At 62.1% G+C, this 55,885-nt stretch carries 54 protein-coding genes and 2 riboswitches (2 of these 56 only partly in view); of the genes, 29 read left to right on the top strand and 25 right to left on the bottom strand.

Annotated features, from left to right (window positions below; translation table 11 throughout):
* The 5 genes from G365_RS0114790 to G365_RS0114770 form a co-directional block, all read left to right on the top strand.
* Positions 1-388: the 3' end of a GmrSD restriction endonuclease domain-containing protein gene (locus G365_RS0114790; protein ID WP_019646308.1), read on the top strand. Its footprint begins 1,325 nt before the window's first position; the window shows 388 of its 1,713 coding nt (coding positions 1,326-1,713); its start codon lies off the left edge, out of view; it ends in the stop codon at positions 386-388.
* A 413-nt stretch (positions 389-801) separates the two neighbouring features.
* Positions 802-2,061 carry a hypothetical protein gene (locus G365_RS0114785; protein WP_019646307.1) on the top strand — a complete coding sequence of 420 codons (1,260 nt, stop codon included), beginning with the start codon at positions 802-804 and terminating at the stop codon, positions 2,059-2,061.
* The gene (locus tag G365_RS0114780; protein WP_019646306.1) at positions 2,058-2,672 is read left to right on the top strand and encodes a condensin complex protein MksE; all 615 of its coding nucleotides are present in this window, start codon (positions 2,058-2,060) and stop codon (positions 2,670-2,672) included. The genes G365_RS0114785 and G365_RS0114780 overlap by 4 nt, the downstream gene beginning before the upstream one ends.
* On the top strand, positions 2,672-5,425 hold the full coding sequence (locus G365_RS0114775; RefSeq protein ID WP_019646305.1) for a hypothetical protein: 2,754 nt from the start codon (positions 2,672-2,674) through the stop codon (positions 5,423-5,425). Before G365_RS0114780 ends, G365_RS0114775 begins: the two co-directional genes overlap by 1 nt.
* A gap of 2 nt (positions 5,426-5,427) precedes the next feature.
* Positions 5,428-6,291: a DUF7281 domain-containing protein gene (locus G365_RS0114770; protein WP_019646304.1), complete on the top strand. Its 864-nt coding sequence runs from the start codon at positions 5,428-5,430 to the stop codon at positions 6,289-6,291.
* Here G365_RS0114770 and G365_RS0114765 read toward each other — a convergent pair.
* Entirely contained in the window at positions 6,277-6,987 is a 711-nt protein-coding gene (locus tag G365_RS0114765) for a hypothetical protein (protein ID WP_019646303.1), read from the bottom strand. The two genes, G365_RS0114770 and G365_RS0114765, sit on opposite strands and share 15 nt — an antisense overlap.
* Before the next feature lie 129 nt (positions 6,988-7,116).
* Here G365_RS0114765 and G365_RS0114760 point away from each other — a divergent pair, with 129 nt between their 5' ends.
* Positions 7,117-8,691 carry an AAA family ATPase gene (locus G365_RS0114760; RefSeq protein ID WP_019646302.1) on the top strand — a complete coding sequence of 525 codons (1,575 nt, stop codon included), beginning with the start codon at positions 7,117-7,119 and terminating at the stop codon, positions 8,689-8,691.
* Positions 8,692-8,795: 104 nt separating this feature from the next.
* Here G365_RS0114760 and G365_RS0114755 read toward each other — a convergent pair whose 3' ends face one another.
* From G365_RS0114755 to G365_RS0114715, 9 genes are all read right to left on the bottom strand, one after another.
* The gene (locus G365_RS0114755) at positions 8,796-9,233 is read right to left on the bottom strand and encodes a hypothetical protein (protein ID WP_019646301.1); all 438 of its coding nucleotides are present in this window, start codon (positions 9,231-9,233) and stop codon (positions 8,796-8,798) included.
* Between the two features lie 306 nt (positions 9,234-9,539).
* Complete coding sequence (locus G365_RS0114745; RefSeq protein ID WP_019646299.1) at positions 9,540-10,160, bottom strand: DUF5710 domain-containing protein; 621 nt, start codon at positions 10,158-10,160, stop codon at positions 9,540-9,542.
* Between the two features lie 9 nt (positions 10,161-10,169).
* Positions 10,170-10,835: a hypothetical protein gene (locus G365_RS0114740; protein ID WP_019646298.1), complete on the bottom strand. Its 666-nt coding sequence runs from the start codon at positions 10,833-10,835 to the stop codon at positions 10,170-10,172.
* Between the two features lie 27 nt (positions 10,836-10,862).
* Positions 10,863-11,252: a hypothetical protein gene (locus tag G365_RS0114735; protein ID WP_019646297.1), complete on the bottom strand. Its 390-nt coding sequence runs from the start codon at positions 11,250-11,252 to the stop codon at positions 10,863-10,865.
* Between the two features lie 88 nt (positions 11,253-11,340).
* A complete protein-coding gene (locus G365_RS23585) occupies positions 11,341-11,610 on the bottom strand; it encodes a hypothetical protein (protein ID WP_081628573.1) in 270 nt (89 codons plus the stop codon).
* Positions 11,597-12,073, bottom strand: coding sequence for a putative molybdenum carrier protein (locus tag G365_RS0114730; protein ID WP_019646296.1), 477 nt, complete (start codon positions 12,071-12,073; stop codon positions 11,597-11,599). The genes G365_RS23585 and G365_RS0114730 overlap by 14 nt, the downstream gene beginning before the upstream one ends.
* Entirely contained in the window at positions 12,070-12,486 is a 417-nt protein-coding gene (locus tag G365_RS0114725) for a hypothetical protein (protein WP_019646295.1), read from the bottom strand. The genes G365_RS0114730 and G365_RS0114725 overlap by 4 nt, the downstream gene beginning before the upstream one ends.
* A complete protein-coding gene (locus tag G365_RS0114720) occupies positions 12,483-13,127 on the bottom strand; it encodes a hypothetical protein (RefSeq protein ID WP_019646294.1) in 645 nt (214 codons plus the stop codon). Before G365_RS0114720 ends, G365_RS0114725 begins: the two co-directional genes overlap by 4 nt.
* A 17-nt stretch (positions 13,128-13,144) precedes the next feature.
* A complete protein-coding gene (locus tag G365_RS0114715; protein ID WP_019646293.1) occupies positions 13,145-13,801 on the bottom strand; it encodes a hypothetical protein in 657 nt (218 codons plus the stop codon).
* 144 nt (positions 13,802-13,945) lie between these two features.
* On the opposite strand from G365_RS0114715, the gene G365_RS0114710 reads away from it, so the two are divergent.
* The 3 genes from G365_RS0114710 (at position 13,946) to G365_RS0114700 (ending at position 15,861) form a co-directional block, all read left to right on the top strand.
* Positions 13,946-14,185 (top strand): helix-turn-helix domain-containing protein, encoded by a 240-nt coding sequence (locus tag G365_RS0114710; RefSeq protein ID WP_011806687.1) that lies wholly within the window; start codon positions 13,946-13,948, stop codon positions 14,183-14,185.
* 144 nt (positions 14,186-14,329) lie between these two features.
* Positions 14,330-14,641, top strand: a complete 312-nt coding sequence (locus G365_RS0114705; protein ID WP_019646292.1) for a helix-turn-helix domain-containing protein — start codon at positions 14,330-14,332, stop codon at positions 14,639-14,641.
* Positions 14,638-15,861, top strand: a complete 1,224-nt coding sequence (locus G365_RS0114700; protein WP_019646291.1) for a type II toxin-antitoxin system HipA family toxin — start codon at positions 14,638-14,640, stop codon at positions 15,859-15,861. The genes G365_RS0114705 and G365_RS0114700 overlap by 4 nt, the downstream gene beginning before the upstream one ends.
* A 235-nt stretch (positions 15,862-16,096) precedes the next feature.
* On the opposite strand, the gene G365_RS0114695 is transcribed toward G365_RS0114700, so the two are convergent.
* Both G365_RS0114695 and G365_RS0114690 read right to left on the bottom strand, forming a co-directional pair.
* Entirely contained in the window at positions 16,097-16,576 is a 480-nt protein-coding gene (locus tag G365_RS0114695; protein ID WP_019646290.1) for a peroxiredoxin, read from the bottom strand.
* 55 nt (positions 16,577-16,631) lie between these two features.
* Positions 16,632-18,608 carry a protein-disulfide reductase DsbD domain-containing protein gene (locus G365_RS0114690; RefSeq protein ID WP_155976301.1) on the bottom strand — a complete coding sequence of 659 codons (1,977 nt, stop codon included), beginning with the start codon at positions 18,606-18,608 and terminating at the stop codon, positions 16,632-16,634.
* A 291-nt stretch (positions 18,609-18,899) separates the two neighbouring features.
* On the opposite strand from G365_RS0114690, the gene G365_RS0114685 reads away from it, so the two are divergent.
* Positions 18,900-19,445, top strand: a complete 546-nt coding sequence (locus G365_RS0114685; protein ID WP_019646288.1) for a YqgE/AlgH family protein — start codon at positions 18,900-18,902, stop codon at positions 19,443-19,445.
* Here the strand turns inward: G365_RS0114685 and G365_RS23100 are convergent.
* From G365_RS23100 to ubiE, 4 genes are all read right to left on the bottom strand, one after another.
* Positions 19,436-21,688, bottom strand: coding sequence for a sensor histidine kinase (locus G365_RS23100; protein WP_019646287.1), 2,253 nt, complete (start codon positions 21,686-21,688; stop codon positions 19,436-19,438). The two genes, G365_RS0114685 and G365_RS23100, sit on opposite strands and share 10 nt — an antisense overlap.
* Positions 21,689-21,705: 17 nt before the next feature.
* Complete coding sequence (locus tag G365_RS21760; protein WP_019646286.1) at positions 21,706-22,746, bottom strand: transporter substrate-binding domain-containing protein; 1,041 nt, start codon at positions 22,744-22,746, stop codon at positions 21,706-21,708.
* Between the two features lie 212 nt (positions 22,747-22,958).
* Entirely contained in the window at positions 22,959-24,506 is a 1,548-nt protein-coding gene (ubiB, locus tag G365_RS0114670; protein WP_019646285.1) for a 2-polyprenylphenol 6-hydroxylase, read from the bottom strand.
* Between the two features lie 5 nt (positions 24,507-24,511).
* Entirely contained in the window at positions 24,512-25,297 is a 786-nt protein-coding gene (ubiE, locus tag G365_RS0114665) for a bifunctional demethylmenaquinone methyltransferase/2-methoxy-6-polyprenyl-1,4-benzoquinol methylase UbiE (protein WP_019646284.1), read from the bottom strand.
* Between the two features lie 196 nt (positions 25,298-25,493).
* On the opposite strand from ubiE, the gene mutM reads away from it, so the two are divergent.
* From mutM to gyrB, 7 genes are all read left to right on the top strand, one after another.
* A complete protein-coding gene (mutM, locus tag G365_RS0114660) occupies positions 25,494-26,342 on the top strand; it encodes a bifunctional DNA-formamidopyrimidine glycosylase/DNA-(apurinic or apyrimidinic site) lyase (protein ID WP_019646283.1) in 849 nt (282 codons plus the stop codon).
* Positions 26,343-26,491: 149 nt separating this feature from the next.
* Complete coding sequence (locus G365_RS0114655; protein ID WP_019646282.1) at positions 26,492-27,268, top strand: enoyl-CoA hydratase; 777 nt, start codon at positions 26,492-26,494, stop codon at positions 27,266-27,268.
* 234 nt (positions 27,269-27,502) lie between these two features.
* Complete coding sequence (gene rpsT, locus G365_RS0114650) at positions 27,503-27,769, top strand: 30S ribosomal protein S20 (RefSeq protein WP_019646281.1); 267 nt, start codon at positions 27,503-27,505, stop codon at positions 27,767-27,769.
* Positions 27,770-28,694: 925 nt separating this feature from the next.
* Positions 28,695-30,251 (top strand): chromosomal replication initiator protein DnaA, encoded by a 1,557-nt coding sequence (dnaA, locus tag G365_RS0114645; protein WP_019646280.1) that lies wholly within the window; start codon positions 28,695-28,697, stop codon positions 30,249-30,251.
* A gap of 232 nt (positions 30,252-30,483) precedes the next feature.
* Positions 30,484-31,605, top strand: coding sequence for a DNA polymerase III subunit beta (gene dnaN, locus G365_RS0114640; RefSeq protein ID WP_019646279.1), 1,122 nt, complete (start codon positions 30,484-30,486; stop codon positions 31,603-31,605).
* Between the two features lie 40 nt (positions 31,606-31,645).
* Complete coding sequence (recF, locus tag G365_RS0114635; RefSeq protein WP_051089905.1) at positions 31,646-32,794, top strand: DNA replication/repair protein RecF; 1,149 nt, start codon at positions 31,646-31,648, stop codon at positions 32,792-32,794.
* Between the two features lie 106 nt (positions 32,795-32,900).
* Positions 32,901-35,330, top strand: coding sequence for a DNA topoisomerase (ATP-hydrolyzing) subunit B (gyrB, locus tag G365_RS0114630; RefSeq protein WP_019646277.1), 2,430 nt, complete (start codon positions 32,901-32,903; stop codon positions 35,328-35,330).
* An 82-nt stretch (positions 35,331-35,412) separates the two neighbouring features.
* Here gyrB and G365_RS0114625 read toward each other — a convergent pair whose 3' ends face one another.
* Positions 35,413-36,069 carry a hypothetical protein gene (locus G365_RS0114625; RefSeq protein WP_019646276.1) on the bottom strand — a complete coding sequence of 219 codons (657 nt, stop codon included), beginning with the start codon at positions 36,067-36,069 and terminating at the stop codon, positions 35,413-35,415.
* A gap of 287 nt (positions 36,070-36,356) precedes the next feature.
* A riboswitch (glycine riboswitch) is annotated at positions 36,357-36,456 on the top strand.
* Positions 36,457-36,458: 2 nt separating this feature from the next.
* Positions 36,459-36,583, top strand: a riboswitch (glycine riboswitch).
* 74 nt (positions 36,584-36,657) lie between these two features.
* Here G365_RS0114625 and gcvT point away from each other — a divergent pair.
* The 6 genes from gcvT to G365_RS23895 all read left to right on the top strand — a co-directional run bounded on the left by gcvT (position 36,658) and on the right by G365_RS23895 (position 42,490).
* On the top strand, positions 36,658-37,797 hold the full coding sequence (gene gcvT / locus G365_RS0114620; protein ID WP_019646275.1) for a glycine cleavage system aminomethyltransferase GcvT: 1,140 nt from the start codon (positions 36,658-36,660) through the stop codon (positions 37,795-37,797).
* A gap of 4 nt (positions 37,798-37,801) precedes the next feature.
* A complete protein-coding gene (gene gcvH / locus G365_RS0114615) occupies positions 37,802-38,176 on the top strand; it encodes a glycine cleavage system protein GcvH (protein ID WP_019646274.1) in 375 nt (124 codons plus the stop codon).
* Positions 38,177-38,248: 72 nt separating this feature from the next.
* Positions 38,249-39,595, top strand: coding sequence for an aminomethyl-transferring glycine dehydrogenase subunit GcvPA (gcvPA, locus tag G365_RS0114610; RefSeq protein ID WP_019646273.1), 1,347 nt, complete (start codon positions 38,249-38,251; stop codon positions 39,593-39,595).
* Positions 39,592-41,094, top strand: a complete 1,503-nt coding sequence (gene gcvPB, locus G365_RS0114605) for an aminomethyl-transferring glycine dehydrogenase subunit GcvPB (RefSeq protein ID WP_019646272.1) — start codon at positions 39,592-39,594, stop codon at positions 41,092-41,094. The genes gcvPA and gcvPB overlap by 4 nt, the downstream gene beginning before the upstream one ends.
* Before the next feature lie 558 nt (positions 41,095-41,652).
* On the top strand, positions 41,653-42,225 hold the full coding sequence (locus tag G365_RS0114600) for a TMEM165/GDT1 family protein (RefSeq protein ID WP_019646271.1): 573 nt from the start codon (positions 41,653-41,655) through the stop codon (positions 42,223-42,225).
* Between the two features lie 124 nt (positions 42,226-42,349).
* Positions 42,350-42,490 (top strand): hypothetical protein, encoded by a 141-nt coding sequence (locus tag G365_RS23895; RefSeq protein WP_019646270.1) that lies wholly within the window; start codon positions 42,350-42,352, stop codon positions 42,488-42,490.
* An 82-nt stretch (positions 42,491-42,572) separates the two neighbouring features.
* On the opposite strand, the gene G365_RS0114590 is transcribed toward G365_RS23895, so the two are convergent.
* Positions 42,573-43,784 (bottom strand): ammonium transporter, encoded by a 1,212-nt coding sequence (locus G365_RS0114590; RefSeq protein ID WP_019646269.1) that lies wholly within the window; start codon positions 43,782-43,784, stop codon positions 42,573-42,575.
* A gap of 445 nt (positions 43,785-44,229) precedes the next feature.
* Here G365_RS0114590 and G365_RS21755 point away from each other — a divergent pair, with 445 nt between their 5' ends.
* From G365_RS21755 to G365_RS21745, 4 genes are all read left to right on the top strand, one after another.
* Positions 44,230-44,964: a LuxR family transcriptional regulator gene (locus tag G365_RS21755; RefSeq protein WP_019646267.1), complete on the top strand. Its 735-nt coding sequence runs from the start codon at positions 44,230-44,232 to the stop codon at positions 44,962-44,964.
* Positions 44,965-45,181: 217 nt separating this feature from the next.
* A complete protein-coding gene (locus G365_RS21750; protein WP_081628571.1) occupies positions 45,182-45,820 on the top strand; it encodes an acyl-homoserine-lactone synthase in 639 nt (212 codons plus the stop codon).
* A 1-nt stretch (position 45,821) separates the two neighbouring features.
* Positions 45,822-45,959, top strand: coding sequence for a hypothetical protein (locus G365_RS23890; protein ID WP_019646265.1), 138 nt, complete (start codon positions 45,822-45,824; stop codon positions 45,957-45,959).
* Positions 45,960-46,026: 67 nt separating this feature from the next.
* Entirely contained in the window at positions 46,027-47,433 is a 1,407-nt protein-coding gene (locus G365_RS21745; RefSeq protein WP_019646264.1) for a cytochrome P450, read from the top strand.
* Between the two features lie 77 nt (positions 47,434-47,510).
* Here the strand turns inward: G365_RS21745 and G365_RS0114560 are convergent, their stop codons facing one another.
* The 7 genes from G365_RS0114560 to G365_RS0114530 form a co-directional block, all read right to left on the bottom strand.
* Positions 47,511-48,488: an NADPH:quinone oxidoreductase family protein gene (locus G365_RS0114560; RefSeq protein ID WP_019646263.1), complete on the bottom strand. Its 978-nt coding sequence runs from the start codon at positions 48,486-48,488 to the stop codon at positions 47,511-47,513.
* Positions 48,489-48,599: 111 nt separating this feature from the next.
* Positions 48,600-49,115, bottom strand: a complete 516-nt coding sequence (locus tag G365_RS0114555; protein ID WP_019646262.1) for a DUF523 domain-containing protein — start codon at positions 49,113-49,115, stop codon at positions 48,600-48,602.
* A gap of 5 nt (positions 49,116-49,120) precedes the next feature.
* Positions 49,121-50,074 carry an acetyl-CoA carboxylase carboxyltransferase subunit alpha gene (locus G365_RS0114550; protein ID WP_019646261.1) on the bottom strand — a complete coding sequence of 318 codons (954 nt, stop codon included), beginning with the start codon at positions 50,072-50,074 and terminating at the stop codon, positions 49,121-49,123.
* Between the two features lie 167 nt (positions 50,075-50,241).
* Complete coding sequence (locus G365_RS21740) at positions 50,242-50,673, bottom strand: cyclic nucleotide-binding domain-containing protein (RefSeq protein WP_019646260.1); 432 nt, start codon at positions 50,671-50,673, stop codon at positions 50,242-50,244.
* A 150-nt stretch (positions 50,674-50,823) separates the two neighbouring features.
* Positions 50,824-51,246 carry a cyclic nucleotide-binding domain-containing protein gene (locus G365_RS0114540; protein WP_019646259.1) on the bottom strand — a complete coding sequence of 141 codons (423 nt, stop codon included), beginning with the start codon at positions 51,244-51,246 and terminating at the stop codon, positions 50,824-50,826.
* Positions 51,247-51,614: 368 nt separating this feature from the next.
* Positions 51,615-52,598, bottom strand: a complete 984-nt coding sequence (locus tag G365_RS0114535; RefSeq protein ID WP_019646258.1) for an HpcH/HpaI aldolase/citrate lyase family protein — start codon at positions 52,596-52,598, stop codon at positions 51,615-51,617.
* A 198-nt stretch (positions 52,599-52,796) separates the two neighbouring features.
* Positions 52,797-53,681 (bottom strand): DUF4743 domain-containing protein, encoded by an 885-nt coding sequence (locus G365_RS0114530; RefSeq protein WP_019646257.1) that lies wholly within the window; start codon positions 53,679-53,681, stop codon positions 52,797-52,799.
* Positions 53,682-53,942: 261 nt separating this feature from the next.
* On the opposite strand from G365_RS0114530, the gene G365_RS0114525 reads away from it, so the two are divergent.
* Together G365_RS0114525 and G365_RS0114520 are read left to right on the top strand one after the other, a co-directional pair.
* Entirely contained in the window at positions 53,943-55,232 is a 1,290-nt protein-coding gene (locus G365_RS0114525) for a hypothetical protein (RefSeq protein ID WP_019646256.1), read from the top strand.
* Positions 55,232-55,885, top strand: the 5' end (the start) of a protein-coding gene (locus G365_RS0114520; protein ID WP_019646255.1) for an ABCB family ABC transporter ATP-binding protein/permease. 1,224 nt of this gene lie beyond the right edge of the window; only the first 654 of its 1,878 coding nucleotides appear in the window; it begins with the start codon at positions 55,232-55,234; its stop codon lies beyond the right edge, outside the window. Before G365_RS0114525 ends, G365_RS0114520 begins: the two co-directional genes overlap by 1 nt.

Genomic DNA, 55,885 nt, shown 5'->3' with positions numbered 1-55,885 from the left:
CATGTTCCTGGCATTTCGTGCGGCAGGTGCCAAGGATTGGCGCAGCCACCTTGCCATTGCTCTGGACCACTCGGGCAGTCAGCACCGCTTGCAGTTTCATCACATTTTCCCCAAGGCATTGCTGCGCGGCAGCTACACCCCTCGCGAGGCCGACGACATCGCCAACCTGGCTTTCATCGGCGGCAAAACCAATCGTGCGATCAGCGACAAAGCGCCTGTGACCTACCTGTTGCCGCTGGTGGCACAGCACGGTGCAGCACCATTCGCAGCACAGTGCATCCCGGTGGAGGAGGAACTGCTGGCACTGGATCACTACAAGGCGTTCTTGCAAGAGCGCCGTAAACGCATCGCGGCGGCACTGAATGCTTTCATCCATGCGACCGCTTGAGCTGTCAGCGCCACCTTGTTGCCACACTGTGACCCACATGTCGCCACAATGCTGCCGCCATGTTCAACACAATGTTGCCACGCTGTTCACCACATTGACGCCACTTTGTGCACACAGTGTTGCCACCATGCCTGACACATTCCGGCCGGGACGCAGCCCGAGAGTCGCTTGTCCCCAGCACGATGAGCACATTCTTTGTGCTGGCTCGCGAGAGCACAAAGAATGTGGCCGCTGGGCTCGATTTCGCCAGAAATCGGGCGCGGCGGCGTGGGGACAACGAATGGTCGATGCGTCCAGCCTGCACCTTATGAAACCCCGCTGCGGCCATGCGCCGGGTTGCCGCCCTGTGCGGCTGGCGGGTGAGAGCATGCGGCACAGGGCATGCCTGCTCGGTGGAGGGAGACTGAACTGACATGGCCAACCCTCGCTCGCTGGTCTACGCGCTTTACACCCATTGGGACACCGTGGAGCTCCTGGTGCGGCTGTCGCGCGAGTTTGCCGTGCTGACCAGCAATCAGGTGTTGAACGGCATTGCCAAGGTGTCCGGGCAACGGGATGCCGAAACGCAGGGCGCGGTGCTGCGTGCCTTGGTCAACGCGGACATCCTGCAAACCTTGCCGCGCAGCAACGATCTGCAGCTCAATGCCTATGTGCTGGAGTTCGTGCGCGGCCTCACCCGTGAACATGAGCTGGGCCTGGCTGCAGTACTGCAGGCTCGTGTTGCTGCGATCCGTGAAGCCACCGAAGCACTCAATGAAGGGATGCTCGGGGCCGACATGGATCGCGTGCGCGGGGCCGCCAACAAGCTGGCAGAACTCTTCCGCCAGATCAGCCTGCAGCTCGATCAGGACCGGCACGCGCTCTTTGAGCTGGCGGAAAACGCCAAAAGCGCCGACAGCAGCATGCCGATCAGCCAGCGCTACCGCGAGGTGCTGGAAGCCTACGATCATTATGTGGAGCCGATGAACCAGATGATGGACAGCGGCTCGCAGGGTACCTTTTATCGCTATCTGGAAGAAGCGGAGCGTGCGCTTGACTGGGGCCTAGAGCAATTGTCGGTACAGGGTGCGCTCTACTCGCATCGCCTGCAGTTACGTCAGGTGGCGCACCAGGCCAAGGAGCTGCGGCGCTTTGGCCGGCTGGTTGCGCAACAGTGCGCCGATACACTGCTGCCCTTGCGCGAAGAGCTGCGTCAGCACAACGCACTGACCAGTGCCATCAGCTTGCTGTTGGGGCAGGTGCGCAAACGCGGCCTGCGTCGCGCACTGTCGCGCCCGGCGGATGAGACCGCACTCCCCGTCTGGCGCAATGAGCGCGGTTTCAAATTGCAATTGGGCGATGAGGTTCGGGCGGTCATGGCTGCCGCGCGCCAATACCAGCCGCAGGCGGTGGCCTTTCCGAAGGATGAGCCTGGCGATGACGCTCCCTTGCTGGAGCAGGTGGACGAAGCCGCTATTCGTGCGCATCTGGCCCGCAGCCTGCCGGTGGAAAATCTGCTCGATTGGCTGCACCGCCATTACGCCCACCTGCAGGATGCCATCCTGCTGCGCCTGTTCCATGACCTGCAACATGAGCTCGGCTGGCAGTTCGAGGCAGCCAGCCAGTCTGAAAAAACCACGCTGCAGACGATTCGCGTCCTGCATCACCCTCACCGCGTGAGTATCCCGCAATGACGATCCCACACGCTCTGGCAGCCGCCCTGTCGCAAATGCCGGCATTGGCCGAGCTGTTCCGCCTGTTTCTCTCCGGCAAACACCTGAATCGAATGGCCGAGCCCGCGCTGTGGGCGGAGCTGGAACAGCACGAGGCCAGCTATGTCGGCTTGTTTGCCGCGCTGGGGTTCGAACTGCGCCTGGATGCCAGGGGCTTTGCCTGGTTTCACAACAGTGACGCCAACAGCAACATCGGCAAGATCAGCCGCCAGCTGGCCTTGCTGTTCATGGTGATCTTCGATGCCCAGGCCAACGCCGGCAAGGCCCTGCAGCGCTTTACCGATTGGCTGATCGACAGCGCCTGGCTGGCCGAGGTTTACAAGCAACAGCAAGATCTGCTGGATGCCGAGGGCCTCAACCTCGACGCCCTGGTGGAGCTGATGGGCCGCGCCTGCAACCTCGGCTTTGCCGTGCCAGAGCCGGCGGGCTGGCGACTGCTGCCCGCTGTATGCCGTTACCTCGATCATTTCGAAAGCCTGGCGTTGACGGCCAAGACCGATGGCGACGAAGAGAGCACGCCTGCAGCGGAAGACTGGACTGCGGATGCACCAGACGACGAGGAGAACACCTGATGCAGTACGGCTTCCAACGTCTGGTCCTGCTGGGGAGTGCAGGCTACTCGCGCGCCGAGCTGCCGCTCGATGGTGCGGTCTCTCTGGTAGCGCCCAACAATACCGGCAAGACCAGCCTGATCAATGCCCTGCAGTTTCTGCTGATCATCGACCGCCGCCGTATGGATTTTGGTGCGCACGATGTGGATAAGAGCCGGCGCTTCTATTTCCCCAACAACAGCGCCTATGTGCTGCTGGAGGTGTCGCTGCCGGAGTCCGGCACCGTAGTGCTGGGCTGCGTGGGCAAAGGGGTAAGCTTCGAGTACGAGTATTTCGCCTATGCCGGGCCGCTGAAGGTCGAGGAGTTCTGCCTGCCGGATGGCACCTTGGTGGCACAACCGCAACTGGCCAGCCATCTGGCGAGCTTTGGGCGCCGGGTGTTCAGCTACAGCAGCAGCGAATTCGCCGACATGATCTATGGCGGGCGTAGCCGCAAGCTCGCCAGTCAGCAGGACTTCTGCGTTTTCCGGCTGGAGCATGCCAGCGATGCCAGCGTTTTTCAGCGGGTGCTGACCCGCACGCTGCGCTTGGACAAACTGCGCTCCAGCGAGGTAAAGGACTATCTGCTGCAGATTTTCCGCCGCGATCTGCCGGATGCCAGCATCGACTTCAAGGCGGAATGGGACAAGGCGTTTGCCGACCTCAACGCCGAACGCAGTCAGTACCTGGCCGCCGTGCGGCTGCAAGCCACTCTGAGCGAACTGGAACAGAAGCAGGAGGCCCGCTTGGTGTTGCGCGGCAAATTGCTGTGCTGGCGCCCCTTGATCGACGCGGCACTGGGTCAGTGGCAACAGCATTACGAGACCCGCCAGCAAACCTTGCAGCATGAGTTGGCGCAGTGCGATGTCGAGCTGCAGCGCCTGCGCGAAGAGGATATGCAGTCGGCTGGCGAGAAAAAAGAGTGCGAACTGGAACAAAAGCAGCTCCGCCAACAAAGCGAACAGTTGCGCGCGTTGCAGCAGCGTTTTGCCTTGATCCCCGACCGCGCCCTGCTGGAGGCGCGCCGCCACGAGTTGCTGGCGCAACGGGATGCGTTGGTGGTACGGATCGGCCAGGCACAGAGCCGCACGCCAGCGGCCATCGAGCGCGAGCTGGCCCGGATCGAACGGGAATCCGCGCAGCTGGCGCAGGAGTTGCGCACCCAGGGGCAGAACCTCTATCAGCAACTGGCCAGTGTCGTATCTACGGAACAACTCAACGCGCTGAACAAGGTGCTGGCCAAGCCGGTACTGACCCTGGGCACAGAGGACTTTCAACTCGACGACAAGGCACTGCTTGTGGCTTTGGCCGATACGAATGCCGGGCAATTCAATTTGCTAGGCCTGCAACTGCGGCTGGAAGCCCTGCCGGCACAGTATCAGCAACGTACCCTGGCGGAACTGAGCGAATTGCAGCAGGAGTTGCAGCAACAGCAGGCTCAGCTGCAAGAACAACTGGCCACCGCCCTGGCTCTGGAAAACGTCAAACAGCAACGCCAAGCGCTGGAGCAGCAACTAGCCGAACTGGATGCCGAGTTACGGGACTACGCGCACATGCAGGACTTGCGGCAAAGCGAGGCCGAGCGCGAGGAGCGGCTGCAGACACTGGCGAAAAAGCTCGCCGAACTCGGCGCCAGTCTGGCGCAGTCGGCAGAGCGGCACCGCGCATTGGATCAGCAGCGGCAGCAGCGGCAACAGGATTTGGCGGCCTTGCAGCAGCAACACCGGCAGATAGAGCAACGCCGTCATCAGCGCATCGACCACGAAGGCCCCTTCACCTGGCTGGCCGACCTGCCGCACAGCCCTTGGTTGGCTCAGCCCGAGTTCGCGCTGGAGCAACTGGCTGAGCGACTGCAGACCTATCAGGTCGACTGCCGCCAGTTGCTGGAGCTGGATGGGCAGATCCGCCATCTGCTGGGTGAAATCCATAGCGGCGGATTGACCAAGTATCAGTTTGTCGGCGAACCGGAAAGCGAGATTGTTCGTCTCGTTGAATTCGCCCATCACCTGCCGCAGGAAGCCGAAGCCCTGGAAAAGAAGGTACGCTCGGCGGTGGTGAATGTGGCCGCCTGCCTGCGCGAACTGCGCGACGGTCTGTTTGCTTTCAAGCGTAGGATGCGCGAGTTCAACCGCAAGATCAGCGGCCGGCAACTTTCCGATCTGGCAGTGTTCAAGATCGAACCCGAAGACGAAACCATTCTGGTCGAGGCCATCGAGTTGCTGATAAATACCGCCGCCACTGTGGACAGTGGCGAAACCTTCGAACTGTTCAACCAGCAGAGCATGCTCGATGATGATCAACTCAATCGCGCCAAGACTCTGCTGATCGAAGAGGGCAACGCCCGCCATGGCCTGCGTGTGGCCGACCTGTTTCGCCTGCGCTTCTGGGTCGGCAAGGCAGATCGCGAGCCGGAAGCCTTCGATGACCTCGACAGTGCCGCCTCCAATGGCACCGTGCTGATGGCCAAACTGGTGACGGGGCTGGCGATGCTGCATTTGATGCAGGATCAGCGTAGCCCCATCCAGGGCATCTGCTATCTGGACGAGGCACTGGCCCTGGACGCCCGCAATCAGCGCAGCCTGATCGACACGGCGGCAGAGTTCGGCTTCTCGTTGATTTTTGCCTCGCCCGCGCCGCTGACGACCGTGCGCTACTGCGTGCCGATTCACACGCGCAACGGCAGCAACCAGATCAGCCGCCATAGCTGGCAGGTCATCGAACCGCTGGATGCCTGAGTATGGATCGAACCCTGCGCGCAGCCTTGCTCAAGCTGCATGGCCAACAAGCCCTGCCGGCCAGCTATTTCACCGTCGCTCAGCGCAGCGCTCTGGATCGCTTTGCCCGGCAGACAGGAGCGGTAATCTGCCAGCGTCAGGGGCGCGGTGATGTTTACCGTGTCAGCGATCCGCGACTATTCGATATCCATCTGAGCGCACTCTCCCCCCAAGTCGGGATGCTGGCCACGGACGACCTGCCGCTGCGGGCGCAACACATCGCCCACGCGCGCGACAGCAAAGCGCGCAATCATCAGCATGAGTGCTACTACCCCTTGCTCAAGGCCGTTGGCGAAAAGGTTCTCTGGCGGCAAGGCGAACACGGGAGCGAACTGCCACTCAGCCAGCTCACGCACCACTTCGGGGCTGCCAGCCTGAGCATTGAAACTGGCGACACCTGGCAAAGCGGGCAGCCGCTCTGGCTGGTGGAGAACCAGGCGCTGTTTGACCGCACGGATTGGCTGCCAGTAGGAACGCAAGCCACCCTGCTGTACTACGGCGGACAGCTTGATGGCCGGCTTCTCGCTTGGCTGGGGCAGCGCCCGCGTGCAAGCCGTGTCGTGCTGTTCCCGGACTATGACGGTGTGGGGCTGGCCAATTTCGCGCGACTCTTTGCACAGCTTGGCGACACTTGCGAATGCTGGCTGATGCCCGACTGGCAAAGCAAACTGGCACGCTATGGTAGCCAGCGGCTGTGGCAGGATACGCTTCGGGAGTTCACCAGTGCTGTTCTGCAGTTGCCTGATTATCTGGGTCCGTTAACCGAACAAATGCGCCAATCCGGACTGGCGCTCGAACAGGAAGCGGTCTGGCTATCTGTTCTGTAGGTGCCCTTTGAGTAAGCTCGCAATGTCACCTGGGGCCAGGCCAGCCTCTAGGGACCGCCTCAGCGCCTGCTCCAGTTGTTGCCAGCCCTGCGCTGAAGAGACATTACTGCCCAATGTTTCGGTCAGACGGAACATCAGCCCTTCCAGCAGTTCTTCGTCACCCACGTCCGCTGCGGCCTGCTCCGCCAGCGCCAAGAGGACGTTGTGTGCTGATGCCAACGAGTCGATTGGCACCCCGGCCAATGCTGCAGGGGTGGTGATGACACGATCCACCCTGACGACTGTCGCCAGATCAAGTGCCTGATCGACGCCCGGCTCGATCTCCATGCGGATCAGCACATCGCCTGCCAACAGAAAGCGCGTCTTGATCAGCCCCGGCTGCTCATCCTGGAACAACCACACCGGCTGGTTGTTGGCCTGCAACAGGCTTAGCACGATCCTGCTGTCATCCAGCGCCCCGCGATCCTGCCACTGGTGCAACACGTCGGCACGCAGACGGCCGCCTTCCATACCGAGATGATGTAACAGGCCGACCACACGTTTGGCGGAGATAACCTGTTCCTTGCCACGCAGCCAGACAGAGAGGTTGGCAGTGCGGATGCCGGTGGCTTCGGCGATCCGCCCCAGCGTCTCCCCGCGCAGTCGTATCAAGGCGGCGGCAAAGCCTGGCAATTGTTCGTTGGCAAGGGTTGGCATGTCGGGCTCTGAGAATTCACTGTAAATCACTATAAGACTTATTGGCCGACAAGACGAGAGTGCGGAGTTTGGCGATTCGCGCAAACCGATGTTATAGTAATTTATAGTTAGGCTATTTGGGAGGCCATCATGCGCAAGCCAAAGCAAGCCCGTCCGTTGCGCTTGCGGGAATACGAAGCAGCCATTGCTGCACTCAAGGCGCAGCATCCCTGGCTTGTCCGGCAGATCGTCGAACCTGCGCCAGGGCATCTGACCGTGGTGGCACATCTGTTTGCCCAGGTGGAATGCCTGCTGCCACCCGCAGTGCTCACTCGCAAGGGCTCACTGTCGGTGAGCTGCAACCGGGATCGCCTGGCCATTCATTACCAGCCGCCGCGACGCCACAGCGAACGTGCAGCAGCAGTGTTCGATCTGATTGCCCAGACCAAGCACCTTTCGCTGCAACAATGCCCCGTGTGCGGTGTACAGGTTGTCGGGGACGGCATCCGTCCACAACGCTGTCCGCAACACGACGGCATCCAAGGATTGTTTGCCGAAGAAGTGCGCCGCAGCCGCCAGCTCATCGTCGAACAGGGGGTGCAACAGGTGGTGCACGATCTGGGTAAGGTGACGACTGAAGATGTACGCGCTGCCATGGCGGTTGAGGATGAGCCCGTCCCGTGTGAAGCCAAACCGGAGCAGGTTCAGGAGCAGCCGACAGAAACCGCTAAATCAATGCTCTTGCCGAGCATCGTCTTTCTCGATGAAGCCGGGCTGGAGGCGTTCGTGGATCGCCACCGACCGAAAGGCGATGACAAGTTCAAGCGCGCGCAGGCGATGGCGGAGCGGATCAAGCGAGCGGGCCATGGTATCCGCCAACTGGGCCTGCTGCCCCCGGAATGGAAAGCCCTTCTGGATGAGTTCGCGCAGGCCTTTCCAAACTTCCATGAACTGGCTGAGCTGCTACGCGACCACTTTGCCCTGTCCAGCTTGGGCGATGGCCGCGTGTCCTGGCCTGCCGTGTTGCTGGTCGGCCCGGCGGGTATTGGCAAAACCGAAGCAGCACGCTGGTTGGCCGATCAGTTGTATTTGCCCTTTCGCGTATTCGATATGGCGAGTACACAATCGAGTTCGCCGCTCGCAGGTTCCGAATCATTCTGGAGCAATTCCGAGCCAGGCCAGCTCTTTGAGCTGCTGGCCTACCAACCACTGGCCAACCCGGTGGTGGTGCTCGATGAACTGGACAAGGCCAGCAACGGCCGACCGCAGTACGATCCGCTGGCCGCGCTCTATACGCTTCTGGAGCCACGCAGTGCGCGGAATTTCATTGACCTGTCGATTCGTGACTTCTCCATCGATGCCAGTCATGTGAATTGGATCGCGACCGCGAATGAGTCGGATACCATTCCGGGGCCGCTGCGCTCACGGCTGACGGTGTTGCACATTCAGCCGCCCAAGCCAGAGCAGGTCAGAAGCATTGCGCAGTCGATCTACAACCGTCTGCGCGACGAGGCGAGCTGGGGCAACGCCTTTGCCGAGAGGCTGGATGATGATGTCCTGTCCCGTCTGCAAGCCTTGCCGCCGCGCAGTGTGCGTCTGGTTCTGCAGCGGGCCTTGGGCGCAGCGGCTCGTGATGACCGAGGAGTCATCCAGGTACAAGACATCCGACCAACCTTCGAGGTAAGTCGCCGAGCTGTTGGGTTTGTCGGCGTAGGGTGGGGTTGAGGCTGCCCAATAAGGCCAGGGAGAAAATGATCATCGGTAAAACCAGCCTCATAGACAGGCGACCTCAACAAAGCAGCAAACCGTCCAGATGTTTTGCTGAAAACTCATTCAATCACACCAATCTGGATTTCAATGCGATTCTTGTCGGACTCAGGTCCGTACCATTCATGATAAACCTCGCGACTTTCATCGCTTGGCGTGAGGCCCGCATCCTCAATGCTGCGAAGCAACGTCTGGTATCCGTGGGTGAACAATCTATCCAGAGGACCTTCGAACATGAAGCAAACGCAGCAAAAAGCCGGCAGTATCGGCAAATCATTGCCTTTCACAGGTAAACAAAAGGTCAGTTCAAATTCTGTATGAGCGTCCTGGGGCATTGAACGTGCAACAAAAATCGAAGGCCCATTTACGACAAGCTGACGCGCTTGAGCCTCTGCACGCATGCTCTCGTATGCCTGTGCTGCCTGTTCGCCAATCTGCGGAATGGTCATGCGCACTTTGCGCTGCAATGCAGTCATTGCTTCTGTTGTATGAATGTTCATGATTCCCTCCTCATTCGTCATAATGTCAAATTAATAGCCGCTGCGCTTCATTGGAGTCCGAGCTGATATGCCATCAAGATAAGGCAAGATGCTGCTTGAGAGGCCATGGTCGACTCCAAGTGTTAACGCCAAAATGACCCGCCCGACAACCAAATCAACCTGCACGACCAGATCAGAAAGATACCCCCCGGAAGCGAGCACAGAAAGCAAGATGGCGCAGACTACTACCCAGCGCCTTGGCCGCAATCTCGATAAACGCAATAAACTCCACAAACAGGCTCATCGATTCCCGGAGGGCTAGCATTATTAGGCCCGCCGCATGTATTCAAAGAGGTGATCGCCATAAGTCGTGCTGCCATTGCAGCCAAACGGTTCGGCAAACTCGTGCAGGACGATCAGGGAAGCGGCACGCTCATCCATCGGAAAGAACGCTCCCTGCGGCTCGCAGTACATCTCGAAGTCCCCTTGCTTCATGCCGCAGTTTTCGCAGTGGTTCATCCAGTACGAGCTTTGCGTGGTCTTGCTGAAATCGACGCGGTAGTGCCGCGAGAATGCTTTGATGCGTGCCGCCACGGCGGGGAAAAGATCGGTGACGTAGTGAACGATGGCAGGCTCGTCATGCCGATACCACGCATCCCGCTCATCGTCCTCTTCGTCGGGTTCCAGCGTTTCATGCCCGGCAGGCAGGATGAAGCCGAACACACTTGTATGTTCGTTGCACTTCCAGCACGGCTTGGTGGTCTGGGCGATGAAATAGCTGTTTGAGCGAACGCTGATGTCTGGCTCGCTCGGCAACCAACGCCCAAATGCGCCCGCATCTACGCCGTCCGGCACATACCAGAGCTTGCGCTCACCGTCCCAACGTGCGCCAAGCCGCTTGGCCTCATCCTTCTCGGCGAAGGGTACTGCGAGGTCGATACGTGGCATACCGCCTCCTTAATCCAGTCCCTTCGCTTCCCAGCCTTGGCTGGTCAGCTTGACGGCGTGTTTGGACTCTTTGCTGCCAACACCATCGAGGATGCTCTTCACTACCGGGAAAGCGGCTTGAACCTCGGGCATCTTGGCCCAATCGGCGAGGTTGTTGACCTTGTAGGTGTAGGTAATGCCTGCCTCTTGGTAGTCGCCGAACTTCATCGGGCCTTCCCACTTCACGATCTTGTCCAGCGCCTTCTTGCCCCAGCACAGGTCGGTTTGCTTCTCAGTGGTCTTGCCGTTGAGGCCGATGGAGGCGACTTCCTGCTCTTGTGCGAAGGGCTTGGCCGCATCGGTCAGGGTGTAGCGCTTGATCTTAGCCTTGGCACCCGTGGGCTTGCCCATCATGCCCATGATGTCCACCTCAGTGTCCTCGCCCTTGACCAAGCCAGCGGCTTCGAGCGCGGCCATCTGGTTGGCACTCCCGGCCTGCATGGTCTTTTGCAGGCGCAAGTCCATCTCGGACAAGTCAACCGGCCAGCGCTTGGTGTTCAGGCACAGGTCGCCCTTCTTGTCGAAATACTGCGTCATGGCCGCGCCGAAGTTCTTTTCGTTGGCGTCGGTCTTGCTGCCGCAGGCGGTCAGTGTGGCGACGCTGAGGGCGGCGAGGATGGCGATGTTCTTCTTCATGAATTTCCTTTGTGGTTGCGAATGGAGTTACGACTGATCCCAAGCGTCAATGGTCAGGGCCGCATCGGTCGGGCAGGTGCGGATGCTCTCGGGTCGCAGGTTGACCTTGCCCATCCAGCCGGGAGGCTGGGCGTACTCTTCACCCTCATCCATGCCGAACACCCAGATGCCATCGTCAGCAGGCTTGATGGCGTCACCCGTGATGAGCGGCAGCACGATGTCTGCCGTGGACGTGTAGCGGTTCGGATAGCCGTCACCGCGCAGCTTGGCGGCCTTGCCCTCCTCGACCAGCTTTTCCAGCCAGCGAATGCCGCTGACTCCTGTCTCCCATTCCGCGAGCACCGACTTTTTGCGGTCAATGATGGCGTGCCGTTCTTCGGGTGTTTGCTTTGAAACGACGATCCAGTATCCAAGCATGATTGGGTCAGGTGGTTGAAATTGCAAAGTTATCGCATGAGCGCGAAGAGGGTGTGAATGGGATGACCAAAATTGAAGCGAGTGCAGTTCAGTCTTGTCCTGCAAACCTAGCCACGCCCGCAGCCAGAGCCTCCGATTCACTGGGATAGGTTGTTGATGGGCCGCTGATAATGCAGGGCTCGGTTTCACCATTACCTTCCACCGTCCACAGCTCCCAGGTTCCGTCATTTTTCCAGCTAGGGATGGCGGTGTATGGTTTGTCTTTCAGCGCAGCCAGCGCGGTATCTACTTCGGGGCGAATCTGCAACTCACCCGAGTAGATATAAGGTGTCGCGCAGCGGGTATCAGATCGGCTCATGTTCCGTGCTCCAGAAAAGCTCCAGTAGTGCGCTCGCCTGCAGGTAGATACCGGGGTTGCGTGCTTCACTCGGGCCAGCAATGTTGAGAATAACGACGGGATGGCTAAACAACCAGTCTTGCCATGCCGCCAACAGCACTTCTGTAGGGGCATGCAGATCGCACAGTAGAAGCGGCTTGCCGTGTCCCGTCGCCAAATCGCGAGTAAGCAGGCTGCCGCCTTCCAGCCTGCCTCGGTAAATGATCAGCGTTGCATCAGCGTCCCGAACATTGTGCTTGGTACGCTGGCGGTAGCCGCTGGATTCGGTCTCCACCAAATGGTAGCGAGCATCCAGGAGGCCGTCAGCGGCCCGTCGGCCTGCCGGGCACCAGCCGCCGTGCGGAATTTGCCGGGCAATGGCGAAATCAAGCGCCGCCCGGTCTACGCCGGTTTGGCCGCCGGAGAGAATGCGCAGGATGTTCACCCTTGCCTTGTTGCGGCGACCGTGCAGCTCACTTGAACTTCGGCGCTGGGCTGATCTGCCGATAGCTGGCCGATGCGCCCTCGCTGGCTGGCAAGCTTCAGTTGCTTGCGCACCTGTTCCAGGCTGCGCTTTTCAATAACTGCTGTATAGCTTGCACCCAGCTCACCATCCGGATCGATGAACAGCTCGATCCGCTTCACCGGCAAGCCGAATGCCGTGAAGCTGCGTTCCGGCGTTAGCGACCAACTACCGGGAGCATTGGGCGCAATGCCGTCCAGCACGCGCAACGGCAAGGCTTGACGGCATTCCACGGCGGCGATGATGGCCGGCTCGATCTGCAACCAGCGGTTGGGGTCTGGGGTAGTGCCATCCATCAGCACCACCGGCATGGCCGCCAGCAGCAACGCTTTCATCCCTTGATGTTCCTGATCCAGAAGCGGCGGTCATCGACCGTGAAGTTGGGGTCGTAGCCGACCAGGGTCAGCAGCGAACCGACATAGTAAAGGCCGAACTGATTCATCAACCAACGCTCCATCGCGGGGTCGCCGGGCAACTTGCTGTAAGGCGGAGTCGGTCCATCGCTACGAACCTGACCGCTGGTTTTGCCGGAAATGGAAAAGCTCTTCCAGGTCAGCACGAAGTTGTTTGACTGTTTCGGCAGCTCCGGCGCGCAAAGCGACAGATTGCTGAAGCGCTCGGAGCGCTTGGCGTCGTGCCAGAGCACTGCGTCAAAGCGAATGCAATCACTGGCTTTGAGCGTGAGGCTACGGGTCAGCGTCATCTGATCAGCCGGAATTTGCAGATTGCTGATCACCACCTTGGGCCACTCCGGGGCGCGACCGTCGGTAGACAGATTCTGGCGCAAGGCGTTATGCAGTGGAGTGCCCAGCAAGCTGTTGCGGTTTGCCGCGCTTGCGGGCGTAGCCGCTTGCGCCAGACTGGTTCCAATGGATTGTCCCAGTCCGTTCAGGGAATCCAGCGCCCCCTGCATGTCGGTTGTGGCACAACCTGTCAATACAAAAGGCAGAAACAGCAAGCTCCGGTAGTGTTTCATCGCAGTTCCTCGCGAGGTTATCCGTTGAAGATGGCATTGAGCCGGGCGCACCAGGTTTCCGCCGCCCGACGGCTCATGGGAAAACTGAGCTCTGGTCGTTGCGGATCGGCGGTTTGCAGCTCGATGGCGAAGTCTTTCGCGCGTACCGTGCGCTCGAAGGTCGGTACGCTCATGCCGCTGGCGTTGACCTGACGGCTACCGCCGTTCATCTCCATGCTCTCGACCTCGCGCCAGGTCATCCGCCAACCAAGCAGCCAAGAGAAATCGTGGATGCGCCAGGCTTCATTCACAATTGAACAGACAGCCAGTTTGCGATGTTGCCGGTCAAACACCAGAAAGGCCGGCGCGGGGTAGCCCAAGAGATGCCCAGCATCGAATGACAGCCCCTGCTGTGCGTTGAGCTTGGCTACAAGTGCCTGACAGCGGGCCTGCAAGCGCGCCAGAAAGCTGAAGGACAGCGTGAAGACCACCAGTGAAATCAGCAGATAAAGCATCAGCTCACTAGTCAGCAGCCCCCAAAGAGATGTCTGTGACAGGCGCGCAGGCCCCACTCCGATCATCGCCAGTACAAGAATCAGCGTAAGACCAGCGGCAGCAAGACCTGAAAGCCCAGCCACCGGAACTGCCAGCCCCGCCGCCGCTCCCTGCCCCGCAGTCTTCCAGACGCTTGCCATACGTCATTTCCTCCATTTTGTTACTCATAGAGGTCATTTTATGGCGCCTGCATTCAATTGTCACTCATAGTGCGGGTACTTATCGGGCGTAGCCCTATAGAGGGGGTACTCATAGAGTCATTTCTCTTTAAAGAAGAGAGAAATATGGCCCTTGATCCCCGACTACGCTTCGGCCTGAAGCTGATAGAAATCAGAAAGACCAGAGGGTGGTCGCAAGAACGCCTAGCACTGGAAAGTGGCTTGGCACGCAGCTATCTGGGGGGGGTTGAGCGTGGGCAGCGCAACATTGCATTGCTCAACATCTTCAAGCTGGCAGAGGCGCTGGGGGTGGAGCCTTCAGTACTGCTGGAGGCGCCGGCGGCTGGACAGGAGCCTGCACCGTAACATCGTAGCGCTACGGTATCGTAGCGTTACGATGGTCACTGCCTAGTCGCTCGCGGCAGCTATCGCAGTCATCTGCTTTCAAGAATAAGTAAAGTCCACTACAATGGCACTTAAGCAATTTTTCCCGCGTTAAGGGTCATAAAAGTGACTTTTCATCTCTCGACTCCCGCTGAGATCCTGCATGCGCTGGGTGTTCGTCTGCGCGAGCAGCGGCTTGCCCAATCGCTTACGCAGCGTGAACTGGCGCAAATGGCCGGACTGTCCTTGGGGGCGTTGCGCAAACTCGAAAGCGACGGTCAGTGCTCACTGGAAACGCTGGTCCGTGTCGCGCAGGCACTTGGCTTGCTGGAGGCGCTGGACGATCTCTTCGTGCTCAAACGGCAATCCATCGCCCAGATGGAGCAGGTGGACCTTGTGAGCCGCCGCCAGCGTGCGCCGCGTAAGAGAGCATCATGAAGCTGCTTACTGTGCATTATTGCGGCTGGGGAGAAGACTGGCCGTTGGGACGCCTGGCCGATGATGGTCAATCCCTGCTCTTCGAATATTCTCCCGAAGCCCTGTCTCAGGGCTTGGAACTGTCGCCCTTGCACCTCAAGCTGCGTGCAGATGCCTACGGTGGTTTTCCAACCCATTTGCATCGCCTTCCGGGCCTAATAGCCGACAGTCTGCCTGACGGCTGGGGTTTGCTGCTGATGGATCGGTTGTTCCGTCAACACGGCTTGCGCCATCCCGGGCCACTGGACCGGCTGGCCTTCATTGGTGAGCGCGCGATGGGCGCGTTGCGCTTCGTTCCGGCAAGCGACGCCGGCGCCCACGAGCCCGACTGGTCCTTGCTGGCGCTGGCCGAGCAAAGCCGTCTCGCGCTCGCGGGCGAGGCGGGGGCAGCCCTGCGCGAGCTCGCGCTCACCGGCGGCTCACCGCAAGGGGCCAGGCCCAAGGCCTTGGTGCAGTACGACGCAATGACCGGGCAGGTCAGCACCCGTCCGGATGCGCCCGGCGGCCCCTGGCTGGTCAAGTTCCCGGCGCAGAACGAACACAAGGAGGTCTGCGTCATCGAGCAGCTCTATGCCGAGTTGGCTCGGGATTGCGGACTGGAAGTGCCCGAAAGTCGCTGGTTCGACCTTGGCCCTGAACTGGCCGCCTTCGGCGTCGCGCGCTTCGACCGGGAGGGAGGGCAACGTGTCCCGGTGCACAGTCTGGCTGGATTGTTGCAGGTGGATTTTCGCCTGCCTGGTGCCACCGACTACACCGCCTTCCTGAGGGCTACCCGTTTCCTGACGCGCGACGAGCGCGAAGTGGAGAAAGCTTACGCGCGAGCCGTCTTCAATGTGCTCTTTCACAACCGGGACGATCATCCCAAGAACTTCGCGTGGCGTCTCGGACGTGACCGGCGCTGGCGTCTGGCCCCCGCCTTTGATCTGACCTTCAGCGAAGGCCCGATGGGCCAGCATCACCTGGACGTTTGCGGCGAAGGGGCCGCCATCGAACGCCGGCATTTATTGCGTCTGGCGGAGGAAGGTGGCATCCCAAGGAAACGGGCGGAAGAGGTCATCGACCGGATGTTGCCGCAGGCAAGCTCATTAGGTGAGCGATTTGAGCGTGCTCCGATTAGGCAGATGTTGGCGCAGCAGATAAAATCCACCAATGATGCCTGTCGCAGGCGTCTGGAAAGTTGAATCCGAGCCGGCGCAACGGCGCCAGATCAGGGTTGAACGTACTCAATGCTGAGTTTTTTGAGTACAAACATGAGTATATTTTTTAATGGAGCAGCATGGTGAACTGTTCATTCAATGACTTGCAGTCACAATCGCTGTTCAACGTCTGATCTGTCGGCCCTGTCGGTCAAAAGCCTCGGAGAGCGGATGTCTCTCCGAGGCTTTTTTCTGTCTGCGAAGTCTGCCGGGGCAGATCTTACAGATTGGCCAGAACGTGCTCTGCGCTGGAAACGGAGAAGGCCCCCGGTTCTTCGATGAACAGCGACTCGACAGTGCCGTTGTTCACCACCACGGCAAAGCGCTGGCTGCGGGTGCCCATGCCGAAGCCGGAGGCGTCAAGGGTCAGGCCAAGGGCTGCCGCCAGTTCAGCATTGCCGTCGGCCAGCATCAGAATATCCGGGCTGCCATCACGCTCGGCCCAGGCCTTCATCACGAAGGCGTCGTTGACTGACAGGCAGGCCACGCTTTCAACACCCTTCGCCTTGATGTCCGCCAGCTTGGCGACGAAGCCCGGCAGATGCTTGGCGGAGCAGGTCGGGGTAAACGCCCCCGGCACCGAGAAAATCACATGACGCCCGGTGGCGAACAGCTCGGCGACATTCTTCGGCTCAACGGTTCCGGCGTTAACGACCTTCAGGGTCACGGCGGGGATCGGGGCACCGACGGAAATGGTCATGGGATGGTCCTTTTCTGGTCACGCCGGAAGGTGGCGGGATAACCGACAGATAAGCTCAGCCTTTTGCCTTGTCGAGAGCGGAAATCAGAGCATCGGGTGTCAGGATCTCCGGCAGCGGGATCCCCTGCGGGGCACCGGGTCCATACACCACGTTAAACGGGATGCCATAGCGGCCATAGCGGGCGAGAAAAGCCGAGATCACCGGATCAGGCCGGGTCCAGTCGGCCTGCATCGCCACCACACCGGCCTGCGACAGGCGGGGCAGGATGGCATCACTGTCAAGCACCGTCAGCTTGTTGACTTTACAGGTGACACACCAGTCGGCGGTGACATCCACCACCACCACCTGTCCGTCAGCGACAAGGGTATCGATTCGGTCGGGTTCAAACCGCCCCCACAGCCCCTGTGTGGCTGCTCCGGCGGTGGAAGGCGGCAGCAGTTGCGGCAGCAGGATGCTGCCCAGCCATAGGGCCGTGCCGATCAGTGGCAGTGCCAGAAGCCGCTTCGCCGTGCCCATCCAGCGCCCGGGACGGGGCAACAGACCGGCAAGCCGCGGGGCTGCGGCAACGGTCAGGTAGGGCAGGCTCATGCCCAGTCCAAGGGCCGCAAAGATAGTCGTGATTTCGACCGGTCCCCGTGCCAGTGCGAATCCGACCGCAGTTCCCAGAAATGGGGCAGAGCAAGGGGTGGCGAGAAGGGTGGCAAACACTCCGTTGGCAAAGGCTCCGCCGCCGGGGCGGGCGGCAAGATCCCCGATCACGCCGGGCAGGCGGACCGTAAACGCCCCGAGCAGATTGGCGGCAAACAGCAGCAGCAGAACAATCATCGCCCCCAGAAACACCGGCTGCTGGAACTGGATGCCCCAGCCGACGGCCGTGCCCGCCAGCTTCAGGCCGGTCAGGATTGCGGCCATCGCCAGAAAAGTGGTGATGATTCCGGCGGCGGTACCGATAAAGCTGCGGCGCAGGGCCGGTTGGTCGGCCCCGGCGGCTTTCACCAGATGCAGCAGTTTCAGGGACAGGACCGGCAGAACGCAGGGCATGATGTTCAGGATCAGGCCCCCCAGAAGGGCAATGCCGAGGATGGCGAGAAAGGTGGCGGTATCCGTCGCCGGGCTTTCAGTACTGACCGTTGGGGCTAAGGTGACGTCCAGTCCCCGCCCGGCGTCAGCAACGGTCACGCGGACGGGGGGCAACGCTTCCAGCGGCAGCGGCGTGGTCAAGGGCGCTGACAGGCGGACTGTGCCTGCGTCCTGCCCCGGCAGCAGGGACGGCGGGCCGGAAATCAGCCCGGTGGTTCCGTTGACCGGACCTTCAATAAACAGATCGGGCGCTGTCAGGGCCGGTTGGGCGGCGATTGTGGCGGTGATGGTCTGGTGGCCGTCCGGTCCGGCGATCAGCGACAGGGCTGACAGGCTGATACCCTGCCCGGCGGCAGCCGGGACCTGTGCCGCGTACTGATCAATCAGGTGGGCGCTGGCGGCGGCGTCAGCCAGAAGCTGGCGGTCCGGCGGGGCGTCTGCGGGCAGGTCGAGTCCCAGCGTCACCTGACCGGGGACGCAGATGTCAGCGCAGATCAGATAATCGGCATTCAACTGCAGCCGCAGCGGCTGTGCCGGATCTGCCACCGGCACCGTCAGAGGAAAAACAACCTGATGCTTGTAGCCCAGCGTCTCGATACCCAGAACGCTGAAGCGGACCGGGACCGGCCAGTCGAGGGTGATTTTGTCCGTGTCGGTATTCTCTGATCCCTGCCACGACAGGGTTGCCGGATAGCCGGCATCGCCGGGTGATCGCCAGTAGACTTTCCAGTCGTCTTTCAGGTCGTATTGCAGGCCAACCCGTACTGTGGTGGCGCCATCAACCGCAATGCGGTCGGCGATCAGGCTGACGGTGGCCTGCGGTGTTTCCACCCGTGCCGGGTCTGCTGCCGGGGCCGTGGCGGGGCCAAAGCCAAGCAACAGGCCGCAGGCAAGGCCCGCACCCCGGAGGATGCGTGTCAGAGGCCGTCTTGGCAGGGGCGCTGCAGTCATTTTTCACCTAACATTCGAACGTCACCAAACACTCTAATACGGATGCTCTATAGCCCGGCCCCAGCCAAACAGGCGGCGGGGGCGGCGTCAATCCGGGGATTGCGATCAAAAAGTCACGGTTTGGTGAAGGGGCCGGAAAATCCCTTCCGCGAATGTGGTGGGCGTCCCGGTCTTGCACAAGTCGGGAAAGGGGAATATGTGGTGCCTATGACTACGCGCGAACGTTCTTCTTCCGAGTCCGCCGCCCGCGCTCCGGGGCTCCGCCAACCGGGCGACAGGGCTGCCGGATATATGACGGGTCAGTGCCTTGTGGCAATGCCGGGCCTGATCGACAGCCATTTTTCCCGCACGGTGATCTACCTGTGCGCCCATACGGCTGAAGGGGCGATGGGGCTGGTGATCAACCGGCCGATCGTGCAGGTCACGTTCAACGATGTGCTGGAACAGATCGGCGTTGAGCCCAACCCTGACTGTGATGATATCCGCGTCCATTTTGGCGGGCCGGTGGAAACCGGGCGTGGGTTTGTGCTGCATACGACGGATTTCCGTCAGCCCGCGACCATGGCGGTGGATGACGCGATCGCCCTGACGGCGACCACGGATGTTCTGAAAGCGATTGCCGGGGGCTATGGCCCGCGGGCCAGCCTGCTGGTGCTGGGGTATGCCGGGTGGAACGCCGGGCAGCTGGATGCCGAGATCAAAGACAATGCCTGGCTGACCGTTGATGCGGATGAGGATCTGCTGTTTGGCCCCTATGCCGAACATAAATGGGAGCAGGCGATCCATAAGCTGGGGATTGATCCGGCAATGCTGAGCGATGCCGCCGGTCATGCCTGATCCGGCGCATGGCCGGGAAGAGTGAAGTGGAAGGATGATCCTTCCCCCAGACGGCTGTTCAGCCAGATGCGTCCGCCATGTCCTTCCACGATTTTCCGGCACAGGGTCAGGCCGATACCGGTGCCTTCGCAGTCGCTGCGGTCCTGCAGGCGCTGAAACATCAGGAAGACCCGCTCCTGATGATCCCGTGCGATACCCTTGCCGGTATCGGTCAGTGTAAACTGCCATAGTCCCGATTCGGCGGGGGTGCAGGTCAGGGTGATGGTCAGCGGGCGCTCCGGGGCGCGGTACTTCAGGGCATTGGCGATCAGATTCTGGAACAGGCGGCTCAGGTCACTGTCCCGCCCCAGAACCGGGGGCAGGGCTGGCGGCAGGGTGACCGTCGCCTGTGCCTCTTCGATCAGGGGGGACAGACTGGCCAGCACGCCGGTGAGAACCGGGGAGAGATCAACCGGCACCGGCGCGCCTGAGCGCCCGATCCGGGCCAGATCCAGCAGGTCAGTGGTTAGATGATCCATCCGGCGGATGCCGTCCTGCGCGAAGCGGATATACTCATGGCATTCCGCGTCAAAATGGGGGGCCAGGCGCCGGGCGAGCAGGGCCAGATATCCTGACACCATACGCAGGGGGTCCCGCAGGTCATGGGATGCAGCGGCGGCGAACTGCTCCAGATCGGCATTGCTGCGTTCCAGATCCCGCACCAGCAGGGACAGGCGTTCTTCCGCTGCTTTCAGGCCGTCGATATCCTGTACCGCGAACAGGATGCTGGTTTGCCCCTGAAACTGAATTGGCGACACCGACAGCACGGCCCAGAAGGGTCCCAGTTTTCCGCGTAACCGCAGTTCGCGACGACCTGACCGCGCGGTTTCGGCAATGGCGGTGCGGATCCGGGTCTGCTCTGCCGGATCCGCGATCATGTCAAAAACCTGAACCGGCTCCGCACAGTCCCGGTTCCGGCAGGCGGGAAACAGACTCTGCTGTGCCTGTTCATTGGCGAAGGTGACAAAACCGCTGTCACGGTCTGCGACCACCAGTGGAAACGGGGCGTTTTCCACCAACAGCCGTAGATGCTCCTCTGACTGGCGCAGGGTGTTTTCCCGCCCGGCCAGCGTGGTGACCAACGCACCGACCGCGCGACCGATGTCGTCGATCTCATCACGGATGATCAAAGGCACAGACACCGGCTGCCGGTCTTCCGCCGCAAGCACCATATCGCGCAGCCGCTGCAGCCGCCCGACGACCGAGCGGCGGATATAGGCAAACACCAGCAGCGTAGCGACAGTGGCGGTGACGGCGCCGCTGATCAGCAGGGCCATGGCCGTCTGGCCCTGCAGTGCAGCGGCCCTCCGCCGCTGCTGGATGTGGTCGTCGACTTCCCGCATCACCGTCAGGGCTGAGGCCGCCAGATCGTCAGCGGCCTGTTTGCTGACCCGGACCGAGGCCTGTACCCCCATCTGAATGGTCTGAAGGTCCCGTCGTTGCCCGGCGATGCCCGCCGGGCCGTCGGTCAGGTCGCGCAATGCCTTTTGAGGGCTGGCGGCTTTATTGCGCAGGTCCGGCGGCAGCGTGTCGTACAGCTGCTCCAGTGTGGCCTGACGGGTCCTAAGATCGGCCTCAAGGGGCAGGGCGGTGGCATTTCCGGGGCTGGCGAGCAGGGCTGACAGCCGTGGCACCATCTGCTGCGCCGCTGTCACCCATGTCAGGGCTTCCCGCTGTTCCGTCGGAGTAAACAGCCCGGCGATCTGATCGCTCAGCGTGACCAGATCCTGCTGGCGGCGCGCCATTCTCTGGATGGCATCATTCCGGCGCCCAACCAGATCGACGCTGTCTTCCAGCTTCTGCCGCAAGGTCTGCTGGGCCTGCCGCAGGACCGGTAAGGTTGTTGTCTGCCCCCGCTGCTCCAGTTGAGTGATCAGCCCGTCAAGCTGGCGCATCTGGTCAAAAATGAAGGCGCGGTTTCCCATCAGTGAGACGGAGTCTGATGACAGGGCCAGACGCGGGCTATGGCCGAGCAGACTCTGACTGTCCTGTGCCACGGCATTGGCGAGCTGGCTGGTGACCATATCTTCGGTGGTGATCCGTTCCAGCAAGGTGCGGATGTCGGTCAGGGCCTGCACCCCGATCGCCCCGGCCCCGGCCAGAGCCAGAAGAAGCAGGATCAGCGCCAGTGACAGGCGCAGGCCGATGCTGTGGAAGGCAGACAGGCCCGGACGGGGCAGCGGTGGGGGAGAGAGGGAGGACATTGGCCGGTGTCCTGCGGTCAACGCAGGGGCAGCGGATACATCAGTCCGCCACGGGTCCACAGATCGTTCAGGCCGCGGTCTATCTTCAACGGTGACAGGGCACCCAGATTCCGGTCGTAGATTTCCCCGGCGTTGCCGACGGCAGCGATTGCCCGGTGCAGCCAGCCGGGGGCGACGCCAAAGGTGGCGGCATAGTCCTCTCCGGTGCCCAGAAGAACGCTGAGATCATGGTTGTTCCCGGCCTGAAGGGTTGCGACCGTCGCACGGGTCACCCCGAACTCCTCGGCAGCGATCAGCCCATTGAGCAGCCACTGGATCAGACTGTGGAACACGGGGTCGTCCCCCCGGACCATCGGTCCCAGCGGCTCGCGGGAAATGATGTCAGGCAGGAGAACGTAGGCAGACGGCCCCTGTGGCGATGTGCCGACGCGGACCCGCAACCCAAGGCGATCATTGGTGTAGAGATCACAGCGCCGTTTCAGGAAGTTGCTCCATGCCCCTTCATCTGAACTGGATTCAATCAGCGTCAGTTTCGATCCGGTACGGTTGATATACTCCCGCAGGTTCTGAATGCTGGTGGTGTTGGCAATGGCGCAGATGCTTGCCGTGCCTGCGCTGGAGAGGGCGGTGATCCCGGTTTCCCGGTGGGTGACAAAGCCCTGACCGTCGTACAGGTAAATGCCGGGAAAACTGAAGCCCATCGCGGTGGCCCGGCCCATGGTGACTGTGGTCCCGCTGAGCAGGATATCGGCCTGCCGCCCTGAGACCACCTGAAACCGCAGGGACGATTCGGTATGCAGGATTTCCGCCAGATCGGCATTGCCGAGAACCGCAGCGGCAATCGCCCGGCAGTAATCGACCATAAAGCCCCGCCAGACGCCATCTGTTCCCAAAGTGGCATAGCCGCCATAGGCCGCCTGAACGGCACAGCGGACACTGTTCCGTTCTCGGATGGCTTCCAGCGTGGGTGAGGAGGGGGCTGGCGTGGCAGAAACCGGGGTCGGAAGGACGCTGAAGACGGGAAGCAGCAACAGAACAAGCCGCAGAATCCTGCGCATAAAGTGGCCCCGGAGACCATGAAGGGCACCGGAGGAAATCCGCCCTGCTGTTCGCCTGTCCACGATGCTTCCCCCGGCTTGAGAAGGACGGTTTTCGTCCTGTATCAGGCCTTCATCAGATCACGAACCGGCAGGGCGGGAAAATGGGTCTTTTGGATGAGACCGCATGACCTACACCTGATATCCACCAAAAGTATATGGATATAGGCGCATCAGCGCAGATACAGCAGGGTGCCCAGGATCCCGACCAGAATCCACGGCAGCCCCTGCATCAGCAGGGTTCGCTTCCGGGCTGCCGGGCGCTGGGTTGCCAGCGCTTTCACTGTGTCGGGGTGCAGTCTGAGGCCGCCGGAGCTGATCATGGCAGCGGCCTTGTCAGCATATTCAAAGATAGCGGGCAGCCGTTCGGCAGAGCGGGCAAGGCCAAGGGCGGCATTGCGGATCCGCGCTTCCGGCCCGAAGGTGGTGCGCATCCAGTCTTCGATCAGCGGGTAGGTCATTTCCCACATGTTCTGGTCGGGGGCCAGTGTCCGCCCGACCCCTTCGGCCAGCAGCATCGACTTTTCCAGCAGCAGCAGCTGCGGTTGGGCCGGAATGTCAAAGCGCCGGGTGATCTCGAACAGCTGGCTCAACACCCGGGCCATCGAGATTTCCTCGATCGGTCGGCCGAAAATCGGCTCTGCGATTGAGCGGGCAGCCTGCGTAAAGGCTTCAATGGACTGATCGGCGGGGACCCATCCGGCCCGGAACTGTACTTCAGCCACCCGGCGGTAATCGCGGGTCAGAAAGCCCAGCAGCATTTCCCCCAGCGCCCGGCGGTCACTTTCGTTAACCCGGCCCATGATGCCGAAATCGACGGCGATGATGACGCCCTTGGCATCAACGAACAGGTTGCCGGGATGCAGGTCGGCATGGAAGAAACCATCCCGGAACACCATGTTGAAGAAGGCCTGCGCCGCATGGCCCAGAACTTCGTTGGGATTTAGCCCCATTTCGATGATCCGGTCCCGTTCATCAAGGGACAGACCGGCGATCCGTTCCTGCGTCATCACCCGCTGGCCGGTGCGCACCCAGTCAATTGACGGCACCCGGAAGGTCGGGTCATCGGCAAAGTTGTCAGCGAGTTCGGCCGCAGAGGCGGCTTCAAACCGCAGATCCATTTCCAGCGTCACCGATTCCTCGAAGGTGGCGACACTTTCCACCGGGCGGAAGCGGCGGGCATCCGGGTGCAGGCGCTCGGCCGTGCGGGCCAGCCAGCGGAACATCTCGACATCATCGGCGATGGCTTTTTCGATGCCCGGGCGCAACACCTTGACCGCCACCGGCTGACCATCGACGGTGACGGCAAAATGCACCTGTGCGATGGAGGCGGCGGCAACCGGGGTTTCATCAAAGCTTTGGTACAGGTCCTCCAGCGGGCAGCCGAACTCCGCCTCAATGATTTCGCGGACCTGTGCGAACGGAAAAGGCTGGAGTTTATCCTGCAGGTCGGCCAGATCGGCTGCTACCTCGTCACCGACCAGATCGGGCCGGGTGGACAGGGCCTGTCCCAGCTTGATGAAGGTCGGGCCAAGCTCGATCAGGGCGCGGGCCAGCCGCTGGCCGGGCCGCCCGTCTTCGGTGCGGCGGAAGATGCGCCGGGTCAGGGTGACCAGTGTGCTGGCGACCGGGACGTCTTCCAGCAGAAACAGGGCATCGTGGCGGCCGAGCACACGGGTGATCCGCAGCAGGCGCGACAGGGTCCGCAGGGTTCCGGCCATCGCGGTTACACCCGCCAGGCCGAATGGATGGCGGCAATCCCGCCGGACAGATTGCGGACGCTGGCCCGCTTCAGCCCAGCCGCTTCAATCCGCCGTGCCAGCTCCTGCTGTGGCGGGAACTGGCGGATGCTTTCGGCGAGGTACTGATAGGAGTCGCGGTCCCCGGCAACCAGCTGCCCCATGCGCGGCAGGATCTGGAAAGAATAGAGGTCGTACAGGGCATCAAGGCCCGGAACCTGTACCTTGGAAAATTCAAGGCACAGGAAGCGCCCGCCCGGCTTCAGCACCCGTCGGGCTTCGGCGAGGGCGGCGTCAATGCGGGTGACGTTCCGCAGGCAGAAGGCGATGGTGTAGAGATCGAAAGAGGCATCGGGGAACGGCAGGGTCTCGGCATTGCCGGTCACCCAGTCCAGCCCGGCAAGGCGCCCCTGATCAATGGCGCGGTCCCGGCCGACCTTCAGCATTTCGGTATTGATGTCGCAGACCGTGACCTGAGACCCGCCCAGATCCGAGGCCGGGCGGCGCACTTTGTCGAGAATACGGAAGGCGATATCGCCGGTGCCGCCGCCGACATCCAGAAACTGCTGGCCGGGGCGGGGGTCCGCCATCTGGACGAACACATCCTTCCAGATGCGGTGAACGCCCATGCTCATCACGTCGTTCATCAGGTCGTATTTCGACGCCACCGAATCGAACACCTGCCGCACCATGCCTTGCTTGTCGGCCTCGCGGACGGTGCGAAAGCCGAAGTGGGTGGTGGGTTCTTCAGGGCGGAACGACGTGTCGGACATGAGGGGCTGCCTTCAGGGTCTGCGCCGGGGGCGGAAGACGGAAAACGGATGCGGGCCGCACGATAGCCCAAGCCTGCCGGGATGACCAGACTGGCGGCAGGGGGGCGGGGGTACACTTTTATGGTTTTTTCCGAAGGGCCGCCGTGGCATCCCCAGCAGAGAGATCCCGAGTCTGACCGGTCAGGAGTGTTCCGCCATGCCAGAGTTGCCTGAAGTTGAAACCGTCTGCCGTGGGCTGGCCCCGGCTCTGGAGGGGCAGGTGCTGACCACCGTGGACATCCGGCGGGCCGGGCTGCGCCAGCCCTTCCCTGAACGCTTCGCGGACCGGCTGACCGGGCGTCGGGTGCTGCGGGTCTGGCGGCGGGGTAAATATTATGTGTGGTCTCTGGATGACGGCATGTGCGTTCTGGGGCATCTGGGGATGAGCGGATCATGGACGATCACCCCCGCCGGATCCCCGGTGCCGGAGACCGGCAGGCATGATCATGTCCGTCTGATCACGGACACAGGCCATCTGCTGACGTACCGTGATCCCCGCCGGTTCGGGGTGATGACGCTGACATCGGGCAATGAACTGGCGGATCACCCGCTGCTGGCCTCGATGGGGCCGGAGCCGCTGTCGGCAGACTTTGACAGCGGCGTGCTTGACCGCGCCTTCGCCCGGCGGGCGACTCCGGTCAAAGTCGCGCTGCTGGATCAGTCCGTGGTGGCGGGAATCGGCAATATCTATGCCTCGGAAGCTTTGTACCGCAGCGCGATTGATCCCCGGCGCCCGGCCCGTGAGATCACCCGGGCCGAAACCCGGACCCTGACCGCCGCCGTGAAGGCGGTTCTGCAGGAAGCCATTGATTCCGGGGGGTCTTCCCTGCGGGATCACCTGCAGGTGACCGGCGAGCTGGGCTATTTTCAGCACCGTTTTGCCGTCTATGACCGGGCCGGTTCCCCCTGCCCGGACTGTACCTGTGACGTAACGGAAACCGGGGGAATTCAACGTCTTGTTCAGGGCGGGCGGTCAACATTTTACTGTGCGGCACGGCAGCGCTGAGGTAGGCTCTGCGCCGATACGTCCGGCCTGTTCCACCGGTCCCCACCCGATGCGGGGGGAGGCGGGCAGACCGGTTGAAGGGAGCCCGGACGGGGCCGCACGGGCGGCTTCCGGGCCGGGCACACGCCCAAGCAGGGAGCAAACGTCCAATGGCGTATGAGAATATTCTGGTCGAAACCCGGGGGGCCGTCGGTCTGATCACCCTGAACCGTCCCAAGGCCCTGAATGCCCTGTGCACCCCGCTGATCCGTGAACTGGGTCAGGCGCTTGATGCGTTCGAGGCAGACCCGGAGATCGGCGCCATCGTGCTGACCGGCTCTGAAAAGGCGTTCGCCGCCGGGGCTGACATCAAGGAAATGTCGGGCAAGTCTTACATGGATGTGTACATGGAAGACTTCATCACCAACGGCTGGGAACGGATCACCACCTGCCGCAAGCCGGTGATCGCCGCTGTCGCCGGGTATGCGCTGGGCGGGGGCTGTGAAGTGGCGATGATGTGCGACTTCATCATTGCTGCCGACAATGCCCGCTTCGGTCAGCCGGAAATCACCATCGGCACCATGCCGGGGGCCGGTGGCACCCAGCGCCTGACCCGTTTCGTCGGCAAGTCCAAGTCCATGGAAATGTGCCTGACCGGCCGTCAGATGACCGCCGAGGAAGCTGAACGGGCCGGTCTTGTTTCCCGCATCGTGCCGCTGGCCGATCTGCTGGATGACGCGCTGAAGACTGCGGCCCGGATCGCCTCCATGTCCCGCCCGGTGGTGATGATGGTCAAGGAGTCGGTTAACCGCTCCTACGAGGCCACCCTGCGGGAAGGCCTGCTGTTCGAGCGCCGGGTGTTCCATTCCACCTTCGCCACCGAAGATCAGAAGGAAGGCATGGCCGCTTTCGTTGAAAAGCGTCAGCCGAACTTCCGTCACCGATAACCGCGACGGTTTGCCTGTCCGGTGGGGGCGGAGTCGTTCCCGTCGGAGGGTATCTGCGGAGTCTGGTCCGGGGATTCTCTTCGGCTCAGGCTCTGGTTTTCTTCAATTCCGGGCCGTTTTGTCCCGCTGTGGATATCCCGGTTCGGTTAAGCGTTGACGCAGGGGCGGATATTCCTTATAAAGCCGCCTCTTCGCACAGCGACCACAGTTTCTATTTATACGGAAAGTCAGGAAATGGCTCATCATAAGTCGGCCCAGAAGCGCATTCGCCGCAACGCCCGCCGTTTCGCCATCAACCACGCTCGTAAGAGCCGCATCCGCACCTTCGTGAAGAAGGTCGAGCTGGCCATCGCCGCTGGCGATAAGTCCGCTGCCGACGCCGCTTTCAAGGTGGCTCAGCCGGAAATGATGCGCGGTGCCCAGAAGGGCGTGTTCCACAAGAACACCATGTCCCGCAAGGTTTCCCGTCTGAACGCCCGCCTGAAGTCGATGGCTGCCTAAGCCATCTCTGCTGCTGGTGCCTGATCTCAGGCACCGGTCGCTGCGCAGGATCTTCCGTCATCGCGACAGGAGTTCTCTGCGGTCTTCGGCAGGTCAGACAATGACCGGACCGCCGAGGTGATCCTGCCGTGCCGTGCTTATGCATGACAGGTGAGAGATCCCGGAGAGACAGCAGACAGGTTCGCCCTGATCTGCCGTCGCGATGATTCCCGGTAACGGGATAAAAGAACAGAACGGCTGCCACCTTTCCGGTGGTGGCCGTTTTGCATTTTCGATATGCGCGTTTATGTTCGTTTTTGTGGATAAGGTTATGTCCAGGCCGATGGCGGTTGCGACTCGAGAGCCGACTCCCGCGCAGAATCGGATTTGCCTAACGTATTGAAAAATAACGTCAAGACGTGTTTTTGACCGAATCGCGTCAAGAGAAAAACTTGCAATGTTCTCCTTTCGATCTTGTTGTCAGTTTTTCTCCTTTGTGGATAAAGTCGCCTTCGGATAACGACCTCCCCCCGGGGTTCACCGGACAATCTGATCTTTGCGCACGCAGGTCCATAGGACCCGCGCAGGGGTTTGTTGTCTCTGCGGGACCGGGATGGAGGGACGTCGGGGGACAGGGGGGCCGCAGGAAAAGCGGTCTGACTGTTCAGGGCGAGGAAAACGGGCCACGACAGCCACAGCGCCGGGGATCGCAGCGATCCCGGGGTGTGTCGGCTGCAGGCCGGGAATACTCGGATGATGCAGACTGTTTCCTCCGGACTGCGGCGAGGGCCGTGGACCGGAGAGGCCTTCTGCACCCTACGACGCAGGGTCAGCGCCTTCCGTGCCCACCATGGGGCGGGCGGTGCTGGGTGACATAGACACGGGGCGGCTTGCCCCTGATAACCTGAGGAGCCGCAGGATCATCCCTGCGGAGACGAACGACTCGATGGCAACTGCAGAAGCACGCTTGGACGAGGGTGGAGTGACCGAACAGACCATTCTTCACTGGGAATCTGTGCAGGCCCGCCTGCGGCAGGAGATCGGTGATACGGCGTTCACCAGCTGGGTGAAGCCGATGCGTCTGGGGACTGTCAGCGGAACGCAGGTTCAGCTGGCCGTGCCGACCCGTTTCATGCGCGACTGGATCCTCACCCATTTCGCGGAGCGCATCCGCGCCCTGTGGTCGGGCGAGAATCCGCAGATCCGGACGGTGCAGGTGGTGGTGGATGCCGCCGCAGCCTCGCGCCCGGCCCCGGCGGTGCGGGGGGTGGCCAGTTCCGCCCCTGCCCCGGTGGAGACCCCGGCCCGCCGTCCGGCAACGGCCCGGCGCCCGTCTGCGGCGACTCCGGCGGCTGAGGCCCCGGCGACGCCGGTGCTGACCGTTTCGGCGGCGTCTTCGGCTGAACTGGAGCGCCCGGTGCAGCCGTCCCTGCTGACCGCCATGCCGGCGCAGCCGCTGGCCGCAGGCAGCTTTGACGATCTGTCCGCGCCGCTGGATCCGCGCTATACCTTTGATAATTTTGTAACCGGCAAGCCGAACGAGTTCGCCTATGCGGCGGCACAGCGGGTTGCCGACTCGGAACGTCCGTCGTTCAACCCCCTGTTCCTGTACGGTGGGGTCGGGTTGGGTAAAACCCACCTGATGCATGCCATTGCCCACGCCATCCGTGACCGCCACCCGCACCGCCGGGTGATCTATCTGTCGGCGGAAAAGTTCATGTACAGCTTCGTCAAGGCGCTGCGGTACAAGGATACGATGGCGTTCAAGGAAAGCTTCCGCTCTGTCGATGTGCTGATGATTGATGACGTCCAGTTCATCTCGGGCAAGGATTCGACGCAGGAAGAGTTTTTCCACACCTTCAACGCCCTGATCGATCAGGGGCGCCAGATCGTGATTTCCGCCGATAAGTCACCGGCGGATCTGGAAGACATCGGCGACCGTCTGCGCTCGCGCCTGGCCTCGGGTCTGGTCGCGGACATTCATCCCACCACCTACGAGCTGCGGCTGGGCATTCTTGCCGCCAAGGCTGAACGGATGGGGGTGGCGGTGCCGGAAAAGGTGCTGGAGTTCCTCGCCCATAAAATCGCGTCCAACGTCCGTGAAATGGAAGGGGCCCTGACCCGTCTGGTGGCCCATGCCCAGCTGGTTGGCCGTGATCTGACGCTGGAAACCACGCAGGATGTGCTGCGGGATCTGCTGCGGGCCAACGACCGCCGGATCACCATTGAGGAGATCCAGAAAAAGGTGGCCGAGCACTTCCAGATCAAGCTGTCGGATATGCACTCTGCCCGCCGGTCCCGGTCGGTAGCCCGGCCGCGTCAGGTGGCGATGTATCTGGCAAAGCAGCTGACCAGCCGCTCCCTGCCGGAAATCGGCCGCAAGTTCGGCGGTCGTGATCACACCACGGTGATGCATGCCGTGCGTAAGATTGACGAACTGCGGCAGGGGGATCCCGCCTTTGCCGAGGATGTTGATCTGCTGCGCCGGATGCTGGAAAGCTGATTTTTCTCTTTTCCGATCGGATTTGCCCGTTTCCGGGGGGCACCCCTTCCGGAGATGGGCAAATTTCCTTTGAGGCGACGGGCCTTATGCTATACTTCCGCGCCCGTCCCTCCGGCTTTTTTGCCATGCGGAATCCGGCCCCCGGCCGGTTGGTTTAACCCGCCCCGCGGCGGCTGTTCTGGGGCTCCCCCGACGGACCGAGCGGGCGCTCACAACAGGTGAGAGCGCGACCGTGAAACTGACCATCGAGCGCAGTACGCTTCTCAAGGCCCTTGGCCACGTCCAGAGTGTGGTTGAACGCCGGAATACCATCCCCATTCTGTCCAACGTGAAGCTGGAAGCCCGTGATGGCGGTCTGGCCCTGAGTGCCACCGATCTGGATCTGGCGATCGTTGAGACGGTGACTGCCGATGTGACGGTTGACGGGGCGATCACTGCCCCGGCGCATACCCTGTACGATATTATCCGCAAGCTGCCGGACGGTGCGCAGGTCGAACTGTCGCAGACCCCCGGGGATGCGCAGATGACTCTGCGGTCCGGCCGGTCCCGCTTCGCCCTGCCGTGTCTGCCGGTTGAGGATTTCCCCAATCTGGGGGCCGGGGATCCGACCCATACCTTCACGCTGGCGGCGTCTGATCTTCAGACCCTGATTGACCGCACCAAGTTTGCGATCTCCACCGAAGAAACCCGCTATTATCTGAATGGCATCTATCTGCATGCCGCCACCTCGTCCGGGGTGCCGGTGCTGCGGGCCGTGGCCACCGACGGGCACCGTCTGGCCCGGGTGGAAGTGCCGCTGCCGGAAGGCGCGGCGGCGATGCCGGGCGTGATCGTGCCGCGCAAGGCGGTGACGGAACTGCGGAAGCTGATCGACGAGGGCGCGCTGGATGTCACCATTGCCCTGTCGGATACCAAGGTGCGGTTCAGCTTCGGTCATGGTGGGACCCTGACCTCCAAGCTGATTGACGGCACCTTCCCGGATTATGAGCGGGTGATCCCGCAGGACAACGACAAGATCCTCGAAGTCGACAAGAAGCTGTTCTCGGATGCGGTCGACCGTGTGTCGGCGATTTCCACCGAAAAGAGCCGGGCGATCAAGGTCGCCGTTGACCGGGGCACTGTCACCCTGTCGGCCTCCTCGCCGGAGGCTGGCAGCGCGGTGGAAGAGCTGGAATGCTCTTACGCTGCTGCCGCGCTGGAGATCGGCTTCAACAGCCGTTATCTGCTCGACATCATGGCACAGGTGGAAGGCGATGCTGCCCGCTTTGCCATGGCTGATGCCGCCTCTCCGACCGTGATCCGCGAAGTGGCGGATGCCTCTGCGGTCTATGTTCTGATGCCGATGCGTGTCTGATCTGCCGCTGCTGCCGCAGGGCGGGGGTGCAGGGCCTGCCGTGCCTTCTCCCGCCCCGGTTTCTCCCCTTCCGCCGGTGGGCGTGACCCGCCTGACCATGACCGACTTCCGGTCCTACGCGTATGCCCGTCTTGAAACGGACCTGCGCCCCGTTGTGCTGACCGGCCCCAATGGGGCGGGAAAGACCAACCTGCTGGAAGCGGTGTCGTTTCTGGCGCCCGGTCGGGGGCTGCGCCGGGCCCGCCTGCACGAGGTGGTGCGCCATGGTGCCGCCGGTGGGGTTCAGGGGGCGTGGGCCGTTGCCGCCCGCCTTCAGACCCCCGGCGGTGAGGTGGCGATCGGGACCGGGCGGGAAGCCGGACCGTCAGACCGCCGGATTGTGCATATCAATGGCGAGCCGGTCCGGGCCCAGGCGGAACTGGGCGCAGTTCTGTCCGCCATCTGGCTGACCCCGGCGATGGACCGTCTGTTTGTTGAGGCGGCGTCCGGGCGGCGGCGTTTTTTTGACCGGCTGGTCTTTGGCCTTTATCCCGATCATGCGGGCCGTCTGTCGGCCTACGACTCGGCGTGGCGGCAGCGGAACAAGCTGCTGAAGGACGGCGTGCGTGAGCGGGCCTGGTATGAAGGGCTGGAAGATGCCATGGCCGAACATGGCATCGCTGTCGCTGCGGCCCGGCGGGATGTGGCGGCCCGCCTGTCCCGGGCGCTGGAGCAGGCGACCGGCCCGTTTCCGTCCGCTGATATCGGGCTGGATGGCTTCGTCGAGCGTCTTCTGGAAGATCACACGGCCCTGGAGGCGGAGGAAACCTATCGCCGTCTGCTGACCGATCACCGCCCGAAAGAGGCGGCAGGTGCCCCCGGCGAGGGCCCGCACCGGACAGATCTGGTGGTTCATCATCACGGGAAAAGCCTGCCGACGGCGCAGTGTTCCACCGGAGAGCAGAAGGCGGTGCTGATTGCGATTCTGCTGGCACAGGCCCGGGTGCAGGCCCTGCACCGGGGAATGGCGCCGCTGCTGCTGCTCGACGAGGTTGCGGCCCATCTGGATGCCCAGCGCCGGGATGCCCTGTATGATGCCCTCTGTGGGCTGGGGGCGCAGGCCTGGCTGACCGGTACCGATCATGCGCTGTTTGCCTCTTTCGGGGCGCGGGCGCAGTTTTTTGAGGTTCGGGACGGCGGTTTGCACTAAAATGCCCCGCCTTGGTGCGCCCTGTTTTGCACCTGCGGTTTGTTGCCGGTTTTTACGTCTGCCAGAGTCTGTCTGACGGTTCAGTCGAAAGCGAGTACCCATCACAATGAGCGACGCCACCAACACTGCGACGGTTCCCGAATATGGCGCGGATTCGATCAAGGTTCTGAAGGGGCTGGAAGCGGTTCGGAAGCGGCCGGGGATGTACATCGGGGATACCGATGACGGCTCGGGCCTGCACCACATGATCTATGAAGTGGTGGACAATGCGATCGACGAGTCGCTGGCGGGGTATTCCGACCGGACCGAGGTGACGCTCAACGGCGACGGCTCCGTTACCGTGCGCGATAACGGGCGCGGGATTCCGGTGGATATCCATAAGGAAGAAGGCGTGTCGGCGGCGGAGGTCATCATGACCCAGCTGCATGCTGGCGGTAAGTTCGACCAGAATTCCTACAAGGTGTCAGGCGGCCTGCACGGCGTCGGCGTCTCGGTGGTGAATGCCCTGTCTGACTGGCTGGATCTGCGGATCTGGCGGGATGGCTGGGAGCATTACGCCCGCTTCGAAGGCGGCGATACAGTGAAGCATCTGGAGCGGGTGCGTCCGGCCCCGGACCAGAAGGGCACGGAAGTGACCTTCTTTGCCTCGCCGTCCATTTTCGCCATCACGGAGTACAGCTTCGAGACGCTGGAACACCGCCTGCGGGAGCTGGCGTTCCTGAACTCCGGGGTGACGCTGGTACTGACCGATGCCCGTCATGGCGAGCCGAAATCGGTGACTTTCCATTACGAAGGCGGCATCGAGGCTTTCGTGAAGTACCTCGACAAGTCGCGGCAGCCGTTGCAGGAAAAGCCGGTGGTGATGGCTGGCGAGCGCGATGGCATCACTGTCGACGTGTCGCTGGAATGGACTGACGCCTACCACGAGAACACTCTCTGCTTTACCAATAACATCCCGCAGAAGGACGGCGGCACCCATCTCGCCGGTCTGCGCGGGGCGCTGACCCGCACCCTGTCGGCCTATGCCCAGCAGAGTGGCCTTCTGAAGAAAGAGAAAGTGCAGCCGACCGGCGACGACATGCGCGAAGGCATGACCTGCGTGCTGTCGGTGAAGGTGCCGGACCCGAAGTTCTCCAGCCAGACCAAGGAAAAGCTGGTGTCCTCGGAAGTGCGGACAGTGGTTGAAAACGTGGTGGCGGAAAAGCTGGCCGAATGGCTGGATGAGCATCCGTCGGAAGCCCGCCGGATCATGGGCAAGGTGGTGGAAGCCGCCGCTGCCCGCGAAGCCGCCCGCCGGGCCCGCGAACTGACCCGCCGCAAGGGGGCGCTCGATATTTCCTCGCTGCCCGGCAAGCTGGCCGACTGTCAGAACCGCGACCCGGCCCAGTCTGAACTGTTCATCGTCGAGGGTGACTCCGCCGGTGGCTCAGCCAAACAGGGGCGTGACCGTGGTTTTCAGGCGATTCTGCCCCTGAAGGGGAAGATCCTGAACGTTGAGCGTGCCCGGTTTGACAAAATGCTGTCCTCGCAGGAAATCGGTACGCTGATCACTGCCATGGGCACCGGCATCGGGGCCGATGATTTCAACATCGACAAGCTGCGGTATCATAAAGTCATCATCATGACTGACGCGGACGTCGACGGCTCGCATATCCGCACCCTGCTGCTGACCTTCTTCTTCCGCCAGATGCCGGAAATCATCGAGCGTGGCTACCTGTACATTGCCCAGCCGCCGCTGTACCGCGCCAAGCGCGGCCAGTCGGAGCGCTATCTGAAAGATGACCGCGAGCTGGAAGACTACCTGATCGAGGTGTCGCTGGGGGATGCGGTGCTGACCCTGCACGATGGCCAGCAGGTCGCCGGGGATCACCTGCGGGAGCTGCTGGGGCAGGCCCGCCAGATTCGCGCGCTGCTCAACCGTATGTCAACCCGGGTGCCGCATCGCCTGCTGGAGCAGGTGGCGATTGCCGGGGCGCTGAATGCGGAGGTTCTGGCCTCCTCGGAGAAGGCGACAGAGGCGGTGCATTATGTCGCCCAGCGCCTTGACCGGATGGAAGCGGAATATGACCGTGGCTGGAGCGGTGAGATTGCCGCAGACGGGGCACTGGTGTTCCAGCGGACCCTGCGCGGCGTGACCGAAACCCACACGGTCGATGCCGTGGTGGTGCATTCGGCGGAAGCCCGCCGTCTGGATCAGATGTCCGCGACTCTGCGTGATGCCTATGTGCGACTCGCCAAGCTGCGCATTAAGGATACCGAGCATGTGATCCGGGGGCCGGTCGGTCTGGTCAACACCTTCATGACAGCCGGGCGCAAAGGCATTGCCATCCAGCGCTATAAAGGTCTGGGGGAAATGAACCCGGACCAGCTGTGGGAAACCACGCTGGACCCCAACGTCCGCCGCCTGCTGCAGGTGAAGGTCGCCCACGCCGATGAGGCGCAGGAAATCTTCTCGACCCTGATGGGCGATGTGGTGGAGCCGCGCCGGGAGTTCATTCAGGACAACGCCCTGAAAGTGACCAATCTGGACGTGTGATCGGGGCCAGAGGCGTCAAAACAACGGGGGAGACTGCATGGTCTCCCCCGTTGTTTTTCGTCTTCGGTGGTTATAGCAGCCGTTAGCGAATCGGCTTTGGCATGGTCCACGCCGCCAGAACCTGTCCCTCCGGGCAGCGCAGCACCAGCGTGTTGGTGCCATCGGTGTTCAGGCGCAGGCGGCAGTCGCCTTTTTCCACCCGGCGGGCCATACGCTGTACGCTGGCCCACAGCACGTTGCTGTCGGTGGGGTCAACCCACGCCGCGCGGGCGCTGGCCTCGGTAAAGCGCCACAGGGTGACAAACCGGGCGATCGCTTCCAGAATCGAGAACTGGTCGGCCAATTCGGTTTCCGGGGCCAGCAGCAGGTGCAGGGCACCACGGGTTGCCGGGCTGATGGCATTCACCGCATACAGCGCCCGGTCCTGTTCCCCGGCCTGAAATTCGATCCCGTCGCCCAGAGAGGGCAGCAGGGACAGGACCATGCCGCGCAGCGAGGCCCCCAGCCGTCCGGTCACGGCATTCACCAGTGTATTCAGATCTGACACGCTGGCAGCCCCGGGGGTTGCCAGAAGATCGCTGAGAATACGGGTCAGCGGCGGAACGCCGTCGCGCAGAGCGCGGACGTAGGCGGTCAGATCACGCCATGCCTGCCGTTCGGCATCCGGGACATCGGACAGGGCCGCGGGGACCGAGAAGACCGGCGCGGACGGAGCAAGCGATGGGGTGGCAATCGACATCGGTGTTAATCCCCGACAGTGAACGGCCCCTGCGGGCCGGAAGCCGAAGGGGATAGCAGACCTGCCCTCACCCCCCGGTGATGCCTGTATGGTAACGCCGGGAATGTTAATAAAGTGTAGGGATTGCAGAGGGTTCAGTCGGCAAATATTGCCGGTTACAGCGGCAGAAGCTGCATGCCCTCATCCGAAAGACACAGGGATTTACCAAGGTTTCTCTGTTAAAGCGGACCCTGATCCTGTTGGGGGCTTGACCGTACCGGCGCCTCAGGTCATGTTGAGCAGACCGAACGAACCCCGTGGAAGAGATCGTTTTACCCACACGGTAAAACGGCGCCGAAGGAGCAACCGCCTCCGGAAACTCTCAGGCAAAAGGACCGCGGGGGGACGGACCTCTGGAAAGCAGTGTGACCCGCAGCGCGGGACGCACTCACCGAAGAAGTAAACGCCGGTTTCCCGCTCCCGATGACGGAGTCGCCAGGATCCGGCGTGAATCTTTCAGGTCGTGAGACAGAGGGAGGCACTCAATCCTGGGCGCTGCCGGATATGGCAGGGTCTGGTCTGTGCCCCTTCTGTCCGAGGACTGCCGCCGTGTCCGCTTCCGACACTTCCGCCGCGCCCCTGAAACAGGTCCCGCTTGATGCCCTGCACCGTTCGCTGGGGGCCCGTATGGTGCCTTTCGCGGGCTATGATATGCCGGTTCAGTATCCGGCGGGCATCATTGCCGAACACACCCAGTGCCGGACTGCCGCCGCGTTGTTTGACGTCTCCCACATGGGGCAGGCAACCCTGACCGGTGCCGACGTCGCCGCAGCGCTGGAAAGCCTGACGCCCGGCTCGCTGAAAGAGCTGAAGCCGGGCCGTCAGCGCTATACCCTGCTGATGAACGATGAGGGCGGCATCCGCGACGACCTGATGGTCTGCAATCTTGGCCAGACCGCCGACGGACAGCAGAAGTGGTTCGTGGTGGTCAATGCCGGCTGTAAGGAGGCGGATTTCGCCTATATGCAGGCCACCATCGGCGACCGGGTGAAGATTGAACGCCACGAAGACCGGGCGCTGATCGCCCTGCAGGGGCCGAAGGCCGGGGCGGTTCTGGCCCATTTTGCCCCGGCATCGGCCAGCATGGTGTTCATGGATGCTGGTGCGCTGGAAATCTGCGGAGTCCCGTGCTTTGCCACCCGCTCCGGCTACAGCGGGGAAGACGGGTTCGAGATTTCGGTCCCGGCGGCGCAGGCGGACCATGTGGTGCGTCAGCTGCTGGATCACGCCGACGTCGAACCCGCCGGTCTGGGGGCGCGCGACTCGCTGCGTCTGGAAGCTGGTCTGCCGCTGTACGGTTCGGATATCGACACCACCACCAGCCCGGTGGAAGCGGCGCTTGAATTTGCTCTTGGCAAGCGCCGTAAGGCTGACGGCGGTTTTCCCGGCTTTGCCACCGTTACGGACCACCTGACCAACGGCACCACCCGCCGCCGGGTCGGCATTCTGGTCGAAGGCCGGGCCCCGGCCCGGGCCCATACCGAAATTCAGTCCACCGACGGCCAGACCATCGGCGAAGTGACCAGCGGCGGCTTTGGTCCGTCGGTGAATGGTCCGATTGCCATGGGATACGTCGCCAGCGCCTATGCCGAGCCCGGCACCGCGCTGTCCCTGATCGTGCGCGGCAAGGCCCTTCCGGCCCGAGTCGTCACCCTGCCCTTCGTCGAACAACGCTATTACCGGGGATAATCCGATGACCACTCTGTATTTCACTGAAGAACACGAATGGATCGCCGTTGACGGCGATGTTGCCACCGTTGGCATCACCGATTTTGCGCAGGGCCAGCTGGGCGACGTGGTGTTTGTGGAAGTCCCGGATGCCGGTAAAGCCGTGTCCAAGGGCAAGGAAGCCGCTGTTGTCGAGTCGGTGAAGGCGGCGTCTGACGTCTATTCCCCGGTCAGCGGCACCGTCACCGAAGGCAATCAGGCGCTGGTCGATGACCCGGCGCTGGTCAACCGTGACCCGGAAGGGGAAGGCTGGTTCTTTAAGGTGACCATCTCCGGCACCGGCGATCTGGAAGGCCTGATGGATAAGGCCGCCTACGACGCTTTCGTCGCCAGCCTGTAAGGCATCCTGAAACGGCAGCCGGGCGGAGTTTCGTCGGGCTGTTTCCGGATAACGGAATACGGATAACGAATCATGCGTTTTCTTCCCCTGACCGCCGAAGACCGGCAGGCCATGCTGGCCGCCATCGGCGCGGAGTCGGTTGACGCCCTGTACCGGGATGTTCCGGCTGCGGCCCGTCACCCTGAGGCGATTGATCTGCCCAACCAGAAGACTGAGCTTCAGGTTGAGCGCGCTATGGCAGCGCTGGCCGGTAAAAACCTGAACTGTTCGCAGGCTGCGGCGTTTCTGGGGGCGGGCAACTACCGTCACCATACCCCGGCGGCCCTCGACTATCTGATTCAGCGCGGTGAGTTTCTGACCGCGTATACCCCTTACCAGCCGGAAATCGCCCAGGGCACCCTGCAGGTGCTGTTTGAGTTTCAGACACAGGTGGCACTGATGACCGGCATGGAGGTGGCCAACGCCTCCATGTATGACGGCGCCACCGCCTGCGCTGAAGCCGCTGCCATGGCGCAGCGCATCACCAAGCGGAAGAAGGTTCTGGTGTCCGGTGGTGTGCATCCGCACTTTGCGGACACCACCGACACGTTCCTGAAGTTCACCGGTGTCGATGTCGAAATCCTGCCCCCCGACGTGATGGGTCTGGAAGATCTGATCGGTCGGGTTGATGAGGATCTCGCCTGCGTTATCGTGCAGACACCGGGTTTCTTTGGTCATCTGAAGGACTTTTCGGCGCTGGCTGACGCCGTGCATGAGGCCGGGGCCCTGCTGGTGGTTGCCACCACCGAGCCGCTGAGCCTTGGCCTGCTGAAGACCCCGGGAGAGATGGGCGCTGATATCGTTGTCGCGGAAGGCCAGAGTCTGGCCCTGCCCGTCGGCTTCGGGGGGCCGGGCGTCGGTCTGTTCGCCAGCCGTTCGAAGTATCTGCGTCAGATGCCGGGCCGTCTGTGCGGCGAAACCGTTGATGTCGATGGCAAGCGTGGCTTTGTGCTGACTCTGTCGACCCGCGAGCAGCACATCCGCCGCGAGAAGGCGACGTCGAACATCTGCACCAACTCCGGTCTGGTGGCGACGGCGTTCTCAATCCACATGACCCTGCTGGGGGAAAAGGGCTTCACCGGGCTGGCGGAGTACAACCATGCCCGCGCCGTCGAAGCAGCCCGCCGTCTGGCGGCGGTGCCGGGGGTGAAGGTGCTGTCGTCGACTTTCTTCAATGAATTCGCGATTGCCTTCGATAAACCCGCCGCTGATGTGGTGGAAGCCCTGACGGCAAAGAAGGTACTGGCCGGGGTGCCTGCCAGCCGCTTCTATCCGACCTACCCGGAACTGGACGGCGTACTGCTGGTGGCCGTGACCGAAATGAACAGCGATGAGGACCTCGATGCCCTTGTCGCCGGTCTGAAGGAGGTGCTGTCATGACCGAGACCCGTACCATTACCGGCAACCGGGGCCTGATGGTCGAAGAACGCCTGATCTTCGAATATGACCACCAGAACCGTACCGCTGTCGACGTTCCGGCGGTGGAGCCGTATGAAGACCGTCTGGGCGGCCTGCGCCGTAAGGGCGGTGTCGGCCTGCCGGGTCTGGCTGAGCCGCAGGTGGTCCGTCATTACACCCGCCTGTCACAGAAGAACTACGGGATCGACACCGGTCTGTTCCCGCTCGGCTCCTGCACCATGAAGTACAATCCGCGCCTGAATGAAAAGGCGGCGCGGATGACCGGTCTGGCTGATATTCATCCGTTTCAGCCGGTTTCCACCGTGCAGGGCGCGCTGGAGCTGATGGATACCCTGTCGCACTGGCTGAAGCAGCTGACCGGCATGCCGGCGGTGGCGCTGTCTCCGGCAGCCGGGGCGCACGGGGAACTGTGCGGGGTGATGGCGATCCGGGCGGCGATGGATGCCCGTGGCGAAAACCGCACCACCATTCTGGTGCCGGAAAGTGCCCACGGCACCAACCCTGCCACTGCCGCGATTTGTGGCTATGTGGTGGAAAGCATCCCGGCGGAGGAATCGGGCCGGGTGTCGGTGGAGGCTGTGAAGGCCAAGCTCGGCCCGCATGTGGCGGCGGTGATGATCACCAACCCCAACACCTGCGGTCTGTTCGAGCCGGAGATGATCGAAATCTCCCGCGTGGTGCATGAGGCCGGGGCTTACGTCTATATGGACGGCGCCAACTTCAACGCCGTCGTCGGGCGGATCCGCATCGCCGATCTGGGCGTTGATGCCATGCACATTAACCTGCACAAAACCTTCTCGACTCCGCATGGCGGCGGTGGTCCGGGCTCTGGCCCGACCGTGCTGTCCGCGGCGCTGGCCCCGTATGCTCCGGTGCCTTACGTGGTGCGGGATGACAAGGGCTTCCGGCTGGTCGAGCATGAGCGCGACGCGGAAGGCGATGCGAAGCCGTTTGGCCGTATGAAGGGCTATCACGGTCAGTTCGGCATGTTCGTCCGGGCTCTGGCTTATATGCTGGCACTGGGGAAGGACGGTCTGCAGCAGGTGTCCGGTGATGCCGTGCTGAATGCCAACTACCTGTATGCCCGTCTGGCGGATGTGCTGTCAGCCTCTTTCGAGGGGCCGGTGATGCACGAGGCGCTGTTTGATGACCGCTTCCTGAAGGATACCGGTGTCACCACCCTCGACTTTGCCAAAGCGCTGATCGACGAAGGGTATCACCCGATGACCATGTACTTCCCGCTGGTGGTACATGGGGCGCTGCTGATGGAGCCGACCGAGACGGAAAGCAAAGCCGCGCTCGATCAGTTTATCGAAGCGGTGCGTGGTCTGGCGGAACGGGCGAAGGCCGGTGATGCCGAATACTTCCGTCAGGCCCCGGTGCATACCCCGCGTCGGCGTCTGGATGAGACCCTTGCCGCTCGGAAGCCGGTGCTGCGCTGGACACCGCCGCAGGCGTAACTGCGCCGCAGTCGCAGGCAGTTTGAAAAGCAGTTTCTGAACTGCGTTGCGTTTTGCGAAAACAGAAAACACCCCCGGCGGAAACCGTCCGGGGGTGTTTTTTTATGTCATTGGAAAGAATGGAAAAAATATCATTTATAGCGAAGCAGCCTTTTGGCATGCGACATGCTAACTATGCGACGTGGCAGAGAGAGGCCCGGCAACCCCTCGGTTAGACTGTTTGAGCACCATGGTGGGCAGGGTGTTCCGGTCAGACCGGGGGGTTTGCTTTTGCGCCCCGAGTTTCGCCTTGCGTCCTCTCTCCCCTCTATGGCATAGAGCAGGCCTCATCATTGGGGAGTAGCCACCGCCAATCCTGCGGGATGTTCAGGCGGGCAGTCGTCAACAGGCTTGATCCCGGCGAAGGCCGGATCATGGCGGCTGCGGCAGATCCGGCGGAGCGAAGAGAGCTCCGGCGTGGGATGTCGGTGAGACCTTTGGTTGCGGTGACTCCGGTTGGGGCCGGGGAGACACCGAACCAATGGTCATGCCCGGCCCCCAAAGAGAGAGCTTTCAATCATGATTCTTGAGTCGCTGCTGGTGCCGATGGCGGTGGTCGCAATCGTCGAGATCGGTGATAAGACCCAGTTGCTTGCCCTGCTGCTGGCGGTCCGCTTCCGGGCTCCGGTGCCGATCATTCTGGGGATTCTGGTGGCAACGCTGGCCAACCACGCCGTTGCGGCGGTTGTGGGCACGCTGGTGGCCGACTGGCTGACCGGCGACTGGTTCCGCTGGGCGCTGGGGGCCTCTTTCCTGCTGATGGCCGGCTGGGCGTTGATCCCTGACAAAATGGACGAGGATGATGCCCCGAAGCCGTCGCGGTTCGGGCCGTTCCTGACGACGCTGGTGGCGTTCTTTTTTGTCGAGATCGGGGATAAAACCCAGATTGCCACCATTGCACTGGCTGCCCGGTATGACCAGATACTGATGGTTACCCTTGGGACCACGCTGGGGATGATGCTGGCCAATGTCCCGGCAGTACTGATCGGTGAGGCTGCGGCGAAAAAAGTGCCGCTGGCATGGGTCCGCACCGGGGCGGCCCTGCTGTTCGCGGCTTTGGGGGTTGCGACCCTGCTGTGGCCGGTCGGCTGATCCGGGGTGTCTTGATCCCGGATAGGACATCTGGATCACAGGCAGAGTAGGGTGACTTTGCTATAGTACTGACCGTAGGGGGCCGGTGTGGCCCTGATAAGAAAATGAGGGTGAGGAGGACCACATGGCTTGGATGATGGATTTGGCTCCGTTGCTGATGGCCGTGCTGGCCGCCGCTCTGCTGGCAGTGTCGGTGCTGCGGCAGGCCCGGAAGCCTCAGCCGGTGCCGGTACGGGTCCGTAACCGCCGGATGATCCGGCGCTGAAGGGGCTCGTCTATATCTAAAGAAACCGGGGGCGCCGCAATGGTCGCCCCCGGTTTCCGTTCAGCGATCCCCTGACAGCCGGTCAGCGGATCAGTTCTTCTTCCGGATATGCCGGGACCTGATGCACGGACAGGTCTGCCCCCCGGTGTTCTTCTTCGGCATCCAGCCGGATGCCGACGGTACGCTTCAGCAGTCCATACACCACAAACCCCGAGACTGCGGCAAAGGCAATGCCTGCGGCAGTGCCGATCCCCTGTGCCATCAGGCTGACCCCGCCGATTCCACCAAGTTCCTGTTGGCCGAAGACGCCTGCCGCCAGCCCGCCCAGAGTGCCGCACAGCCCATGCAGCGGCCAGACGCCCAGCACGTCGTCGATTTTCCAGTGGATCTGACAGCGGTTGAAGCCCCAGACGAACAGGCCCCCGGCCATTGCCCCGGTCACCAGCGCCCCCAGCGGGTGCATTACGTCTGATCCGGCGCAGACCGCGACCAGCCCGGCCAGAGCCCCGTTGTGAATGAAGCCGGGGTCGTTACGCCCGGCGACCACCGCAGCCAGCAGCCCGCCGACCATGGCAAGCAGGGAGTTCATGGCGACCAGTCCGGAGGCCGTCTCGACACTCTGGCTGCTCATCACGTTGAAACCGAACCAGCCGACGCAGAGGATCCAGGATCCCAGTGCCAGAAACGGAATGTTGGACGGGGGGATGGCAATCAGTTTACCGGCCTTGGTGTACCGGCCCCGGCGGGCCCCCAGCAGGACCACGGCCCCCAGTGCCAGCCAGCCCCCGAAGGCATGCACCACCACGGACCCGGCAAAGTCATGGAACTTTGCGCCGGTCAGGGCTTCAAGACTGTCCTGCAGGCCAAGGCGTCCGCCCCAGACCACGCCCTCCATCACCGGATAGATCAGCCCGACAATGATGGCGGTTGCCAGCAGCTGGGGCCAGAATTTTGCCCGTTCCGCGATACCGCCGGAAATGATTGCCGGAATGGCGGCGGCAAACATCAGGAGGAAGAAAAATTTCACCAGATCAACGCCCTGAGCTTTGTAAGCTCCGCCTGATCCGGTCAGTTCGCTGGCAGAAACAAAAAATGTGGTGCCGTAGGCGATGGTATAGCCGACCGCAAAGTAGACCACTGTCGATACCCCAAGGTCGGTAATGATTTTGACCAGGGCGTTGACCTGATTTTTTCGCCGGACCGTTCCTGCTTCCAGAAAAGCAAAGCCAGCATGCATCGCCAGTACCATCGCGGCACCGATCAACAGAAAAAAGACATCCAGTCCAGCGTGCATCCGCGGAATTCCCTGAGGTGGCCTGGTGTGGGCCGCTTTTTGGACGAAGCGGGGTGGCCTTTACGGCTTACTCTCCCCGGTTTCCGGCCGGTCTCTTCCGTCAGGTGGGCAGGACGATGACGCCGGAAACGGCAGCTGGATTTGCAAGGATGGGGCCAAGGCTGACATTTCAAGGTCATCCGGTCACCGGAAAGGACAGGGGCAGGAGATCTGCCTTAAAGAGAGGCTACTCCCGCCTAAACAATAGGCGGTCCTGTGGGGGCGCCTAATGATTCCGGTTGATCGCGTGTGCGTGTGTGAAGATGATCAACCTAAGGTAATGCAAGGACTTGGAAGCTGTCAGGGCGGGGAGAAAAAAGGGTAAGACTGCTCTTGCCGCGCGGGGGGTGACATGAAATTCTAACGTGGGGAAGGCACACTGCATCGCCAGGTGTGGGAGAGCGAGATGCATGCCGTTTTAACGTCCTTTATCGGGGACCTTGAACAGGCGCGGACGGTTGATGAGCTGGAACAGCTGTTTCTGAAGTTTATTGGCGATCTGGGTCTGTCTGTATTCACCTATGTCAGCCTTCGCACCGGCGGGGTGGCGGAGGGTGAGGCCGCGCGCCCGGTGATCAGCAACTATCCAGAGGAATGGCGCCGCCATTACGACGGTCAGCATTACGAGATGGTTGATCCGGTGTTGGATCGGGCCGCGGCCTCGGTCGTGCCGGTGATGTGGTCTGATCTGATCTATGATCCGACGGTCAAAGGGGATCAGAAGATCATCTTTCATGAAGCGCGGGAGTTTGGTCTGACGCAGGGGATGACCATTCCGATTCACAGCCGGAATTCCTTCGCCATCGTCAGTCTGGCATCTGATCAGCCGGACTCGGAGTTCCGTCAGGCAATCCCGCATCTGAAGCATCTGGTCCATCTTGGGGCGCTGTATTACCACGAGCGGGTGTCTGCCCTGCGGGAGGAGGCGGTGCGGGATGTTCTCAATCCGTTGTCCCGGCGGGAGCGGGAGGCACTGCTGTGGGCAGCGCGGGGGAAGACCGCCTGGGAGACCGGTGAAATTCTGAGCATCTCGGAAAATACGGTGAAGCAGTATTTGAAATCTGCAATGGAAAAGCTGGGGGTTTCCTCAAAGCCGCAGGCCGTCGTTAAAGCGATTATGACGTATCAGATTTTTCCATAAAACTGATACATATTATTATTCTTATTTTTAGGCTGGCAGTTCGATTTTTTCGAATGCCAGCTTTTATTTTTCAATAAAACTATATTTAACAATCTTTAAATGTTTTGAAAAATTTATTTCTATTTAAGCGTGATCAAGTCCTTAATTCGTAGGAATATTATTTTTTTGAGCTCAGTGGCAGTTCTTGATCAGAAAATTCTGACAGGGAGAGCTGCCCATGACCTACTCAGTACTTCTTCATTTACCCTCTTCTCCCGCCCCAAGGGATGTGCTGCGTGAAATGTTCCGGTTGCGGCGTGAGGTTTTTGCTGATCGCCACGGTTGGAGTGTGAACGTACGCGGGGGGCTGGAGCGTGACCCGTATGATCTGATGGCCCCGGTTTACGGTCTGTGTGTCGGTCCGGAAGGACGGCTTGAGGGCTGCTGGCGGCTTTTGCCCTCTTCCGGGCCGACTCTGTTTAAGGATGTGCCGGTGTTCCGCCCCTTGGTTGATGGTGCGGTCCCTGACGCGACCACGGTCTGGGAGGCCACCCGCTTTGCGATCCGTCTGCCCGAGTCCGGGGATGGCGAGGGGGGGCTGGGACGGGTGCATACCGTGACCGGACTGCTGCTGGAAGCGATGCTGGAGCTCGGCCTTGATCATGGCATTGAGCGGATGGTGGCAATCTGCGAATTGCCGTTTGAGCGCCTGCTCCGCCGCTGCGGCCTGCAAACCAGCCGCCTCGGACAGCCGGTGGCCATCGGCAATGCCCCTGCCGTCGCCGGATATTTTGAAGCATCGGAAGACAATCTGGAACGGGTGCGTCACCGCTGCCTGCGTCCGCGGGACGCCCTTCCTCTGACCGAGGCTGCCTGACATGGCAGATCCCTGGCGTACCGCTGTGGAACGGTGCCTGCGGTATCTGTGCCGTGAAGCTGAACGTCTGGGGGACGATGCGCTGACAGCGTCCCTGCGGGCGGCCCTGCAGGTGATCCGCCGGTCTCAGCCGCTCTGACTGCGTTCCCGATCTTTACTCTCATCTCTCCAGCCGCACCCCTCGACGCCGGTGCAGGAGTTTTCTCATGACTGCTTACACCCTGCCCGAATCCGTAAGCCCGGACCATGCCACCGTCACCCCCGCCAAGACGACAGCCCGCTTCGGCCTGCGGACACTGCTGCGTCTGCGGAAGGACCCGCTGGCGACGGTGACCTCGATTGCCCGCGCCGCCGATCTGGTGGAACTGCGGGTCGGGGCGGAACGTCTGTTTGTCATCAGCCACCCTGATCAGGTTGAGCGGGTGCTGAAGACCAATGCAAAGGGCTATGCGAAGAGCAAATTTTATGACCGGCTGAAGCCGATCTTCGGCAACGGCATGATTGTGGCGGAAGGAGCGGCCTGGAAGCGCCAGCGTGAGACGGCCCGCCCGGCGTTTGGCTCCCATGTTCTGCGGGCGGTGGCGGATGCCGCCGTGACGCAGGCGCAACAGTTCATGGAAGACGTGAAGGCCGGGGCGGGGGCCACGGATGTCGGGGAGGCGATGATGCGCCTGACGCTGGCGGTGGCCCTGAAGGTTCTGTTCAATACGGAAGCTGACCGGGCGACGACGCAGCGGTTGCAGGGGGCGATCACCACGGCCCTGCGGACCGCAGAAAAGCGGATGTGGGCCTTGTTCCCGCTGTTCAGCCGTTTGCCGGGGCCATCAACCCTGCGCTTCCGCCGGGCGATCCGCACGCTGGATGATTTTGTCTACGGCATGATCGCGGGCCGCCGGGCGATGGGTGAGGCAATGCCGCGCGACCTGCTGACGCACATGCTGCAGTGGCGTGATCCGGAAACCGGGAAAGGCCTGCCGGATCAGATTCTGCGTGATGAGATTCTGTTCATGGTCCTTGCTGCCCATGAGACCACGGCAGCCGCACTGGCCTGGACCTTCTCCCTGCTGGCGGAGCATCCGGAAGAACGGCAGCGGGTTCAGGCCGAACTTGATCAGGTGTTGCAGGGCAAAACCCCGGGCTGGGATGATCTGTCTAATCTGCCGGTGACGCGGGGGGCACTGCTGGAGTCGATGCGGCTGTACCCCCCGGCGTGGTCGCTGTCCCGCACGGCTCTGGCGGATGATGTGGTCGGTGGCTTTGCAATCCCTAAGGGATCATCGCTGATGGTTTGCCCCTGGCTGACCCACCGGGATGATCGGTTCTGGGATCAGCCACAGGCTTTTCGTCCCGATCGCTTTATCGGTGATGCCGAAGATCAGCATCATGCTTTCGCCTATTTTCCCTTTGGAGGGGGGCCGCGCCTGTGCATCGGTAATAATTTCGCGCTGATTGAGGCGATGGCGGTACTGGCGACGGTTCTTCCGGCATTGGAGCTGGATGTGGCCCCGGGGGCGGTAATCACGCCGGAGCCGATGATCAGCCTGCGTCCGCATGGGCTGATGATGGCGGGCCGGGACCGGGTCCGTCCGGCCCCGAACCGTCAGGCGGCTTGAAAACGACCGGGTCGGGAGGTGACAGATCTGCTCCCCGGCCCGGCCCGGCCCGGTTCTGTTTTTGAGGCTCTCAGTGGTCAGCGGGTGAGGATTACGGCTTTCCCGGTGACCTTGCGGGCCTTCAGGGCCAGAATTGCCTCCCCCGCCTGCTCAAGCGTAAAGGTGTGGGAGACGCGGGGGGACAGCTTTCCGGCTTCGTACCATTCCTTCAACTGGGCGAAGCTGGCAGCGATCCGCTGCGGGGCAAGTGTACGGTATGCGCCCCAGTAGACCCCCATGACGGTCAGATTTTTCACCAGAAGATGGTTAGCCGGGATCTGCGGAACAGTCCCCCCGGCAAAGCCGATGGTCAGCAGCCGTCCATCCGGGGCGGTACAGCGCAGGGATGCGTCAAAAACATCCCCCCCAACCGGGTCATAAACGACGTCGGCTCCACGCCCGCCCGTCAGTTCCTTGACCCGGCTGCGGATATCTTCTGTTTTATAATCGATGCCATGGTCTGCCCCGTGGGCCATGGCGACGGCCAGTTTATCAGCGCCACCCGCCGTGGCGATGACGATGGCTCCGGCGGCTTTGCCACATTCGACCGCCGTCAGACCGACCCCCCCGGCTGCCCCATGAACCAGCAGAACCTCCCCCGGCTGAAGCCGGGCCCGGTCGATCAGGGAAAAGTGGCTGGTGCCATAGGCAATCGGGAACGATGCGGCGGTTGCATACGCCATTCCGGTTGGAATCGCATGAACATCGACGGCCCGGGCGATCGCTTCGTCGGCGTAGCCTCCGTGATCGAGGGCGGCGAACACCCGGTCTCCGACGCTCCATCCGATGACGTCGGCTGCAACCTCCAGAATCTCTCCGGCAACTTCAAACCCCGGGCTAAAGGGGAAGGCCGGTTTTTCCTGATACTTTCCGGCGATGATCAGTCCATCGGCAAAATTGCAGCCGGCGGCATGGACCGCAATACGGACGCATCCATCCGGCAGGGCCGGGGCGGGTATGGTTTCGACGGTCAGGGCATCAGGCCCGCACCAGTCTTTGACAAGAACGGCACGCATGAGAATCCTCCCGGTTGAGCCATCCTTGCGGCGGCTCTTTTCGTTGCGCTGCAACATTATGGAAGGAGCATACGGAACGCCGGGGAAAGCCGTCAACCACCGGGGTGAGGGTCAGAGGTGGTTCCGCAGGTCAAGGCCATCAACCAACGCGTCCAGATCCGCAAAAACCGTAACGCCATGACGGCGCAGCAGTGCGGTGGTGACGCCGTGGCCGGGGTGGCGGTTGCCGCTGAAATGGCCGTCGTAAATGATCGAGGATCCACAGGACGGACTCCGGTCCTGCAGCAGGGCATGGGTGATGCCGTGGCGGCGCACCAGATCCAGCGTCAGACGGGCACCGGTAACGTATAATGATGTTACGTCGGTTCCGTCGGCCTCAACCACCCGGGCGGTGCCGTCAAGGACACCATCGCCGCCTCCGGGGCCGAGGATTTCGCCGGACGGCCGGGGAGTCTGGGCTCCCCCGGCCACTTCCGGACAAAAGGGTATCAGGCATCCTGTGGCTTCCAGCCGGTCGAGAACATCGGATGCGGTGCGGGTGTGTCCCCCGTCATACCGCACCGGCTGCCCGAAGCGGCAGGCGCTGATCAGGATGCGTGGCAGGGGCGAAGTGGTCTCCGTCCCCACGCCGGTTACTCCAGGCCGCTCCGGCCCATCGCCAGGAACTTGTCGCGGCGGCGGGCACGCAGAACACCGGGATCCTGCGACACCAGCGCAGACAGATGCCGTTCGATGGCGCTGCCAACAGCGTGCATAGCGGCATCGCGGGCACGGTGGGCACCGCCCAGCGGCTCCGGCACCACTTCGTCGATCACCTTCAGACGCAGCAGGTCCTGCGCGGTCAGGCGCAGGGCCTCTGCCGCCGCCTGAGCCTGATCGCCGGAGCGCCAGAGAATCCCGGCGCAGCCTTCCGGTGAAATCACCGAGTAAATGCTGTGTTCCAGCATCATTACGACGTTGCCGGTGGCAAGGGCGATCGCCCCGCCGGATCCGCCTTCGCCGATCACAACGGAAATCAGGGGAACCCGGATGCCGAGACAGGTTTCGATCGACTTGGCAATCGCTTCAGCCTGTCCCCGTTCTTCCGCATCAATCCCCGGGTAGGCCCCGGCGGTATCGACCAGCGTAATGACCGGCAGACCGAAGTGATCAGCCATTTCCATCAGGCGGCGGGCCTTGCGGTACCCTTCCGGACGGGCCATGCCGAAGTTATGCTTCATGCGGGTTTCGGTGTCGTGGCCTTTTTCCTGCCCGATCACCATCACCGACCGACCGCGGAACCGGGCGAGACCGCCCAGAATCGCCGAGTCATCGGCAAAACTACGATCTCCGGCCAGCGGCTGGAAATCCTCAAACAATGCCGCGATGTAATGCGAGCAGTGCGGACGGTCGGGATGACGGGCAACCTGCGTCTTCTGCCACGGCGTCAGCTTGGCATAAGTTTCGCGCAGGCGCTTTTCGACCTTCGCCTGCAACCGCGCCACTTCTTCAGCGATGTTGAGGCCATCTCCATCACCCATATGCCGGAGATCTTCGATTTTAGCTTCGATCTCGGCGATGGGCTTTTCGAAATCCAGAAAGTTCATGGACCCGTGCTTGGCTGGTTTCGGAAAGCGGTAGCTCTAACACAGCCCGGCAGGGGGTGCGACGGTAAAATGCCCCGGTGGAAAGATTATTCCACCGCATCCGCCGGAATGGCGGTGGGTAAGACCCTCTTGGGATACGCCGATCCCTGAAAAACAGCAGTCATCGGTCAGCGGACAACCTTGCGGATCATTGCCAGCTCAATGCTTTGCTGACGCAGGCGATTGGAGAGGCGGTTGAGGATCGCCCGGTAGACCGGGTCAAGCGCCTGCAGGCGTTCCTGAAAATTTTCTTTCGAGACCCGCAGCAGCAGGGTGTCCTCCACAGCGCGGACGCTGGCCGAGCGCGGCATATCATCAATCAGGGCCATCTCTCCGACAATATCGCCGGGCCCGAGCAGGGCCAGAACGGTCTCGTCATCGCGCACCCGTTTGGTGACCTCCAGGCGGCCTTTCTGGATCATGAAGGCAGCGTCGGCGGCATCCCCTTCGTTAAACAGCCTCTGTCCGCGCCGGATGATCTGGCGCACTCCGGGGGAGCGGCCCTGAGAGGCCAGGGGATCAACATCCCCGGTCGGGGGGATCGGCGTGGTCACAGTCATTGCGGCCTCGTCTGCGGAAAGGCTTACGGTAGCAGGGGTACACCTGAAGACGGAGGGGAAAAAGGTGTAAGCGAATGACGCTTTTTACTCCCCGTCTCCCGAGTGCTGGCAACACCCGACGAGTCCTTACTCTACCCTGATAACGGTCCTTTAAGTATCCTGAACATCCTGATTGCCAACGGATGGACTAAAAATCAGCGTCTCGTTGGCCCGCCGGACAAGTCTGGTCATTTTCTTCAGGATCATCCGGGTGACCGGGTCGAGCTGTTCCATCCGGGAGGAGAACTCCCGGGCCGGGATTGCCAGCAGGATGGTTTCGGTGGTGGTGATGGCGGTGGCGGATCGGGGTTCACCATCAATCAAGGCCATCTCGCCGATCAGTTCGCCCGGACCGGCGATGGCCAGCAGGGTCTGTGATCCCCTGACCCGGCGGGTCAGCTCTACCCGACCGCTTTCAATAATGAAGGCTCCGGTTCCGTCCTGCCCTTCCCGGAACAGGCAGACGCCTTCCCGCACCTTATAGCGTCGCTGACCGATCCGTTCGAATGTGGGGGCTGTGTCTTTGGTATCCATCTGCCGTAATGCCCGTTTCAGCCTGTCCTGTGGCGGGGCTTCCCTTCCCTGCCGCAGGTCGGCGGGTGGTAGCATGCCGATGATGGCGGGTGTCTCTTTCCGGTGGTCTTACGGCTGATAAGACATATTTGTGGCAGTCTGGGCACAACGCCTTACGTCGAAGGGTGTATCTTTTCAGGTTTGGCACGGGTTGAGTGCGGGAAGTCAGGTGTCTTTGCCGCATTGCGCGTATGTTCGCGGGTTTGCCTTTTTGTTGCTTTTCCCGAGTCGCTTTACGGGTGAGAGAGCGCAAAAAGAAAGCGGGGGTGCCCTGTCTGGGGCACCCCCGGGTGTCTGCGTCCGGATCAGGCTGTCTGACCGTGCCGGGCTCAGGCTTTGGCGCTGGCGATCTGCTCGGCGGTCTTGACCAGCACTTCAGCCTGCTTGATTGAGGCGATGTCGATCAGTTTGCCATCCAGCGTTACGGCACCCAGACCGTTTTTCTTGGCGTCTTCCATGGCGGCCAGAATGGCGCGCGCGGTGGCAAGCGCCTTTTCTGACGGGCTGAAGACTTCGTTGGCGATGTCAACCTGACTCGGGTGGATTGCCCACTTGCCTTCGCAGCCCAGAATGGCGGCACGCAGGGCCTGTGCCCGGTAGCCGTCGGCATCCTTGATATCGCCGAACGGACCATCGACGGCCCGCAGGCCGTTGGCCCGGGCAGCCACCACCATGCGGGCAATGGCATAGTGCCACATGTCGCCCCAGTGGCGGTCCCGGTTACCCGCTGCATCCGGGTCGGTCAGCACCACATAATCCGGGTTCGGGCCACCGATGTTGGTGGTGCGGGCCTTGGTGGAGGCGGCATAATCCGCGACGCCGAAGTGCAGGGACTCGTTACGCTTCGACGCGGCGGCGATCTCGTGGACGTTCTGCATCCCCAACGCGGTTTCAATGATCATCTCGAAGCCGACCCGCTTCTTGTACCCCTTGGCGGTTTCGATCTGGGTACACAGCATGTCGATCGCATAGATGTCGGCAGCGGTCCCGGCTTTCGGGATCATGATCAGGTCGATCTTGTCGCCAGCCTGCTCCATGATGTCGACGACGTCACGGTAGCAGTAATGGGTGTCCAGACCGTTGATGCGGATGCTGACGGTCTTGCCCGACCAGTCGAGGTCGTGCAGGGCCTGAATGATGTTTTTACGGGCCTGTTCCTTCTGGTCCGGGGCAACGGCATCTTCCAGATCCAGGAACACCATGTCGGCATTGCCCTGTGCCGCTTTTTCCAGAAAGCGGGTGTTGGAGCCGGGGACGGCCTGTTCTGACCGGTTAAGGCGTGCCGGGGCGGGCTCGACGACGGTGAAGCTCATGAACGATCTCCCTCAGATGTTTCGGCCGGTTGGGCCGGGTTGTTTTGCTGGTGCGTCAGGGGTCTGTCTGTCAGGGCTGTTCCGGGCCGGGGCTGGCGGGGTCTTGGCCGGACCGCCGACAGACCGGGATTGGCCCGGTTCAGGAAAACTGAGTAACAAAAGTTCGGGGCAGAACCTTCGTCCGAAATTTTGTTGAAGTCAACCGAGACCATGGTGCGCTGCACGCAAGCCGGTGGCGAGAGTATCGAAATCCGGTTCCTGATCAGGGGTGATCAGGCCGTGACGGATGCCGAAGTCGATCAGGACCAGAGCGACATTGAACTTGAAGGCATCGCCGGTCCGCACCAGATCCAGCACCGATTCGACCGGCATCAGGGTAAAGCCGCTGACTTCCCCATCGGTGTTGACGGGGATGATCTCCTCAGGAATTTCAAGGTCATAGATATACAGCGTGTCATGCTTTACCCCCCAGCGGTCAGCCATTGAATAGGTGATGACACCGGTGCTGCGGGCGGTCCGGGTCAGGGCGGCGGCCAGCCCGGCCTCTTCTTCCGCTTCTTTGATCAGATTGTCGGCCAGCGACAGATGGGCCGGTTGCCCCCCTGCCACCAGATTATCCAGCTTGCCGGGAGCGACCGCTTTATCGGCGGCCCGGGTGCCGATCCACAGGGACAGTCCGCTTCGATCCGGAGCGGAAGGGCGGCGGCGGACAATACCGTTCAGATGGACCCCGAAAGCGCGAATGCCGAAGACCGCCGTGACGCCACGGTCCATCCGCATCAGGTCCGGCATGCTCCAGCGGGTGCGGACCGGGAACATTTCGCCACGCAGGCGCGGGCCTTCCCCCCGGGCGTGCAGAGTGCGCATGACAGCCCCAACCGCCTCGGTCCGGGATTCGGGGGTGTTCAGGGCGGGGTTGAGGCTGACTGCCCGGGCCGTGATCTCAAAGACGTCCGGTGCGGTGCGCAGGCGGGCTGCCATGTCTTCCCGCACCCAGCCCACCTGTTGGCCACCAATCAGAAACGGGCGGAACCCTTCCGGCGTCCAGGAGTTGCAGCGATGGATGTGATCGAGAAAGGCCATGGATAAAAATCCGCTCAGGATAGGGCAGGGCAGGAGGGGGGGGGTAATTGGGCGGCAGTGTGGCATGCCCGCGCAGAGTGGGGAAGCCAAGTTGCGGAAGGGATGACAAACCTGTTGTAAATGCGCAGAATACCCCGTGACGGCTGGGGCAGGCCGTCTTGCCGTTTCCTACGAGTCCGTGATCGTGTTCCGCTGGCCGCGTTGCATCGGGGATGCTATCCGGGGCGTTGTCCGTTCCCCGCCCCTTCCGGGAGCCATTTGATGATTGGCGTGATGATTCTGTTTACTCTGGCCGGTGCGGTCAGTTCTGTCTGGCTCGGTACCGTGGTTCTGTACATCAGCAGTACGATGGGCTGGGAAGGGTTGCTGACCCTGCCGCCGACGGATATTGCCCTTTATCTGGCGGCGACTTTCGGGCCGCTGGCTGCGCTGTGGCTGATTATCGGATTCTTCTATATTGCCGCACAGGGGCAGCGGCAGGAGCAGGTGCTGCAGACGCTGGCGTCGCAGGCCCGCCGGAATGCCGAACAGACGGAGGCGCAGGTCCGGACCCTGATCGAGATGCAGGCCGAAAGCCGTCGCCGCAGCATGCTGGGCGGCATGGATCTGGTGATCAAGGATATGAACGGTCAGGCCGCCCTGTTGGCAGAGCGGTTGGGAATGGTATCGGAGCCGGAAGCTGACGGACTGTGGGCGCGGACGGTGTCCGGTGATCTCTGGGCCTTTGCCCATGCGTTCCTGATCCGGGCTGCGGCTTACCCTGATTTTGCGGATATGCTGGCGGAACGTCTGGCCGGGGATACCGTCTGTTCCGGTGCGTTGCAGACCTTCCTGCGCCGCTATGATCAGCTGTCCGAAGGGTTCCGTGAAAATGAAGCGGACCGGCTGATGCGGCAGGTGCTGGAAGACGGTCCGCTGGCCCGCCTGCAGGTCCTGTTTGCCGATGTCAATGCCCGGGCGGTGCGTCTGCGGATGGACTGGGCCGCGTCTGCCGAGGTCTGGCCGGAAACCCAGACGGATCAGGCCGAAGTGTATCCGGTGCCTGATTTCCATCCGCCGGTGACGGGGGCTCCCTGCTCTGCGGATTCCTTGACGGTGTCGCAGGCTGAGCCGGTGTCGCCGGAGGTGGCGCAACTGTCTGCCGGAGTGGCGGCGATTGCCGCCGCCGCCGCCGGGCTTGGCGCCGAGCCCGTCGCACAGGACCTGCCGGATGTACAGGATGGGTTCGGTGATGAGAATCAGGTGAGTCCCCATGCCGTGGTTGATGCGCGCGGGCCGGAGGAAACCGCCCGCGATCTGTTGCGGCAGCTGCGGCAGCCGGACGGTACGGAGGCCGCCGCAGGTCCGGGAGAAACCGCAGGGACGGATGCTGCCCCTTTGCAGTCGTCAATGTCCCGCCTGAATGATGCGCTCCGCCGTCTCAATGATGGTGGCGATGATGCGGCCCGTTCAGAGGGTGCGCGCACGAAGGCACCGGGGCTGGATGGGGCGGTGAATGGTCAGCCGGATCCGGCTGATGCCGGAGATACGCCGGTGGCTGCTAAATCCTGATGCGGGCCCGGAATCCGGGGGATTACGCCCCTTCGCCATCTGCCGGGACCGGTGACTGGCGGACCATTAGCCGTATGCTGCCGTACCTGTGGCCGCAGGATGCCCCGGCCCTGCGGCTGCGGGTGGTTATTGCGGTGCTGATGCTGGTGGCGGGGAAAATCGTCACCGTTTCCGTGCCGTGGTTTTACAAGCAGGCGGTTGATGCCCTGTCCGTCCGCCCGGAGGCCGCGGCCTCCGTTGCTGTGCCCTTCGGGCTGCTGATCGCCTACGGGGCGGCCCGTCTGGGCCAGCAGGCGTTTACCGAGTTTCAGGATCTGGTGTTTTCCCGCGTGGTGGAGCGGGCCGTCCGTACGCTCGGGCTGAAGACGTTCCGTCATCTGCACCGTCTGTCCCTGCGCTTTCATCTCGACCGCCAGACCGGCGGGCTGTCACGGGTGATCGAGCGCGGGACCCGTGGAATGGAGCTGTTGCTGCGGCTGGTCCTGTTCCGCGCCGGGACTTCGGCGCTGGAGCTGGTGTTTGTCTGTTCGATTCTCTGGTCGTTGTTTGACTGGCGGTTTGCCGCCGTCACTGCCGGGACCATCGGTGGGTATGCCCTGTTTACCATGATGGTGACGGAATGGCGTCTTGGGTTCCGGCGGGTGATGAACCAG

It is taken from the genome of Novispirillum itersonii subsp. itersonii ATCC 12639 (genome assembly GCF_000381985.1).
GTDB classification, from domain to species: domain Bacteria; phylum Pseudomonadota; class Alphaproteobacteria; order Rhodospirillales; family Rhodospirillaceae; genus Novispirillum; species Novispirillum itersonii.
This window is presented reverse-complemented; position numbering and strand designations above follow the sequence as displayed.

Excerpts from the sequence above, each read along its gene's own strand:
- G365_RS0114785 (WP_019646307.1), top strand. The coding sequence starts at position 802 with ATGGCCAACCCTCGCTCGCTGGTCTACGCGCTTTACACCCATTGGGAC.
- G365_RS0114780 (WP_019646306.1), top strand. The coding sequence starts at position 2,058 with ATGACGATCCCACACGCTCTGGCAGCCGCCCTGTCGCAAATGCCGGCA.
- G365_RS0114775 (WP_019646305.1), top strand. The coding sequence starts at position 2,672 with ATGCAGTACGGCTTCCAACGTCTGGTCCTGCTGGGGAGTGCAGGCTAC.
- G365_RS0114770 (WP_019646304.1), top strand. The coding sequence starts at position 5,428 with ATGGATCGAACCCTGCGCGCAGCCTTGCTCAAGCTGCATGGCCAACAA.
- G365_RS0114765 (WP_019646303.1), bottom strand. The coding sequence starts at position 6,987 with ATGCCAACCCTTGCCAACGAACAATTGCCAGGCTTTGCCGCCGCCTTG.
- G365_RS0114760 (WP_019646302.1), top strand. The coding sequence starts at position 7,117 with ATGCGCAAGCCAAAGCAAGCCCGTCCGTTGCGCTTGCGGGAATACGAA.
- G365_RS0114755 (WP_019646301.1), bottom strand. The coding sequence starts at position 9,233 with ATGAACATTCATACAACAGAAGCAATGACTGCATTGCAGCGCAAAGTG.
- G365_RS0114745 (WP_019646299.1), bottom strand. The coding sequence starts at position 10,160 with ATGCCACGTATCGACCTCGCAGTACCCTTCGCCGAGAAGGATGAGGCC.
- G365_RS0114740 (WP_019646298.1), bottom strand. The coding sequence starts at position 10,835 with ATGAAGAAGAACATCGCCATCCTCGCCGCCCTCAGCGTCGCCACACTG.
- G365_RS0114735 (WP_019646297.1), bottom strand. The coding sequence starts at position 11,252 with ATGCTTGGATACTGGATCGTCGTTTCAAAGCAAACACCCGAAGAACGG.
- G365_RS23585 (WP_081628573.1), bottom strand. The coding sequence starts at position 11,610 with ATGAGCCGATCTGATACCCGCTGCGCGACACCTTATATCTACTCGGGT.
- G365_RS0114725 (WP_019646295.1), bottom strand. The coding sequence starts at position 12,486 with ATGAAAGCGTTGCTGCTGGCGGCCATGCCGGTGGTGCTGATGGATGGC.
- G365_RS0114720 (WP_019646294.1), bottom strand. The coding sequence starts at position 13,127 with ATGAAACACTACCGGAGCTTGCTGTTTCTGCCTTTTGTATTGACAGGT.
- G365_RS0114715 (WP_019646293.1), bottom strand. The coding sequence starts at position 13,801 with ATGGCAAGCGTCTGGAAGACTGCGGGGCAGGGAGCGGCGGCGGGGCTG.
- G365_RS0114710 (WP_011806687.1), top strand. The coding sequence starts at position 13,946 with ATGGCCCTTGATCCCCGACTACGCTTCGGCCTGAAGCTGATAGAAATC.
- G365_RS0114700 (WP_019646291.1), top strand. The coding sequence starts at position 14,638 with ATGAAGCTGCTTACTGTGCATTATTGCGGCTGGGGAGAAGACTGGCCG.
- G365_RS0114695 (WP_019646290.1), bottom strand. The coding sequence starts at position 16,576 with ATGACCATTTCCGTCGGTGCCCCGATCCCCGCCGTGACCCTGAAGGTC.
- G365_RS0114690 (WP_155976301.1), bottom strand. The coding sequence starts at position 18,608 with ATGACTGCAGCGCCCCTGCCAAGACGGCCTCTGACACGCATCCTCCGG.
- G365_RS0114685 (WP_019646288.1), top strand. The coding sequence starts at position 18,900 with ATGACGGGTCAGTGCCTTGTGGCAATGCCGGGCCTGATCGACAGCCAT.
- G365_RS23100 (WP_019646287.1), bottom strand. The coding sequence starts at position 21,688 with ATGTCCTCCCTCTCTCCCCCACCGCTGCCCCGTCCGGGCCTGTCTGCC.
- G365_RS21760 (WP_019646286.1), bottom strand. The coding sequence starts at position 22,746 with ATGCGCAGGATTCTGCGGCTTGTTCTGTTGCTGCTTCCCGTCTTCAGC.
- ubiB (WP_019646285.1), bottom strand. The coding sequence starts at position 24,506 with ATGGCCGGAACCCTGCGGACCCTGTCGCGCCTGCTGCGGATCACCCGT.
- ubiE (WP_019646284.1), bottom strand. The coding sequence starts at position 25,297 with ATGTCCGACACGTCGTTCCGCCCTGAAGAACCCACCACCCACTTCGGC.
- mutM (WP_019646283.1), top strand. The coding sequence starts at position 25,494 with ATGCCAGAGTTGCCTGAAGTTGAAACCGTCTGCCGTGGGCTGGCCCCG.
- G365_RS0114655 (WP_019646282.1), top strand. The coding sequence starts at position 26,492 with ATGGCGTATGAGAATATTCTGGTCGAAACCCGGGGGGCCGTCGGTCTG.
- rpsT (WP_019646281.1), top strand. The coding sequence starts at position 27,503 with ATGGCTCATCATAAGTCGGCCCAGAAGCGCATTCGCCGCAACGCCCGC.
- dnaA (WP_019646280.1), top strand. The coding sequence starts at position 28,695 with ATGGCAACTGCAGAAGCACGCTTGGACGAGGGTGGAGTGACCGAACAG.
- gyrB (WP_019646277.1), top strand. The coding sequence starts at position 32,901 with ATGAGCGACGCCACCAACACTGCGACGGTTCCCGAATATGGCGCGGAT.
- G365_RS0114625 (WP_019646276.1), bottom strand. The coding sequence starts at position 36,069 with ATGTCGATTGCCACCCCATCGCTTGCTCCGTCCGCGCCGGTCTTCTCG.
- gcvH (WP_019646274.1), top strand. The coding sequence starts at position 37,802 with ATGACCACTCTGTATTTCACTGAAGAACACGAATGGATCGCCGTTGAC.
- gcvPA (WP_019646273.1), top strand. The coding sequence starts at position 38,249 with ATGCGTTTTCTTCCCCTGACCGCCGAAGACCGGCAGGCCATGCTGGCC.
- gcvPB (WP_019646272.1), top strand. The coding sequence starts at position 39,592 with ATGACCGAGACCCGTACCATTACCGGCAACCGGGGCCTGATGGTCGAA.
- G365_RS0114600 (WP_019646271.1), top strand. The coding sequence starts at position 41,653 with ATGATTCTTGAGTCGCTGCTGGTGCCGATGGCGGTGGTCGCAATCGTC.
- G365_RS23895 (WP_019646270.1), top strand. The coding sequence starts at position 42,350 with ATGGCTTGGATGATGGATTTGGCTCCGTTGCTGATGGCCGTGCTGGCC.
- G365_RS0114590 (WP_019646269.1), bottom strand. The coding sequence starts at position 43,784 with ATGCACGCTGGACTGGATGTCTTTTTTCTGTTGATCGGTGCCGCGATG.
- G365_RS21755 (WP_019646267.1), top strand. The coding sequence starts at position 44,230 with ATGCATGCCGTTTTAACGTCCTTTATCGGGGACCTTGAACAGGCGCGG.
- G365_RS21750 (WP_081628571.1), top strand. The coding sequence starts at position 45,182 with ATGACCTACTCAGTACTTCTTCATTTACCCTCTTCTCCCGCCCCAAGG.
- G365_RS23890 (WP_019646265.1), top strand. The coding sequence starts at position 45,822 with ATGGCAGATCCCTGGCGTACCGCTGTGGAACGGTGCCTGCGGTATCTG.
- G365_RS21745 (WP_019646264.1), top strand. The coding sequence starts at position 46,027 with ATGACTGCTTACACCCTGCCCGAATCCGTAAGCCCGGACCATGCCACC.
- G365_RS0114560 (WP_019646263.1), bottom strand. The coding sequence starts at position 48,488 with ATGCGTGCCGTTCTTGTCAAAGACTGGTGCGGGCCTGATGCCCTGACC.
- G365_RS0114550 (WP_019646261.1), bottom strand. The coding sequence starts at position 50,074 with ATGAACTTTCTGGATTTCGAAAAGCCCATCGCCGAGATCGAAGCTAAA.
- G365_RS21740 (WP_019646260.1), bottom strand. The coding sequence starts at position 50,673 with ATGACTGTGACCACGCCGATCCCCCCGACCGGGGATGTTGATCCCCTG.
- G365_RS0114540 (WP_019646259.1), bottom strand. The coding sequence starts at position 51,246 with ATGGATACCAAAGACACAGCCCCCACATTCGAACGGATCGGTCAGCGA.
- G365_RS0114535 (WP_019646258.1), bottom strand. The coding sequence starts at position 52,598 with ATGAGCTTCACCGTCGTCGAGCCCGCCCCGGCACGCCTTAACCGGTCA.
- G365_RS0114530 (WP_019646257.1), bottom strand. The coding sequence starts at position 53,681 with ATGGCCTTTCTCGATCACATCCATCGCTGCAACTCCTGGACGCCGGAA.
- G365_RS0114525 (WP_019646256.1), top strand. The coding sequence starts at position 53,943 with ATGATTGGCGTGATGATTCTGTTTACTCTGGCCGGTGCGGTCAGTTCT.